Here is a 56,036-nt window from a genome sequence, read left to right as displayed (position 1 = left end):
CGACTACCTGACCCGGCTGATGCGGTACGTGGAGTTCATGAAGAAGGTCGTGCCGCTGCACGACGACCTCTTCGACTTCTTCTACGAGGCGCTGCCCGGCTACGAGGAGGTCGGCCGGCGCCGGGTCCTGCTCGGGTGCTGGGGCAGCCTCAACGACCCCGACCACTGCGACTTCACGTACCGCAACATGTCGGACTGGGGCCGCAGGATGTTCGTCACCCCCGGCATCATCGTGGACGGCAAGCTGGTCACCAACGACCTGACGACGATCAACCTCGGCATCCGGATCCTGCTCGGCAGCTCCTACTACGAGGACTGGCAGGGCAAGGAGCTCTTCGTCACCCACGACCCGCTGGGCAACCCGGTCGACCCCCGGCACCCCTGGAACCAGCACACCATCCCCGCCCCGCAGAAGCGCGACTTCGACGACAAGTACAGCTGGGTGATGTCCCCCCGCTGGTTCGACGGCAAGGATTACCTGGCCCTGGACACCGGCGGCGGCCCGATCGCCCGGTTGTGGTCCACCGCCCTGTCGGGGCTGGTCGACATCGGCTACATCAAGGCCACCGGGCACAGCGTGCAGATCAACCTGCCCCGCTCGATGACGAAGCCGGAGACCACCTTCGAGTGGAAGATCCCGCAGTGGAGCAACGCCATCGAGCGCAACCGCGCCCGCACCTACTTCCAGGCGTACGCGGCGGCGGCCGCCCTCCACTTCGCGGAGAAGGCGCTGGACGAGGTGCGCGCCGGGCGCAGCCAGACCTGGGAGCGCTTCGAGGTGCCGGACGAGTCGATCGGCTGCGGCTTCACCGAGGCGGTGCGCGGGGTGCTCTCCCACCACATGGTGATCCGCGACGGCAAGATCGCCAACTACCACCCGTACCCGCCCACCCCGTGGAACGCCAGCGTCCGTGACAGCTTCGGCACCCCCGGCCCGTACGAGGACGCGGTGCAGAACACCCCGATCTTCGAGGAGAACACCCCGGAGAACTTCAAGGGCATCGACATCATGCGCGCGGTGCGCAGCTTCGACCCCTGCCTGCCGTGCGGCGTGCACATGTACGTGGGGGGCGGGCGCACCCTGCAGACCATGCACGTGCCCACCGGCCTGAGCGGGCTGGCCGGATGACGGCCGAGCAGACCGGACAACGCATCCAGGAGACCCTGGACGCCCTGGCCGGCAGCGGCGCCGAGCAGGCGGGCGAGCAACTCGTCCGCGACCTGATGGAGTTCTACGGCGGGGGGCTGGCCCGGCTCGTCCCCGCACTGCCCCCGTCCGTCCTGGCGCGGCTGCTGGACGACCCGGTGGTGGCCGGGCTGCTGCTCCTGCACGATCTGCACCCCGAGGACGTGAGCGCCCGGATCGGCCGGGCGCTCGCCGCCCTGCCCGAGCAGGTCGAGGTGCTCGGCTTCGACCCGGGCACCGGCACGCTGCGGCTACGCCGGACGGCCTCCGGCTGCGGCTGCGGCGAGCAGGAGGTGGAGGCCGTACTCGCCTGCCACGCGCCCGAGGTGACGGCCCTGGAGCTGGAACGCGCCCCGCAGCTGCTGCAGATCGGCACCCGCCCGACCCTGCCTGCGGAGGCGCGATGAACACCCGCCGGTTCTCCCACGCGGGTACCGCCCTGCTGCACCGGCTGCGCGAGCCCGCGCCGCCGCGGCCCGAGCGGTGCGCGTTCTGCGGCCTGGACCTGCCACCCGGCCACCGCCACCTGGTGGACACCGAGGAGCGCGCCCTGACCTGCACCTGCACCGCCTGCGGCCTGCTGTTCCAGCAGCCGGGCGCGTCCGACGGCCGCTACCGCAGCGTGCCGGACCGCTGCCTGGTCGATCCGGACGGGCGCCTGGACGAGCAGTCCTGGTCGGCGCTGGGGATCCCGGTCGGCACCGCGTTCCTGTTCCGCAACGCCGCGCTGGACCGGCTGCTCGCCTGCTACCCCGGGCCGGCCGGTGCCACCGAGAGCGAACTGGACGAGGAGGCCTGGCAGCGCGCCCTCGGCGCGAGCCGGCTGGCCGCCGCGCTGGAGCCGGACGTGGAGGCCCTGCTGCTGCGCCGGGACGGCCGGCTGGTCGAGTGCTTCCTGGTGCCGATCGACGTCTGCTACGAGCTGGTCGGCCGCTTGCGGCTGTGCTGGCACGGCTTCGACGGCGGGGCCGAGGCGCGGGCCGAACTCGACGCGTTCTTCGCGAGGTTGGCCGTCCGGGCCCGTCCCCTGCCCGCGGAGGTGACGGCGTGACCGCCCTCGGCTTCGCCTGTACCGGCGTGCGCTCCGAACCGTACGCGGCCGGGCCGACCCTGGTGTTCCGGCTGCGGATCACCGCCCCGGCCGACACCCGGGTGCACGCCCTCGCGCTCCAGTGTCAACTGCGCATCGAACCGGGCCGCCGGTCCTACAGCGGGGCGGAGGGCGAGCGGCTGACCGACCTGTTCGGCGAACGGGAGCGCTGGGCGACCACGCTCAACCCGCTCCAGTTCGCCACCGTGCCGCTGCTGGTGCCCGGATTCACCGGCGAGACCGAGGTCGACCTGGTGGTGCCGGGCAGCTACGACCTGGAGGTGGCCTCCGCCCGCTACTTCCGGGCGCTGGACGGCGGCGAGGTGCCGCTGCTGCTGCTCTTCTCCGGCACCGCCTTCGCCGGCCCCGGCGGCTTCCAGGTCACCCCGGTGCCCTGGGACAAGGAGGCCTCGGTGCGGATGCCGGTGCGGGTCTGGCGTGAGGCGATCGACCAGCACTTCCCCGGCTGCGGCTGGCTGCGGCTGCCGGACGACCTGATGGACGCCCTGCTGGCCTACCGCTCCCGGCGGGCCCTGCCCTCCTGGGAGGCGACGGTGCGGGAGCTGCTCGCGACGGCGGCGGTCGGGGAGGGGGTCCGGTGAGCGCCTTCCCGACCGGGATCGAGAGCGGCTTCGCGGCCGCCCGGCAGATCGCCGACGCGGTGCTGCTGGAGGGCTACGTGCTCTACCCGTACCGCGCCTCGGCGGCCAAGAACCGGCTGCGCTGGCAGTTCGGCGTGCTGGTCCCGCCCGAGTACACCGCGCAGGGCGGCGAGCACTCCCACCAGCGCACCGAGTGCCTGGTGGAACCGCGCGGCGGCGACCGGTTGGCCGTCGAACTGCGCTTCCTGCGCGTCCAGCGGCGCACCGTCGAGCGGGCCACCGCCACCGGGGGCTTCGAGCCGGTGGGACGGCTGGAGCTCGCCGACCGGGTGTTCGTCGAGTGGGACGAGGGCGTCGAGGAGCGAATCGAACTGCTGCTCCCGGTCGATGAGTTGGCCGGAGACGGGGTGCTGCGGCCGTTCCGGCTGCCGGGCGTCGGCGAGACGGAACTGCTGCGCGAGAACGACGCGGCCGTCGGCCGACTGGTGCGTCGCCGCGAACAGGTCGACGGCCTGTTGCGGCTGACCGCCGAGGAACTCCCCGGCCCGTACCGGGCGCAGCGCCTGACGGTGGTGGTGGAGAACACCTCCACCTGGACACCGGCCCGGCACGCCCGCCGGGAGGAGGCGCTGCCGCGCTCCCTCGTCTCGGCACACCTGCTGCTCGGACTGGAGCACGGCTGCTTCCTGTCCGTCACCGACCCGCCGGAGTGGGCCCGCCCGGCCGTCGAGCGGTGCCGCAACGAGCACACCTGGCCGGTGCTGGCCGGACCGGACCGCGGGCGCCGGGTGGTGCTCTCCTCGCCGATCATCCTGGAGGACCACCCGCAGGTCGCCCCGGAGAGCCTCGGCACCCTCTACGACGCCACCGAGATCGACGAGATCCTGGCGCTGCGGACGGCGGCCCTGACCGACCAGGAGAAGCGGGAGGCCCGGGGCACCGACGAACGGGCCGGCGCCGTGATCGACCTGGCGGACTCGATGCCGCCCGAGGTGCTGGAGCGCCTGCACGGAGCCGTCCGCGGGCTGCGCGAGATCACCGGGTGCCCTCCCGAGGCGGAGCAGCCCTGGTGGGACCCGGGCAACGATCCGGAGGTCGACCCCGAGCGGGACCGGGTGCTCGTCGACGGTCACTCGGTCGGCGCCGGCAGCCGGGTCCTGCTGCGGCCCGGCCGGCGGCGCACCGACGCCCAGGACCTGTTCCTGCACGGGCGGACCGCCGTCGTCGAGGCGGTGCTCCACGACGTCGACGGGTCGGTGCACCTGGCGGTCACGGTGGACGGCGACCCGGGCGCGGACCTGTGGCGGGCGCAGGGCCGGTTCCGCTACTTCCAGCCCGACGAGGTCACCCCGCTGGGCGAGGCCCCGCCACCGGCGGACGGCGCCGTCCGGACGGAGGGCCCGTGAACGCCGGGGCGGTCCTGGTCGCCGGGGTGGGCAACATCTTCCTCGGCGACGACGGGTTCGGCGTGGAGACCGTCCGCCGGCTCGCCGCCCACCCGGTGCCGACGGGCGTCGAGGTGGTCGACGTCGGCGTCCGTGGGGTGGACCTGGCGTACCGGCTGCTCGACGGCTACCGGACCGCGGTGCTGGTGGACGCCACCTGCCGCGGCGGGGTGCCGGGCACGGTCTACCTCATCGAAGCGGCCGCCGAACCGCTGGAGGCGCCGGTGCTGGACGGGCACCGGATGGGGCCCGACGCGGTGCTCGCCCTGCTGGCCACGCTCGCCGCCGGCACCGGCGGCGAGCCGCCCGGACGGGTGCTGGTGGTCGGGTGCGAGCCGGCGTCGCTGGAGGAGGGCATCGGGCTGAGCACCCTTGTCGCCGCCGCCGTCGAGGAGGCGGTCCAGATGATCCTGCGGGTCGTGGACGAGGCCACACAACCGGAGAGGGAGACAACACCATGCTGAGGAAACTGCTCTGCGCGACCCTGCTGGCAGGGGTCGCGGCCCTGGTCTGGCAGAGCCTGCCGGACCTCAGGCGGTACCTGCGCCTGTCCCGGATGTGAGGCGCGGATTGCTGCGAACGGTGCAGCCGCGGGCGCGGTGGCGGCGCGGCTTCGAGTCGTCGACGCCACCGCGCCCTGTAATGGGGCCCGTTGCCGCCGGCCGTGGGAAGGGACCGATGCACGAGATGTCGATCGCCGCCGCCGTCGTCGAGCAGGTGGACCGGGCCGCGCGTGAACACGGGGCCCAGGGTGTCGCGCGGGTACGGCTGCAGGTCGGTGAACTGGCCGGCGTGGTCCCGCAGGCGCTCGACTTCTGCTTCGAACTCGCCTGCGCCGGAACGCTGCTGGAAGGGGCCGCGCTGCAGGCCGAGTCCGTCGCGGCACGCGCCCGCTGCACCCCCTGCGCGGTCGAGTGGGCCGTCGGCATGCCGCCGGACCTCGGCTGCCCGAGCTGCGCCGGCGGCAGCGTCGAGCTGTTGTCCGGACGCGAGCTGCAGATCCTCGACGTCGAATGGGCCGAGCGCCCCGGCGTCCAGGCCGATCAGAAAGGCTGATGCCGATGTGTCGCACGGTCGACCTGCGCCAGGCGATCCTCGCCCGGAACGACGGCAGCGCAGGGGAGTTGCGGGCGGCCCTGGCCGCGCGCGGGACGGTGGCGGTGAACCTGCTGTCCAGCCCCGGCAGTGGCAAGACCGCGCTGCTGGAGGCCGAGTTGGGCCTGGCCCGGCGGCGCGGGGTGCCGGTCGCCGCGCTCACCGCCGACCTCGCCACCGAGAACGACGCGCTGCGGCTGGCCCGTTCGGGCGCGTTGGTGAAGCAGGTGCTCACCGACGGGCTCTGCCACCTGGAGGCGGAGATGCTCGCCGGGCACCTGGTCGGCTGGCTGCCGGACGACACCCGGCTGCTCTTCGTGGAGAACGTCGGCAACCTGGTCTGCCCGGCCTCCTACGACCTCGGTGAGTCGCTGCGGGTGGCACTGGCCTCGGTGACCGAGGGCGAGGACAAGCCGCTCAAGTACCCGACCGCCTTCGGGCTGGCCAACCTGGTGCTGGTGACCAAAGCCGACCTCGCCGCGGCGGCGGAGTTCGACGAGACGGCGTTCCGGGCGAACGTCGCGCGGGTCAATCCCGGGGTGGAGGTCGTCCTCACCTCGGCCCGGACCGGCCGGAACGTCGGCGTCCTGCTGGAGCGGGCGCTGGCCGTCCTGGACGGCGCCGAGCCGCACCGGCCGGTCATGTCCGTCGACCACGGACCCGGGCACCACCATGGACCGGGGGAGCACCGCGGGGAAGCGGAGCACCAGCACGAGCACCAGCACGGGCACGGCCATGCGGAGCCCGACCACGCGCCGGCCGTGGTGCGGGACCCTTCGTGACGACCGGTCGCCAGGCGCTGGGCCCGGAGCGGCGGAGGGTCGCCATCCGCGGCCTGGTGCAGGGGGTCGGCTTCCGGCCGTTCGTCTACACGCTGGCCGGTGAGCTCGGCCTCGCCGGCAGCGTCACCAACACCGGCGAGGGCGTGCTGGTCGAGGTCGAGGGCGGCCGCGAGGCCGTCGCCGCCTTCTGCCGGCGGGTGGCCGACGACGCTCCGCCGCTGGCCCAGGTGGCCTCGGTGGAGTCCGCGCCGCTGGCCGCCACCGGCGGCACCGGTTTCGCCATCGTCCCGTCCCGGACCGACGGCCCCCGGGCCACCCTGATCCCGCCCGACGTGGCCGTCTGTGCCGACTGCCTCGCCGAACTGGCCGACCCGGCCGACCGCCGGCACCGGCACCCGTTCATCAGCTGCACCAACTGCGGGCCCCGCCACACCATCGTGACCGGCCTGCCGTACGACCGCGCCAACACGACCATGGCCGGCTTCCCGATGTGCCCGGACTGCGCCCGGGAGTACACCGACCCGGCGGACCGCCGGTTCCACGCGCAGCCGGTGTCCTGTCACGCCTGCGGACCGCGGCTCGCCCTCATCGTGCCCGGACACGCCGACCTGGCCGGGGAGGCCGCGCTCGCCGAGGCGCGCCGGCGGCTGGCCGCCGGGGCGATCCTCGCCGTCAAGGGCATCGGCGGCTACCACCTGACGTGCGACGCGCGCGACGCCGCCACCGTCGCCCTGCTGCGCCGGCGCAAGCGGCGCGGCGACAAGCCGTTCGCCCTGATGGCCCGTGACCTCGCCACCGTCGAGGGCCTGCTGCCGCTCGGCCCGGTCGAACGCGAGCTGCTCACCGGAGCGGTGCGGCCGATCGTGCTGCTGCGCCGCACCGGCGCGCTGCGACCCGCGCTCGCGGCGGTGGCCCCGCGCAGCCCCGACCTCGGACTGATGCTCCCCTACACGCCGCTGCACCACCTGCTGCTCGCCGCACCGGGGCCGGACCTGCTGGTGATGACCAGCGCCAACCTCTCGGGCGAGCCGATCGTCACCGACGACGCGGAGGCGCTGACCACGCTCGCCCCGCTGGTCGACGGCTGGCTCACCCACGACCGGCCGATCCACGTCCCCTGCGAGGACTCGGTCGTCCGGGTGGTCGACGGCGAGCAACTGCCGCTGCGCCGCTCCCGCGGGTACGCGCCGCTGCCGCTGCCCCTGCCGGTGCCGGTCCGCCCGGTGCTGGCGGTCGGCGGCGACCTGAAGAACACCTTCGCGCTGGCCCGGGACGGTTACGCCTGGCTGTCGGGCCACATCGGGGACATGGACGACCTGGCCACCCTGCGGGCCTTCGATCGCGCGGTCGAGCAGCTGGGCACGGTCAGCGGGGTGCGAGCGGAGTTGCTGGCCACCGACCGGCACCCCGGCTACCGCTCGGTCCGGCACGCCGAACGGACCGCTGCCGGCCGCCCGGTCCACCGCGTGCAGCACCACCACGCCCACATCGCCGCGGTGATGGCCGAGCACGGCCTGGACGGGAGCCGGCCGGTCCTCGGCGTGGCCTTCGACGGCACCGGCTACGGAGAGGACGGCGCGATCTGGGGCGGCGAGGTGCTGCTGGCCGACTACGCCGGCTTCCGTCGCCTCGCCCACCTCGGGTACGTGCCGCTGCCCGGCGGTGACACGGCGGTCGAGCGCCCGTACCGGACGGCGCTCGCGCACCTGCGGGCCGCCGGCCTGCCCTGGACGCCCGGGCTGCCGTCGGTCCAGGCCTGCCGGGATGGTGAACTTCGGCTGCTGGAAAGGCAGTTGGAGCGCGGACTGAACTGCGTGCCGACCTCCAGCATGGGGCGGCTGTTCGACGCGGTGTCGTCGCTCGCCGGGATCTGCCACCGTGCCGGATACGAGGCCCAGGCGGCGATCGAACTGGAGGCGGCGGCGCACGGGTTCGGTTCCGCGCCGGGGTACGCCTTCGGGCTGCGGCCCACGGCGGACGGCTGGGTCGCCGATCCCGGCCCGGTGCTGGCCGGGGTGCTGGCGGACGTGTCCGCCGGCGCGCCCGACGGTCTGGTCGCCGCGCGCTTCCACGCCGCCGTCACCGAACTGGTCCGGCGGGTCTGCGGGTTCGTCCGGGAGCGGCACGGCACCGGCACGGTGGCGCTCAGCGGCGGTGTCTTCGCCAACGCGCTGCTCTCCTCGGCCTGCGCGCGCGGCCTCGGGGACGACGGTTTCACCGTACTGCGGCACCGGCGGGTGCCGCCCAACGACGGAGGGCTGGCGCTCGGCCAGCTGATGGTGGCCGCCCGCTCGGCGGCCACCCGGGAGGAGTGAGGGCGGATGTGCCTGGCGGTGCCCGGCAGGGTGACGGAGATCGCGGAACGCGACGGGACCCGGATGGCGGTCATGGATTTCGGCGGAGTGGTCAAGGACGTGTGCCTGGAGTACCTGCCCGACCTGCGGGTGGGCGAGTACGCCATCGTGCACGTGGGCTTCGCGCTGCAGCGGCTGGATGAGGAGTCGGCCCGACGGACCCTCGACCTCTTCGCGGAACTCGGCCTGCTGCAGGAGGAGTTCGGCGACCCGTGGGAAGCGGCTCGAGTGGCCGAGGAGGCCGGACAGTGAAGTACCTGGAGGAGTTCCAGAATCCGGAGCTGGCGAGCGGCCTGCTCGCCGACATCAGGGCGACGGTCACCCGGCCGTGGGCGCTGATGGAGGTGTGCGGCGGCCAGACGCACACCATCATCCGGCACGCCATCGACCAACTCCTGCCGGACGAGGTCGAGTTGATCCACGGCCCGGGATGCCCGGTGTGCGTCACCCCGTTGGAGGTGATCGACCGGGCGCTGGCGATCGCCGCCCGGCCCGAGGTGATCTTCTGCTCCTTCGGCGACATGCTGCGGGTCCCGGGCACCGACCGTGACCTGTTCCGGGTCCGCGGCGAGGGCGGCGACGTCCGGGTGGTGTACTCACCGATCGACGCGCTGCGGATCGCCCGGGAGAACCCCGAGCGGGAGGTCGTCTTCTTCGGCATCGGCTTCGAGACCACCGCCCCGCCGAACGCCATGGCCGTCCACCTGGCCAGGAGGCAGGGCCTGCGCAACTTCAGCATGCTCGTCTCGCACGTCCGGGTGCCCCCGGCCATCGAGGCCATCATGAACTCGCCGCACTGCCGGGTCCAGGGCTTCCTCGCCGCCGGGCACGTGTGCAGCGTGATGGGCACCGACGAGTACCCGGCGCTGGCCGAGCGCCACCGGGTCCCGATCGTCGTCACCGGCTTCGAACCCCTGGACATCCTGGAAGGAATCCGGCGCACCGTACGGCAGTTGGAGCGCGGCGAGCACACCGTCGACAATGCCTACCCGAGGGCCGTCCGGCCCGAGGGCAACCCGGCGGCCCGGGCCATGCTGGAGGACGTCTTCGAGGTGATCGACCGTGCCTGGCGGGGCATCGGCGTCATCCCGCAGAGCGGCTGGCGGCTCTCGCCCCGCTACCGGGACCAGGACGCCGAGCACCGCTTCGACGTCGCGGGGATCACCACCCGCGAACCCGCGCAGTGCCGCAGCGGCGAGGTCCTGCAGGGCCTGCTCAAACCCCACCAGTGCGAGGCCTTCGGCACGGTCTGCACCCCGCGGACCCCGCTCGGCGCGACCATGGTCTCCAGTGAGGGAGCCTGCGCCGCGTACTACCTCTACCGGCGTCTGGGCGCGCCGACCGTCCCCCAGGAGGCGAGCCCCGTTGGCTGACACCGAGATCCTGAGCGGGCCCGCCGTCGTACCCACGCCTGCGCCGGACGTCGTACCCACGCCTGCGCCGGACATCGAGCCGGCGCAGGCGCCGGACCTCTCCGGTTGGAGCTGTCCGCTGCCGCTTCGCGACCACCCCCGGGTGGTGATGGGGCACGGCGGCGGCGGCGCGATGTCCGCCGAACTGGTGGAGAACATCTTCGCGCCCGCGTTCGGCGGGCCGGTACTCTCCGCGCTCGGCGACTCCGCCGTCCTGGAGCTCGGCGGCGCCAGGCTCGCCTTCTCCACCGACTCCTACGTCGTCCGGCCGCTGTTCTTCCCCGGTGGCAGCATCGGGGACCTCGCCGTCAACGGGACCGTCAACGACCTCGCCATGAGCGGGGCCCGGGCGGTCTACCTGTCCTGCGGGTTCATCCTGGAGGAAGGGGTGGAGATGGCCGCGGTGGACCGGGTGGCCAGGGCACTCGGCGCCGCCGCCCGCACCGCCGGGGTCGAGGTGGTCACCGGGGACACCAAGGTGGTCGAGGCCGGCCACGGCGACGGGATCTACCTGAACACCGCCGGCATCGGGCTCGTCCCGGCCGGGGTGGACATCCGGCCGCAGCGTGCCGTCCCGGGCGACGTGGTGATCGTCAGCGGCCAGATCGGGCTGCACGGAGTGGCGATCATGAGCGTCCGGGAGGGCCTGGAGTTCGGGGTCGAGATCCAGAGCGACTGCGCGGCTCTCGGCGGCCTGGTCGACGCCATGCTGGCCGTCACCCCCGACCTGCACGTGCTGCGCGACCCCACCAGGGGCGGGCTGGCGGCGGCGCTCAACGAGATCGCGGTGGCGGCCGGGGTGGGCGTGGTGGTGAGCGAACGCGCCGTCCCCGTGCCGCCCCAGGTGGCCAACGCGTGCGCCGTGCTGGGTCTCGACCCGATGTACGTCGCCAACGAGGGCAAGCTCGTCGCCTTCGTCCCGCGGGGGGAGGCGGACGCGGTACTCGCCGCCATGCGCGCCCATCCGCTCGGGGCCGGCGCGGTCGTGATCGGCGAGTGCGTCGCGGACCACCCGGGGATGGTCGTCGCCCGCACCGCCTTCGGGGGCACCCGGGTGGTCGACCTGCCGCTGGGCGAACAGCTGCCCCGGATCTGCTGAGTCCGTCGCGGCGCCCGTCCAGCCGTCCGGGCTGGCCCTGGCCGGGCGCCGGGAGGCCGCCGTCACGGACTGCCGCGCCGCCGTCCGGCGTGCGGCCGGCCTCCCGGAGCGCCACCACCTCGGCCTGTGCGCCGCCCGGCCGGGCCGTGCGCGGGTGAGGTCCCCGGGTGCGCCGTGACGCGCTTCCACGCGCCGTCGGCCGCCGCCGGAGCGGCGCCTGACCCGGCGTCACACTGGCAGGTCGGGGCACCGCGCCGGTGCCCGGAACCGAGCACCGGAGGATCGATCATGGCTACCCCCTCACGCCCCGGCCGGCGGTCCGTCCTCAGGGCCGGGATGGGAATCGCGCTGGGCACGGCGGGCCTGAGCGCGACGGGCCTCGCGGCCGCCCGACCGGCCGGCGCCGCGACGACCGGGCAGAACGGCACCCCGCTGTGCGACCAGCCCGGTGACTCGGCGAGCCAACAGGGTCTGGGGTCGGGCGACCTGGCCATCCCGTACTACCGGGAGCACGACAACTCCTGGGGCTACGTGTTCGGCGACTCCTGGACCGGCATCCAGCAGAGCGGCACCTACATCGGCTCCCCGGTGATGCTGAACCAGGCGGGCTTCGACGCGTCCGGGGCGACGCCGATCTCGTTCACCTGGGCGCAGCCGACCGGCGGGCAGGCCGGGCAGCTCTTCGGCTACACCCACCGCGTCGACAACGGCTACGGCTGGGAGATCAGCCGGATCCCCAACGACTGCATCGAGTTCGGCGGCCGCACCTACCTCCAGTACACGTCCGTGTACACCTGGGGCGCCCCCGGGGACCCGGTGCTGGACCCGGGCCACGACGGCTCGCTGATGTCCGGCGTCGCCTACTCCGACGACTACGGCGTGACCTGGCAGGACTACGCGTACCACTGGCCGGGCGACCACCAGGGCGAGAACCAGTCCCTGTACGGCATGTGGTCGTTCGCGGGCATCGATCCCGACGGCTGGCTGTACGTGTTCTCCAAGCGCTGGAACGGCTCCCACGTCAACTCCGCGGACGGCGGCGCGATCCAGTTGTTCCGGTACCAGCCGGACGACTTCCGGGCCGGCCGGTTCGAGGCGCAGCAGAACTGGGCGTACCTGAACGGCTCCTGGCAGTGGACCACCGCCGCGCCGCCCTCGGTGATCCTCGCCGGCAACAACACCGGGGAGTTCTCCGTCAAGCGGATCGGCGGCACCTACTGCATGAGCTACTTCGACGTGCAGCTGGGCACGATCTTCACCCGCACCGCGCCCCGGCCGGACAGCCCGTGGAGCGTACCCCTGCCGCAGATCACCGCCCTGCAGGTGCCGAACCTGTACGGCGGGTACATCCACCCGGGCAGCCCGAGCGCGTCCGCGCTGACCCTGATCGTGTCGCAGTGGCCCGGCCAGGTGGGTCAACCGCCGTACTGGGTCCGCCAGTTCGACGGCATTCGGGCCTGACCGGGCCGGCCCCGCACCGTAGGCGGTGCGGGGCCGAGGGTCCCATCAGGCGATCATGAACTCGCGGACCGCGAGCGCCCGCTTCACGATCCGGACGTCGCCGATGCAGCCGTGGAAGACCTTGTTCAGCGACCCCGCGTAGGCGTAGCCGCCCAGCATCCACGGGCGCCCCAGGGTGGTCAGGCCGACGGCCGGCGTCGCCGGGTTGCGGGCCACTTCGCAGCCGTCCACGTACATCCGGTTGAGCCGGCCGTCGTTGACGACCGCGACGTGCCACCACCGGTCCAGCGGCAGCTGGTGCCCCCAACAGGTCGACGCCCCGGTCTGGTTGAGCGGATACACGCACCACTGGAGCCCGGGGCCCTCCGACAGGCTGAGCGTGACGACGGGCTCGTCCGGATCGGTCGAGGGGCCGCTCTTGCCCGCCTCGCTGCTCATGCCCCAGCGGCTGAGGACGGCGGACCAGCGGCTGCGCGCGGAGTCCCAGTCGGCGGGAAGCCTGAAGAACGCCTCGACGGTGTAACCGCGTTCGAAGGTCTCCCGGTTCATCGGCGCGTTGGGCACGGTCTGGAGGTAGGCGCCGAGCTGGGCGGAGCCCTGGCTGTCGAAGCGCAGGCTGCCGTGGCCCGGCTGGTCGGGGTGGTGGTCGGTCGACCAGCGGAGCGCCTGGTCGGGGGCGCCCGGGGCGCTCTGCCGGACCAGGTCGTTGCCCAGCCCCGTCAGGTCCTTGACGGTCTGCCGATCGGAGACGGCCGTCCCGTCGCCCCCGCCGTTGTCGAACCGCCAGTAGGCCAGGGTGTCGCGGACCAGCAGCCCGCTCGCCCGGCGCGCCGGGCGCTTCGGGACGGGGGCGAAGCCGGCGAAGCGCCGCTCGAAGTCGATCGGGATCGAGAAGCGGTCCACGTCGGAGGTCAGCTCGGCCTCCTGGGCCGCCAGCGCGTTGCGTTCGTCGGCCGCGATCTCCTGGATCCACGGCGAGAAGGTCGAGACGTCGACGGTGTTCCGGTCGAGGTCGAAGCGGTACGCGCGGATCATCGCCGCGCCGCCGTAGTAGCGGTCCTGGTAGTTGGTGATGTGGACGTGGACGTCGTGGCCGGCCTTGTTCGTGAGGACGGTCCGGCCGGGCGGCCAGTAGTGGCCGTTGACGGTGAGGAAGATCTGGTCGTTGCCGCTGACCAGCCGGTCCCAGAGCTGCTTCCCGTAGTCGGACAGCTCCGCCTTGCCGCCGTCGTCGGCGTAGGCCAGCTCGTGGGTGGTCAGGATCACCGGGAGCTTCGGGTTGGCGGCGATCACCGCGTTCGCCCAGGCGAAGCCCGCGTCCGACAGCCGCCAGTCCAGCGAGAGGAGCATCCAGTCGCGGCCGGCCGCCCGGAAGACGTGGCAGGTGTTGTAGCCGTCCGGGCTGGAGCTACGGTAGCCGGCGGTGCGGGCGGCCCTGGCCTGGCTGAACGTCTCCAGGTAGGGGGTGCTGCCGCGCTGGTCGTCGGTCGAGGAGCGGACGTCGTGGTTGCCCGCGAGCACGCCGTAGGCCGCGCCGGCGTCGTCGAGCAGGCCGAAGACCTTCGTCACCGCGGCGTACTCGACGGGCATCCCGTGCTCGGTCACGTCACCGAGGTGGGCCAGGAAGACGATGTTGTCGTCCTGCCCGCCCTCGCGGTTCACCCCGCCGTCGAGCACGTAGCGGACCGAGGCTTCGAGCGGGGCGGGGTGGATCCGGTCCTCGTCGAAGAGGTACTGCGTGTCCGGCATGACGACCAGGGTGAACTGCCTGCTGTCGGGGTCGGGCTGCCACCGCCCGCGGCCCTTCGCCGTCTTCGCGGCCGTGCCCTGCGGGTCACCGGAGGCCTTCGCGTCGGCCGCCTGCGCGGGCACGGCGCCGAGCAGGCCGAGCCCCACCGCGCCGGCCCCGGCCCCGAGCAGCCCGGCGCCGTGCAGGAACCGGCGGCGACTGGCCGCGGCCGACCCGTTCCCGTCGAGGTCCGCGGTCCGGGGGCAGCCGCACTCGTGCGGGGTGTGGGCCTCCGCACAGGGGCCGGAATCTGATGCCTGGATGTCGTGCATGTTCGCTCCCACGAGTGGTGTGGGCCCTGACGGTAGGTACCGGGACTGGTCGGCGACCATCGGTCGGACCACGACCCGCTGAACAGCGGTCGAAATCGGCGGGCACGGCATCGACGGGCCGCTGCGGCCCGGGGCGGGGCCGCAGCGGTTACGGGAATCCGCAGGAGCCGGAGGGGTTCTTACGAACCGGAGGTGGCCGCGGACAGGGTGGTCGCCATGATCGGGCTGGTGAAGGTGTTCGTCGCATCGCCCGAAGAGGGGTGGTACGAACCCCACTTGAGGTAGTTCCTGGTGCCGTCGGAGGTGGTGCCCTTGAAGGTGCCCGAGCCGGTGGTGAAGGTCTGCTTCACGCCGTCGAACCAGAAGTCGATGGTGCCGTCGGTACGACCCAGGCGGATCTTCAGGGCGTAGGAGTGCCACTGGCCGTTGGACACCGGCGCGGTCCACAGCGAGTGCGCGACGTGGTCGGTGTCCCACTCCTGGAGGCGGACGCGGCCGTCGGTCGCATCGATCTCGATCGGGTGGTTGGCCGTGCCGGTGCTCGGGGAGCACTTGAGCTGGAAGACGTAGCGGCTGTTCGTGTCCTTGATGTCCACCTTGGACGACCAACCCAGGTAGAAGGTGTCGCCGTCCTTCAGGTCGGGGCCGAGCGTCTCGCAGCGCTCCTCCCCGGCGGCCTGGAACGCCTGCCACACGCGGCCCTTGACGGCGTCGTCGACGACGCCGAAGTTGCCCGCCGCGCACTGGACACCGGCGAAGGAGGACGGGCCCTTGCTCGTGCTCGGGGTCCAGAGCACCTGGCCGTCCGCGCTGCTCGGCGTGACCGAGACGCAGGAGATCGCGAGCGTGGCGACGGCCACGCCTCCGGCGGCGAGCTTCCGGCGGTGGGACAGAAGGGACATGTCATCTCCTCGAAGACGAGCGACCGGGCGTGCCGATCCAGGTGGACTGGACGATTCGACCACCTGCCGAGCAGTCAGGCCAGGCGGAAGCACCGGCAGAAGTGCGGAGCGCCAGTTGTGCCGATTGACGGGGTTCGAACGCCGGCCGGGTGCCGCGTCACAACCCGCCCCGGGGCAGGCGGCGACGGCAGGACACGCCTCACCCCAATGGATCGGTGAGCGTGCGCCGCTGTGGGCGGCCCTCCCATGGTGGACCGGGGACACCCCGTGCCCGGGCCGCGCTCGGATCGCGGCAGGCCTGCCGGCCGAGGACCGGGGAACGGATCGGCGGCAGTGCCACGGCACGGCCACCTCGCCGAAGAAGCGGAGACCTGATGAGGCTTGTCGTTGACCTCAACCGGTGCCAGGGGTACGCGCAGTGTGCCTTCCTGGCGCCGGACACGTTCACCATGCACGGTGAGGAGGCGCTGATGTACGACCCCGAGCCCGACGACGCGCAGCGGCTGGACGTGCTGCGCGCGGCACATGCCTGCCCGGTGCAGGCCATCACCGTGGAGGACCTGGACGGGGCGCCCGACGGCGAGCGGGAGGCCACCCATGTCGCTTGACGGTTCCCTGGAGAAGCTCAGACGCGAGGGCCACATCGTCATCGTCGGGGCCTCGATAGCCGGCCTGCGCGCCGCTGAGACCCTTCGCGCCGAGGGCTTCACCGGCACCCTGACCATGATCGGTGACGAGCCGAACGAGCCCTACGACCGGCCGCCGCTGTCCAAACAGGTCCTGCTCGGCCGGGTACCCGTCGACCACACCAGGCTGCCCCGGCGCCGGACGCTGGACGCCCGGTGGCGGCTCGGCGTCGCAGCGACCGGACTGGACCTGGCGGCCAGGCGGGTGCACCTCGCCGACGGTGACGCGGTCGACTACGACCGGCTGCTGATCACGACCGGAGTGCGGGCCCGGCCCTGGCCGAACGAGCTGGAGGCCGAGCTGGACGGGGTCTTCGTCCTGCGTACCAGCGACGACGCGGCCCGGCTGCACCGCAGGCTGAACGCGGGCCCGCACCGGGTGCTGGTCATCGGGGCCGGGTTCACCGGCTCGGAGATCGCCTCCGCCTGCCGGGAGCGGGGCCTGGACGTCACCGTCGCGGAGCGCGGGGCGGCTCCGCTGGTGGGCGCGCTGGGGGGTGTGGTCGGCGAGGTGGCCGCGAGCCTGCAACGCGAGCACGGCGTCGATCTGCGCTGCGGTGTCACGGTGACCGGCCTGGAGGGGGACTCGGCCGGACGGCTGCGCCGCGCGCACCTGTCGGACGGCAGCACGGTCGAGGTCGAGGTGGCGGTGGTGTGCCTCGGGGCGACCCGCAACACCGAGTGGCTCGCCTCCTCCGGCCTCGGCGCCGGTCCGCGCGGGATCGCCTGCGACGCCGGCTGCCGGGCCTTCGACGTGCGGGGCATCGTCACCGACGACGTGTTCGTCGCCGGGGACGTCGCCCGTTCCCCGCACCCGCTCTTCGGCTACCAGTTCCTCTCCCTGGAGCACTGGGGCAATGCGGTCGAGCAGGCCGAGACCGCGGCCCACAACATGATCAGCGCCAGCTCGGACCGCCGCCCGCACGTGTGGACGCCGTCCTTCTGGTCCGCCCAGTTCGGGGTCAACATCAAGTCCGTCGGTGTGCCGCCCATGGCCGACGAGATCATCGTCACCCAGGGGTCGCTGGCCGAGCGCCGCTTCGTCGCGGCCTACGGCTTCCAGGGCCGCATCATCGCCGCCGTCGCCTTCGACCAGGCGAAGTGGCTGGAGTTCTACCAGCGGCAGATCGAACAGGCCGCGCCGTTCCCGCCCGAGTTCGCCACCGTCGACCGGCGGCCCGAGGGGATGCACCCGGTACCGGCGGAGTTCCCCGACCCGTCGATGCCCAGCCACGGCCCCACCGTGACGCTCAGCGGCCACTCGCCGTCCGAGCGGCGGATCTCGTTCACCCCCCTCCGCGCCTGACCTGGAAGGACCCACACCATGACGTCGGTCGCGCTCCTGCGCCAGATCACCGACTACGCGAATCGCGCCGACCCCTACCCCCTGTACGCCGAGCTGCGCAAGACCCCGGTGGTGCAGGACGAGACAGGGGTCTACCTGGTCAGCACGTACTGGGAGATCCGCCACCTGCTGCACGACCCCCGGGTCAGCTCCGACGTCCGCAACCTCAGCCCCGAGGCGGCCGGCGCCGTCGGACAGGCCGAGGACCCGAACCTGCCGCCCAGTTTCCTGCGGCTCGACCCGCCCGAGCACGACCGGCTGCGTCGGCTGGCGATGCGTCCGTTCGGGCCGCCGCACACCCCGCGGCGGGTCTACGAGATGCGCGGCGAGCTCGGCGAGATCGTGTCCGGCCTCATCGACGGCTTCCGGGACAGGGGACAGATCGACCTGGTGGACGACTTCTCCTACCCCTTCCCCGTCACGGTGATCTGCCGGCTGCTCGGCGTCCCCCGTGAGGACGAGAGCCGCTTCCACGGCTGGGCCGACACGATCGCCGGCGGCCTCGATCCCGGCCACGGCACGGAGGAGGAACGCGAGGCGAAGCAGCAGGAGGTCCGGCAGGCCCGGGCCGACCTCGCCGTCTACCTCGCCGGCCTGATCGACGAGCGTCGCCGCTCGCCCCGCGACGACATGCTGTCCGCCCTGGCGACCGGCCACGGACCGGACGGCCAGATGTCGCCGGTGGACATGGTCATCACCTCGACCCTGCTGCTGATCGCCGGCCACGAGACCACGGTCAACCTGATCACCAACGGCATGCTCACCCTGCTGCGCAACCCGGACGTCCTCCAGCGGCTGCGGGAGGACCCGGACCTGGTGGTCCCGATGGTGGAGGAACTGCTGCGCTTCGAGCCGCCCGTGCAGTTCATTCCGCACCGCACCCCGCTGAGCGACATCGAGGTCGCGGGGACGATCATCCCCAAGGGCGCCCCGCTGTTCCTGATGCTCGCCTCCGGCAGCCGGGACCCGCAGCGGTTCCTCGACGCGGACCGCTTCATCCCCGACCGGACCGACAACCAGCACCTGGGCTTCGGCAGCGGCCTGCACAACTGCTTCGGCGCGCCGCTCGCCCGGCTGGAGGCGCAGATCGCGCTGACCGAGCTCACCCGCCGGCTCGACAACCTGCGGCTGGTCGAGGACCCACCGCCGTACCGCCAGAACGCGGTCCTGCGGGGGCCCCGGCACCTGGCCGTCGCCTTCGACGGCCTCAAGCAGTAGACCGGCCGGGTGGTCGACCGGCCGGGGGACCACGTTCGCCATCCCGGGTTCGGCCCGTCGCTCGTCGGAGCGGCGGGCCCAGGGCGTGTCCGGGGCACGGTCAGTAGCCCTGCGGCTGGTCGAGGGCCTTGTCCAGGGCCTCGTCGAGGGTGGTGGCGGCCATGATCAGCGAGAGATGGGTGAACGCCTGCGGGAAGTTGCCCAGCTGCTCGCCGCTGGGACCGATCTCCTCGGCGAAGAGGCCGACGTGGTTCGCGTAGGTCTGCATCTTCTCGAAGGCGTAGCGGGCCGGCCGCAGGTGCCCGGCACGGGCGAGGGCGTCGACGTAGAGGAAGGTGCAGAGGCTGAAGGTGCCCTCCGAGCCGCGCAGACCGTCGGGGGAGGCTACGGGGTCGTAGCGGTAGACGAGACTGTCGGACACCAGCGTGCGCTCCATCGCACGGAGCGTCTTCAACCAGCTCTCCGTCCGGGGGGACATGAACCTGACCCTGGGGATGAGCAGCAACGAGGCGTCCAGGACGTCACTCCCGTAGGACTGCGTGAGGGCCTGTTCCCCCTCGTTCCAGCCGCGCTCCATCACCTGTTCGAGGACGGCGTCGCGCGCGGCGGTCCAGCGGACGGTGTCGGCGGGGCGGCTGTAGTCGGCCGCCAGGCGCAGGCCCTGGTCGAAGGCCACCCAGGACATCACCCGGCTGAAGGTGAAGTCCTTGCGTCCGCCGCGGGTCTCCCAGACGCCCTCGTCGGGACGGTCCCAGGAGTCGGCGAGCCAGTCGAGCGTCCGGGCCAGGTTCTTCCAGCCGTGGTAGCCGGCCCGCAGGCCGATCTCCCGGCTCTCCGCGAGGGCGTAGAGCGCCTCGCCGTAGATGTCGAGCTGGAGCTGGTCGGCGGCGGCGTTCCCGGCCCGGACCGGGTACGAGCCGCGGTAGCCCTCGAAGTGTTCGAGGATCTCCTCGGTGAGTTCCGGGTCCCCGTCGACCCGGTACATGATCTGGAGGGGTTCTCTCTCGATGCCGTCCGTACCGCGCAGGCGGTCGCCCAGCCGCTCGCCCAGCCAGTGGGTGAACTGCTCGGCCTCCTCGACGAATCCGAGGTCGAGCAGCGCCCGGACGGACAGCGAGCCGTCGCGGACCCAGGTGTAGCGGTAGTCCCAGTTGCGTTCCCCGCCGACCTGCTCGGGCAGTCCCATGGTGGCGGCGGCGACCGGGGCGCCGGTGGGGGCGTAGGTGAGCAGCTTGAGGGTGATGGCGGACCTGTTCACCGCGCCGGGCCACCGGCCGCGGTAGCGGGAACCGCGTACCCAGCGCTGCCAGAAGTCCACGGCCGCCCACAGCTGCTCGATCACGCCGTCGGGGGTCGGCGGAGGCGGGAGGAGGCCGTCCGGGCCGCAGACGGTCAGGACGGCGGCGGCGTGCTCGCCCGCGGTGAGGGTGATCTCCCCCCGGACGTCCCGGGCCTCGGCGCCGTCCGGGCGCAGTGGCACGGTGCTCCGCAGGTACGCGGTGATGCCGGGCGCCCGGAAGGCCGCGGTGTCGTCGCGCAGGTCGAGCTCATGGCCGGCCCGGCCGTAGTCGAAGCGCGGCCTGCACTCCAGGGCGAAGCGCACCGTGCCGCGTACGGCCCGCGCCCCGCGGACCAGCACGTGCCGGTCGGTGGGTGTGCCCGTCCGGTCCGGCGGCATGAAGTCGAAGACCTCGCCGACCCCGTCGGGCGACATGAACCGTGTCACCAGGACCGCGGTGTCCGGGTAGTAGAGCTGCTTGCAGGTGGTGGATTCCTCTTCGGGGGCGAAGCGGAAGTAACCGCCGCGGTCGTGGTCCAGCAGGGCCGCGAAGACACTGGGCGAGTCGAATCGGGGGGCCGCGAACCAGTCGACGACTCCCCGGGAGGAGACCAGAGCGGCGGTCTGGAGGTCGCCGACAAGGCCGTGCTCGGCGATGGGAGGGTACCGGTCCATGATCATCAGACCTTTCTGGCGCTCTTCCTCCACTGTCCGCCCGGTCCCACGGGTTCGCGAGGAGATCGGGCGCCGAGGGCTGCCTCACCATGCGCGTCGCGCAAGCGCGCGGCGGGAACCGTCGGACAGGCCCTGGCTCCCGGAGGAGCCTCCCCCGGGAGCCGGTTGCCCGGGAAGGTCATGACCGCGTGCTCAGTACCGCTGAGCCTGGACCACGCGCGGTACGAGCGCCTTGTCCCGGTCCATCGTGGTGAACGCCGTGGGAGTCGCCTTGCCGCCCGGCGCGACGCTCTTCGCCCCCAGGAAGACGGTGTCCACCAGTGTGCCGGCCTCGTCGAGGAACTCGACCTTGATCGCGTACGACGCGGTCGAACGCGTGCTGTTCGCAATGGTCACAGTCGCGGCGTTGAAGCCCGCCGACCGCGCCTTGGGCAGACCGGTGATCGTGACATCCCCCATCGCGTTGCCCGTACCCTCCGTCTTCGACAGAACGGACTGCGCCTCGGCCCGGCCGGCCGCCAGCTGCGCCGAGACCGACGCCTCGAACGAGGCTGCCGCCGCAGACTGGGACGCCGCCGCCGCGGAGGCTGCGGACGCGGCCGCCGAAGCCGATTCCAGCAGCGAAGCCTTGGCCGAGGCGACCGAGGACGGCAGCTCGCCCGAGAAGGAGTTCGCATTGGGAGAGAACGGGCTCGACGACACCGACGACGGCGTGGTCGACGACGAGCCGCATCCGGCGGCCATCAGCACCGTGCAACCGAGCGCGACAGCGCCCAGTCCGAACCGCTGGCACGCGGTCGACATCGGCGCCCGATCTCTCCCGCCGGAAAAACGCGACATGACCATCCGCCTCCGCTTTACGGCCGGACCACAGACCGCCCGGACCTGCTGCCCACAATCGTCGGCCCGGTCCCGCGAACCCGCCAGCGGGCCTGCGACGAACAGGTGCCCGCCGCCGGGCTCACGTACCGGCGAACCACGTCGACGAGCGCTTCCACGATGGTCTCCGGCCGCGACAGGCCAAGGGCCGAGCCCCGGACCGTGTCGGCAATTTCGGCGGCCGCGGCGTCAGCACGCTCCCTGGTTCGGCTGGTGGTGACGACGGTGTCGCCGCGGTCGGCGAATCGCTGCGCCAGAACGCGTCCCGGGGCGCCGCTTCCTCCGACGATGATCGAGGTGGTCACGAGCCGGTGGTCCCTTCCAGCGGACGTGAGGACAAGGGCATGATGGCCGTCCTCGACATCGTTCCAGGCCGACGAAGTCATCACGCGTCACGTCACGCCGGTCGGTGGCGCCGAGTGCGTGACGCCGTTGAACCGGTCGCGGGGCAGGGCGTTCGACACCGAGAGCGAGACGCGTCGGCACGGCTCGACTGCCGCGACACGCCTCGGTCAGAGGTTGGCGTCGCGTACCGCTGCGTGGATCCGGTCTGCCAGGTCGATGAGTTCGTCGGCGCCGCCGACGTTCCACTGGAGGTCGAGCAGGACCTCCTCGGCCCCCACGGCGGCGTGCGCGGCCACGTCTGCCACGATCTGCTCGATCGTTCCCGTGAACGGCTGGCGCTCCGCGTCCCCGACCGGTGTGTCGGTGAGGTGCGTGTTGGCCCTGACGCACATGGTCAGTGCGTCCGAGTCGCGGCCGTGCGAGGCGGCCAGTTCCTTCAGTCTCCGCAACTGCGGCGCCAGGTCAGCAGGTGGGACGCCCGCCGGCATCCAGCCGTCGGCGCGTCGGGCCAGTCGGTCGAGTGCCTTCCTGCTGGACGCCGCCAGATAGACGGGGATGGGGCGGGCGGGCTTCGGCCCGACCTCCGCCTCGTCGATCACCGTGTGGGCGCCGTGGTACGACACCGGGTCTGGACCCCACACCGCGGCGCAGACATCGAGGAGTTCGTCCAGCACCGTGCCCCGCTCCTCGAACGGGGCGATGGACGCCGCCGCGTACTCGTCCAGCGACCAGCCCGTCCCGAATCCGGCCACCACCCGGCCACCGCTCGCCGCATCCAAAGTCGCCAGGGCGCGGGCGAGTTGGAGCGGCACATGCAATGGCGCGATCAGGACGCTGCTTCCCAGTCGTGCCCGTTCGGTCGCCGCGGCGGCGAGCGAGAGGACTACCAGTGGATGGGCCACCGAGCGGTAGGCGTCCGGCCACGCGCGTCCGGGGATGCCGTACAGCCCCTGGCGCGGATGCTCCGGGACGAGTAGTCGTTCGAATACCCAGAGGCTCTCGTAACCGATCTGCTCGGCTGCCCGCGCCACCCGCGCGGGGTCACGCGCCAGGTCGTACTGCTTGGTCTGTGGCAACCCGAGACCCAGCCGTATCGTCATGGTCCAATCCTCTCCCGTCCGCCGGCGGGACGCATCGTCGACGCCGGAGCACCGTCCTCACACCAGCCGTACCACCACCAGGCCGACCGCTCCCTCCGGCGGCGTGCCCGCTATCGGGCTGCGGTGATGGCCGCGGCCACGTCGTCGTTCGCGTGGCCCAGGACGATTGCTTTATCCCAGCGCTTCGACAGTGCCTCGGTGAGCGGTAGATCGATCCCGTGGCCGTGGGCGGCATCGAGCGCGAGGGCGGCGTCCTTGCCCGCGTGGTGCAGCGGGAAGCCGGGGGTGAAGTCGCGCTGGACCATGGCGTGGCCCTTGGCTATCGCGTAGGCGGAGCCCAGCGGGCTCTCGGCGAGTGTGTCGAGGAGGAGGTCGGGGTCCAGGCCCAGGGACTCGGTGAGACCGATCGTTTCGGCCATTCCTTCCGTCAGAACGGCCAGCCAGTTGTTGAGTACGAGCTTGAACCGGTTGCCGTCGCCGAGACGGTTCAGCCACAGGGCCCGGTGGCCGAGGGCGTCGAACAGCGGTCGCACGCGCGGTCGCAGTGCCGGGCTCCCGGAGGCGAGGATGAGCAGTTCCCCTCGCTCGGCGGGGTCCGAACTGCCGGAGACGGGAGCGTCCACGAAGCCGACGCGCTGGACGGCGAGCTTGGCCAGGCGCTGGGTTGCTGCGACGCCGACCGTGCTCATCTGGATCCACACCGCGTCCGGGGGCAGCGCGGTCAGGGCGCCTTCGGGGCCTGTCATCGCGGCTTCCACCGCGGCGCCGTCGGTGAGCATGGTGATCAGGAACTCGACGTCCGAAGCCGCCTCGGTCGGAGAGGACGCGACGTACGCGCCCTGGGCGGCGAGTGCTTCGGCCTTCTCCTTGGTCCGGTTCCACACCGTCACGTCGAAGCCGGCGCGCAGGAGGTTCCGCGCGATGGGGGCTCCCATGACGCCGATGCCGAGGACGGCGACTTTTGTCCTGTCGGTCTTGGCTTGCCCGGTCATCACACACTCTCCGGGGACGGGCCGGCGACCGGGGTGGCCGCGGCCGTGATGGAGTCGATGGCCTTCAGGTCGGCCTCGTCCAGCGTGATGTCCGCCGCCGCGAGACTGTCGTCGACGTGGTGGGCGCGCCGGGTGCCGACGATGGCCACGTGCACTCCGGGACGGGCCAGGGTCCATGCGATGGCAAGCTGGCTGACCGTCATGTCGCGCAAGGCGGCGAACTCCTGGAGCGCACGGACGACGGAGAGGTTGCGACGGTAGTCCTCGCCGCGGAAGACGCTGCTCTTGGCGCGCCAGTCGTCGGCGGGGAAGGCGGTGTCTTTGCTGAGGGTGCCGGTGAGCAGGCCGTGCGCGAGCGGGCCGTAGACCAGTACACCGATGTCGTGCTGCCGGGCGTAGGGCAGGACCGCGTCCTCGATCTCGCGGCGGAAGAGGTGGTACGGCGGTTGCAGTGTCTCCACCGGCAGGGTCCGGGAGAACTCGGCGATCTGCTCGGCGTTGTAGTTGGACACACCGACGTGGCGGATCTTGCCAACCTCGATCAGTTGTTTCAGTGCGCCTGCGGTCTCGGCGAACGGCACCTGAGGGTCGGGCCAGTGGACCTGGTAGAGGTCGATGTGGTCGACGCCGAGCGCGGTCAGGCTGGCGTCCACGCCCTCGCGCAGTGCCTGGGGGCTGGCGTCGCGGGCGATGCCGGTGTCGGTCTCGCGCAGGCCGCCCTTGGTGGCGATCACCAGCTCGTCGCGCCGGCTGCGCAGTTCGCCGCGCAGGGACTCGCCCAGGAGCCGCTCCGACGCGCCGAAACCGTAGGCCTGGGCGGTGTCGAAGAAGTTGACCCCGAGGTCGAGCGCCCGGCGGATGGCGGCCCTGGCCTCGTCCTCGGCGAAGCCGCCCCAGTCGCCGCCCAACTGCCAGGTGCCGAAGGCGATGCGCGAGACCTCGAGTCCGGTCATTCCCAGTGTGGTGGTACGCATGGTCAGTCTCCGTACGAAAGTGTTCGTTCCCTGTGTTCTCGGGTGGGTGAGGAGATCCGTACATCCGACGGGTTCACCGACGCCGCCTTGATCGCGACCAGGGCCTCGTCGTCCCCGGTGCCGGGGGCGGGGATGTCGACGATCTCCAGGACGTCGCCGGGTGACCTGAAGCGAGCGAAACGCGGCGCACGCATGACGCGATCCCTTCCGGAAGGTTCTGACGTCCGCACGGACCGGTCGTGGCTTCCTGCGCGGCGCCCACTGGTCCAACGGCTCAGACTCCGTTGAGGGGGAGAGCAGGAACCCGCGTCGGACAGTCGGTCCGGGAGCCCTGGGTTCATCGAAGACGCTAGCGGGAAGGTGCAGGGAACGCATGTCGTGCTCGGCGGGGTACGTCGGGTGCCGGGGTTCCGGTCGACTGCCGCCATCAAGGCCTCGAACTCCCCGTTCTCCAAGGGGCGCGACACGATGTCGGCGACATGGTCCTGGCCCTTCTTCAGTGACGTCCACCGCGGCAGCCACCATCGGCCGGCGGCGGGCACGAAGCGCACCGCGGCGGCCCGCGACCCCTCGTCCACGCCGCCGCGCAGTACCGCGAGCAGAGCCAGCACCCCGCGCAGCGATGCCGCGCGGGCGTGAACCGGCGCGGTGACGGTCTCGGCTGTCAGCCGGACCAGTCGCCGGACGGCCACTTCGCCCCGCCACAGCCACCACCCGGCGGCGACGGTCGCCGCCAGGTGCGCGACGAGCATCCCGGGACTCAGCCCCAGGAGCACCGCGTGGCTCCAGAAGGAAACGTGCGTCGCCGCAACGACGGCATGCCCAGCTGCACCGCTTCCCGCCGCGCCGTGGGCGGCCGACGGACCGGACCGCCCGCCGCCCACTGAAGTTCCCCGAGCAGTCGCCGTGCGAGGGTCCGGTTCTCGTCCCATGCTGGAAGACAGGGGGCGGCGACAGAGGGAGTGGTGGGGATGCGAACCGTTGTGGACCTCACGCGCTGCCAGGGCTACGCACAGTGCGTGTTCCTCGCACCGAAGGTGTTCCAGCTGCACGGCGAGGAGGGACTGCTGTACGCCCCGGCCGTCCCGGACGACCAGGTCGAGCGCGTGCGCCAGGCCGCGGCGGCGTGCCCGGTCCAGGCCATCCTCCTCGGTGAGGAGGTGAGCGTCGATGGCCGGTGACCTTCTGGAGGGCCGCATCGTCGTCATCGGCGCGTCGCTGGCCGGGTTGAGGGCCGCGGAGGCGCTGCGCGAGGAGGGCTTCACCGGCTCACTGACCGTGGTCGGCGACGAGCCCCATCCGCCCTACGACCGGCCTCCGCTGTCCAAGCAGGTGCTGCTCGGCCTGGTGGCGGCGGACTCCACCGGGCTGCCGATGCGCCGGGATCCGGACGCCGAGTGGCGGCTGGGCGTACGCGCCACCGGCCTGGACCCCCTCGGGAAGCGGGTGCTGCTGGCCGACGGCGAGTCGGTGCCGTACGACCGGGTGCTGATCACCACCGGGACCCGGGCGCGCCCCTGGCCCAAGGCGGAGGAGGCCGCCCTGGACGGGGTGTTCACCCTGCGCACCCGTGAGGACGCCGGCGGTTTGGCCGAGCGGCTGGCCGCGGGGCCACGGCGCGTGCTGGTGATCGGCGGCGGCTTCACCGGCTCGGAGATCGCCTCGGCCTGCCGGGAGCGCGGACTGGACGTCACCGTCGCCGAACGCGGTCCCGCACCCCTGGTGGGCGCGCTCGGCGGCACCCTGTCGAAACTCGCGGCCGTCATGCAGCGCAACCACGGCGTGGACCTGCGCACCGGAGTGACGGTCACCACCTTGCGCGGGGACGGCAGCGGCCGCTTCACCGGCGCGGAGCTGTCCGACGGCAGCCGCGTCGAGGCGGACGTGTGCGTCGTGGCGTTGGGCGCGGTCCGCAACGTCGAGTGGCTGGCGGACTCCGGGCTGGCGGCGGGCCCGCGCGGAATCGCCTGCGACGCCGGGTGCCGCGCCTTCAACATGTACGGAATCGTCACCGACGACATCTTCGTCGCCGGCGACGTCTCCCGCTTCCCCCACCCGCTGTTCGGTTACCAGATGCTCTCCCTCGAGCACTGGGGAAACGCCGTCGAGCAGGCCGAGGTCGCGGCCCACAACATGGTCAGCCCCGGGCCGTTGCGACGCCCGCACCTCGCCCTCCCGACGTTCTGGTCGACCCAGTTCGGGCTCAACATCAAGTCGGTGGGCGTGCCCACCTTCTCCGACCACGTGGTCATCGCCCAGGGCTCCTTGGAGGCGCGCCGTCTGGCGATGGTCTACGGCTACCAGGGGCGGGTCACCGCCGCGGTCACCGTCGACATGGCCAAGTCGCTCGACTACTACCGGCACCTGATCGAGACCGCTGCTCCGTTCCCGCCCCCGCCCGGCGCGGCGGACCGTGCGATCGCGGCCGACGTCCCGGTTCCGTCCGACGTGCCGGATCCGAAGGGGCTGTCCCACGGCCCCACCGTGGCGCTCACCGGATACCTGCCCGACCGCCGACTGACCGTGGTGCAGCCCCGCGGCTGACCCACGTCCCGCCCGACGACGAGGAGCCACCATGGACTCCGACACCTTGCTGGCACGGATCACCGACTACGCGAACCGCCCCAACCCCTACCCGCTGTACGCGGAACTCCGCGAGGCCGGTCCCGTGGTACGGCAGGCAGACGACAGCTATCTGGTCGGCACGTACCGCGAGATCGCCGCCCTGCTCCACGATCCACGGATGAGTGCCGATCCCCGCACCCGCGGCGAGACGACACACAAGCCGCCGTTCCTGCGGCTCGACGACCCGGAGCACCACCGACTGCGCACCCTGGCCATGCGACCGTTCGGCCCCCCGCACAGCCCCGGCCGGGTCGATGCCATGCGCGGCGAGATCGACCAGCTCACCGAGGAACTGATGGAGCCCTTCCAGGCGGGCCGCCAGATCGACATCGTCGACGACTTCGCCTACCCGCTGCCCGTCACGGTGATCTGCCGCCTGCTCGGCGTGCCGCGCGAGGACGAACCGCTCTTCCGGGAATGGTCCGACGCGATCGTCGCCTCCGCCGACGTCAGGCCCGAGGAGGATTCCACCGAGCGGGACGAGGCGGGCGACCAGGCGCGGAACGAGATGGGCCGGTACCTGGTGGACCTCGCCGAGAAGCGCCGTGGCAAGCCGAGCGACGACCTGCTCTCCGCCTTCGCCAACGAGCCGGACCCGGCCCGGCGGCTCACCCAGGAGGAACTCGCGGAAACCGCCGTGCTGTTGCTCATCGCGGGACACGAGACCACGGTGAATCTGATCACCAACGGGGTGCTCACCCTACTGCGTCAGCCCGAGCATCTGGACCAGCTGCGTCGCGAACCGGACCTGCTGCCGCGAGCGGTGGAGGAACTGCTGCGCTACGAACCCCCGGTCCACATGCGTGGGCGCATCCCCCTCGCCGACATCGACGTCGCCGGCACCACCATCCCCGAAGGCACCTCCGTCGTGCTCGCGCTGGCCTCGGGCAACCGCGACCCCAAGCGGTTCCACGAGCCCGACCGGTTCGACCCCACCCGCCCGGACAACCAGCACCTCGGCTTCGGCAGCGGTATCCACCTGTGCTACGGCGCACCACTCGCCCGCATCGAAGCCCAGGCCGCGCTCGGCGCGCTGATTCCCCACCTCGGCACAGCACGCCTGGTCCAGGACCCGCCCCCCTACCGGCAGAACGCCATGCTCCGCGGACCCCGTCACCTGCCCATCCAACTGTGAGTCCGCCTGGCAGCACACGGCCAGCAGGGGGTCAGCGGCGACGTACCTGGGCGGGGTGCCGGGTACCGGCCCCGGGCTGCCGGTCTGGCCGATGAGGCGTCGATGGCCTCGGACGGGCGGCGGCCGGCGCGGGTCTCGCGCTGCCGCAGCGTTGCGCCAGACCCGTCGAGGGGAGTGACCTGGTGTCAGCGTGCGGGCGGGGTTGCCGGCGGGATGCGGAACAGGACGTGACGGGCCTTGCGCTGGACCTCTTCCAGCAGGCCCTGGGTGACCAGGTCGCGCAGCACGCTGCGGACCCGGCGACGCGACTGTGCGCCGATCGTCACGCGGACGTCCTCGGCGGACCACGCGCTGGATCGACGAGCAGAAGGCCGGCCGGCCCGATGCGAACAGGACCTCGGGCCGCGCCGACAGGCGGTGTCAGGCAGCCGTGGCGGCCAGCGTGTCCAATGTGCCGCTCTTGGCCTGGGCGACGAGGTCGCGGAACTGCTCCTCGCTCATCTGTACCTGCTGGCCGAAGTCGTCGGTGATCCGTACCCGCCGGTCCTCGGGCGCTGCCGGGTCCAGGAACAGCTGCGGACAGCCGCAGTTGCAGTTGCCGCAGAAGGTCGCGATCGGTTGCGTGCTGGTGCCGTGCATGTGCGCCGCCTCGGGTTGCCGCTGTCGTGAGCGTGAGCTGTCGCCTCTTCGATGCCCAGTGGTGAGGTTCTGTCAAACTCATTGAAGGGCAAGGGAGTTGTCAGGTCAGCAGTGGACAGGTCGGGCCGGCTGGGCGGCCCGGCGCTGCTCCGAGAATCTTGGTGGAACGCGGGAACTCGCATGGCGCTCCGTCCGACTGCCTGGGCGGGCTCGCAGTGGCGGCCCCAGGTGGTTCGGGTCACCAGGAGAGTCTCATGCGCTCGCGTGTTGTGCGGCGTGCGGTTCCTGGCGAATAGGGTGGGTGCGGCCGATGATCACCTATGCCCACAGGAGAGCCGATGAGTCCGATCTTTGCCCCCGATGCCCTGCTGCCGGTCGGGGTGATCGGTCTTGGTGACATCGCGCAGAAGGCGTATCTGCCGGTCCTGGCGGCTCTGCCGGGTCTGGATCTGCGGTTGATGACCCGGGATCGGGCCAAGCTCGACCGGATCGGCGACAGCTACCGTGTCGATCCGGGCAAGCGGTTCACCGATCTCGGTGAGCTGGTCGGCAGCGGGATCCGGGCCGCGTTCGTGCACGCGGCCACCGACCAGCACGTTCCGATTGTGGAGCGGCTGCTCACCGCGGGCATCGACGTGTACGTGGACAAGCCGCTGGCCTACACGCTGGAGGGTTCCCGTCGGCTGGTCGACCTCGCGGACCGTACGGGTTGTTCGCTGATGGTGGGTTTCAACCGCCGTTATGCGCCGGGTTATGTTCAGGCGAAGGAGCGGCCGCGTGACCTGATTGTGCTGCAGAAGAACCGGGAGGGCCTGCCGGAGGCGCCGAGGTCGATGGTTTTCGACGATTTCGTCCATGTTGTGGATGTGCTTCGTTTCCTGGCTCCCGGTGAGGTCGAGCACGTGGACGTCCGCTCCCGGGTGCGTGACGGCCTGGTGGAGCACCTCGTCCTCACCCTCGCCGGGGAGGGTTTCACGGCGCTGGGCATCATGAACCGGGTGTCCGGCTCCACCGAGGAAGTCCTCCAGGTATCCGGCGGCGACTCCAAGCGCGAGGTCCACAACCTGGCCGAGGTGATCGACCACCGTGGCCAGCCGACCGTCCGCCGGCGGGGCGACTGGGTGCCGGTGGCCCGCCAGCGCGGCATCGAGCAGTGCGTCCTCGCCTTCCTCGACGCCGTCCGCACCGGCAAGACCGTTGACGCCCACGACGCCCTGCGCACCCACGAGCTCTGCGAGTTGATCGTGGAGCGGATCGAGTCCGCCTGAGGGAGGCCGCCGGGCGCCGCGGCGGGAGGCGGCGGCCCGGGGTGGCGGGAGCCCGGGGTGGCGGGAGGCGGCGGCCCGGGGTGGCGGCCGGGGCGCATCGCAGGGGCGCCCGCCGGGGGAGCGGAACCAAGAGTTCACTGACGGGGTCTTGTCGCGTCATTTTCTACGCGCGTATCTTGGGGGCGCTGCGGGGGGCGGGTGACCGGCTTCCGCTTCTTCTACGCGGGTAGCGCGCGCGGTAGGCGCGCCGCCTGACCGATCGTCACGGCCCGGCGGCCCCAGACCCGCCGGGTGGACGCTCGACGCCCCGCCCTCACCCTCGACCGCCGTGCCACGACCGTGCCGCACGGCGGAGCTAGGAGTCATGTCCCGGTGACCACCGCCCCCGCCCCCCGCCCCCGCCGGGCGCTGCTGCGCGCCGCGATCCTCCCGGCCGGCCTGGCCGCCTCCCTGGTGCTCGTCCCGCTGCCGGCCGCGAGCGCCGCGCCCGCCGCCGTCCCGGCCGGGCCGACCGAGGCCGGACCGCTGCGCATCCACGACATCCAGGGCACCACCCGGATCTCCCCGCAGGCCGGAAAGCCCGTCACCGGCGTGCCCGGCGTCGTCACCGGCGTGCGCGCGTACGGCAGTTCCAAGGGCTTCTGGATGCAGGACCCGAACCCGGACGCCGACCCGGCCACCAGCGAGGGCATCTTCGTCTACACCGGCGGCAACCCGACCGTGAAGGCCGGCGACTCGGTCCTGGTCAGCGGCAAGGTCACCGAGTACTACCCGAACTTCTCCGGCGGCTCGCAGTCCGTCACCGAGATCACCGGCCCCGCCGTCACCGTGCTCTCCTCCGGAAACCCGCTGCCCGCCCCGGTGGTCGTGGACACCCGCAACATCCCCGGCACCTACACCCCGCCGGCGGGGCCCGACGGCACCGTCGACTCGGTGCCGCTCAACCCGGAGAAGTACGCCCTGGACTTCTACGAGTCGCTGGAGGGCATGCTCGTCCAGGTCAAGGACGTCCGGGTGATACAGGCGACGGACAAGTACAACGAGCTGTGGGTCGCCGCCGACCGGCAGGACCAGCGCAGCAAGCGCGGCGGCGTGCTGTACGAGTCGTACGCGGAGCCCAACGTGGGCCGCCTGATGGTGCAGCAGCAGGCGGCGGTCTCCCAGCAGCCTTTCCCGGTGGCCAACGTGGGCGACGTGCTGACCGGCACCACCACCGGCCCGCTGGACTACAACCAGTTCGGCGGCTACACGCTCGTCGCCGGCACCATGGGCACGCTGCAGGACAACCACCTCCAGCGCGAGGTGACGGCGAAGGCCACCGACCGTGAACTAGCCATCGCCACCTACAACGTGGAGAACCTGGCCCCGGGCAACCCGGACGCCAAGTTCGCCGAGCTGGCCCAGGGCATCGTCACCAACCTGCGCTCGCCCGACATCGTGGCCCTGGAGGAGATCCAGGACAACAACGGCGCCAAGAGCGACGGCACGGTGGACGCGAGCCAGACCGTCGCCAAGTTCATCGCCGCGATCAAGGCGGCCGGCGGACCGGCCTACGACTGGCGCTCGATCGACCCGCAGGACGGCAAGGACGGCGGCGAGCCGGGCGGCAACATCCGGCAGGTGTTCCTGTTCAACCCGCAGCGGGTCTCCTTCACCGACATCCCCGGCGGCACCGCCACCGGCGCCGTGGACGTCGCCGGCACCGGCGCCACCACCGCCCTGACCGCCTCGCCCGGCCGGATCGCCCCGACCGACGAGGCGTGGACCAACAGCCGCAAGCCGCTGGTCGGGCAGTTCACCTTCCGGGGCAAGAAGCTCTTCGTGATCGCCAACCACTTCAACAGCAAGGGCGGCGACCAGGGCATCGACAGCCGCTTCCAGGCCCCGGCCCGCAGCTCCGAGGTGCAGCGGGTCAAGCAGGCCACCATCGAGCAGGCCTTCGTCGCCAAGCTGCTGGCCGCCGACAAGGAGGCGCGCGTCGTCTCGCTCGGCGACTTCAACGACTACCAGTTCTCGCCCGCGCTGGCCGCGCTGACCAAGGACGGCGTGCTGCGCGACCTGGTGAACGAGCTGCCGGAGACCGAGCAGTACTCCTACGTCTACCAGGGCAACTCGCAGGTGCTGGACCACATCCTGGTCAGCCCCGAGGTCGGCTACGCGAAGTACGACGTGGTGCACATCAACGCCGAGTTCGCCCAGCAGGCCAGCGACCACGACCCCCAGGTCGTCCGCATCAAGCCCTGACCCGGCACCAGAGCGCGACCCCCGGCGACCACCGGCGCCGGGGCTGCCGGGGTAGGCGTCCCTGACCTGGGACTATGCTGCCTCCGCCGACGGTGATCACCGTCGGCGAAGGCAGCTACGGCAGCGGGGGTCGGCGGGTATGCGGTACCGGATCGAGCGGATCGGCGTCGAGGACTGGCAGCGTCTGCGGAAGGTGCGGCTGGCCCAACTCCTGGACTTCCCCATGGCGTTCGGCGAGACCCACGAGACGGCGCTGGCCCTCGGCGAGGCCGACTGGCGGGCCCGGACGTCCCGGGCGAACGAGCCGGGCAGGGTCGGCCTGGTCGCGGTCGACGCGGACGGCGAGTGGGTCGGGACGATGCTTTCCTTCCCCGACGAGGAGCAGGCCGCGACCGTCGTCCTGGTCGGCGTCTGGGTGGCGGGGGAGCATCGCGGCCGCGAGCGCGGCGTGACGGACGCCCTGCTGGACGCCGCCGTCGACTGGGCCCGCACCGAGGGCGGCGCCCAGCGGATGCTGCTCGGCGTGCACGAGGAGAACGCCCGCGCCGCCGCCTTCTACCTGCGCCGCGGCTTCGCCTACACCGGCGGCGAGACCCCCTACCGGCTCGACCCGCAGGCCCGGATCCTGGAGATGGCCCTCCCCCTGGACCGACCGCAACCGGACCGACCGCAACCGGACAGGCCGCAACCGTCCCTCGTACCCACCCCGAGTACGTCCGCTCTCGGCGGCAGCCCCGTGAGCTCGCCTTCAGGTGATTGCCCTCGGCTGATCAACTCGCGTAGCTACCAGGGAACGGTTCGGCCTCGGTAGTCGACGAATTGCACGCCGGGGGTGCCGAACTGAGCGAGCATGACGTTCACCAGCCGGTGTCCTCGACGCCGAGAGGGGCGTCCGATCCTCCCGGATCCGTGCGGACCCAGCCGGGTGCCATGACCAGCAGCGTGCGTGGCGGTTCGGGCTGGCGGACTGCGAAGCTTCGCATGAACTGGTTCAGCGCCGCCTTGCTGCCTCGGTAGCCCTCCCGCAGCCCGGTCTCGTTGTTGGCGATGCTGCCCTGGCCGGACGACATCGCACCGATCAAGGTCCTGCCACCGACGGACGCCCCGACCTCGGCCCGGGCGGCCGCGAGAACGCGCGCCAACTCGTTGACGTCATCCGGGCGTCGGCTTCAGCCGACCACAACGCCCGCCGCTTCTTCTGTCCGTCACCCCGACGACTCACCTGAATCCGGCCACAGGGGCAGGCTGACGTGAGGTGAACGGCTGCGAGTGTCCGATGGGTGGGGTTGACTGTCCGTCGATCGATCACACGTGCTGGCAGCCCGGCCGATCGCCGGGGGAGAACGACGGAGGCTCCAGATGCAGGAAGACGTCATGACGGCCGGGACAGGGTTGCGGGTCTACCCCGATCCCGCGGATGTGTTCATCACCGACCAGGTCGAACTGGCAGAGCACCTGCACCCGTTGATCTCGATCGATCTCGCCGGAGTGGACCCGGCCTGGCACGGGTGGATCCATCTGGTCAGCCCACTGGAACCGGCGGAAGGTTACCTCGGCGACCACACCGAGGCATTCCACTCACCCCTGCAGAGAACCAACTGGCTCGGGTTCTCGATGGAGGGCGACCGCTACCGCCTACTCGGCGACCTGCGCTACTTCGCGCGGGCGACGACCTCCGAGGAACTGCCCGACCCCTGGCCTGGGTTCCGTACGCGGCTCGACGAGCACTGCGACTCCGAGGGCCGCAGCTACCTGGCGCACCGGGACGCCTTCCGCCGTGAGGGCATCCTGCTCATGCGGCACAACGACGGGTCCCTGCGGTATGACGAGTCCGACGCCATGGCACTGCTGGAGCAGCTCGGCGGCAACGCGGACCCTCACGACAACTGGGTCCAGCCCGAGCTGTTCCACGTCGAGTACGACGACGACAGCGCGTGGCCGGTCAGTCCGGCCGGAAACCCGTTCCACTTTGTGGCGTCGGTGCCGGGCTGGCACTACCGACGCTCGGGCGCCGACTCGATTCTGCTGTTCTTCGAGCCCGTTGAGCGGCTCGCACTGCTGACCTTCGACTGGAGCTGAGGCACTGTCCAGGGGTGCGGGGAACCGCCGACGGGCTCAGCGGTTGGCGAGCCGGTCCTCGACGGCGTAGTCGTAAGGAGAGCGACCTTCGGAAGTGGTTCCGACATGAATGACAACTGGCCGCTTGGTTCCAGGAAGCTTGGCAAATCAGTTCCAACAAGCGTGTCACCCACCCCGAGAACGGTCAGGTCAGCACGCCTCGGCGGTACCAACGATCCTGTCACGGCTCAACCGGTTGGCTTCGCCTGTCCTGTTGCATGGAAGCTGTCGGACTCCCGCTCGGTCTCGTTCGTGCTGGCGGATTCTCGGCGCGGTGGCTCTTGCGTGGCGATGCCGTACGCCGGCAGCCGGGCCGGAAGGCCCCGGCCGCCCGTCCGCCCGGACGGTGTGTCAGACCACGGCGAGCCGGCCCACCAGCAGCTCCACCCTCCGCTCGGCTTCCGCCGGCGGAAGCCGTCCCGCCCGGGTCAGGGTGGCCAGCCCGTGCAGGGCCGCCCAGAACACCTCGGTGAACAGTGCCGGATGGACGCCGTCCCCGGCGACCTCACTGAGAGTCTCCAGCAGGGCGGCGAAGCCGTCCTTCAGCGGCTCCGGGGTGTCCTCCTCCGCGAAGGCCAGGCCGCCGTCGAGCTGGAACATGGCGTCGTAGACCGCCGGGTTGCGTTCGGCGAAGTCGAGGTAGGCGCGGGCGAGGGCGGTGACCCGGGCACGAGGGCCGTCCGTGGCCGAGGTCGCGGCCCGCAGTGCCGCGGCCATCTCGGCGGCACCCTCCAGGGCGACGGCGCCGATGATCTCGCGCTTGCCGCGGAAGTGGCTGTAGAGGACGGGCTGGCTGTATTCGATGCGCTCGGCGAGCCGGCGGGTGGTGACCGCGTCCCAGCCCTGCTGCTCGGCGAGTTCGCGGGCCGTCGCCACGATGAGGCGCTCGCGGCTCGCCCGTTCGCGTTCCTTGCGTTCCTGTACCGACATGACTCGATCCTAGCATCGCTAGACAAGTGAGCGGCGGCAGTACTAGCGTTACCTCATCATCTAGCGGCGCTAGATCCCAGGAGGGGTCATCATGCTCGACGCACTCAAGGTCGTCACCACCGTGGTCGTCGGAGTGATGGTGGGGGTGGAGTTCTCCGTCGCCTTCATCATCAACCGGATCCTCAACGCACTCCCCGACGACAGTGGCCAACTCGGCCGCGCCCACGGGGGCCGGATGCTCGGCGCCGTGATGCCGTTCTGGTACATCGGCTCGCTCGTCCTCGCCGCGGTCTGGGCCATCGCGGGATGGCACCACTCCGGCACCGGACTCGTCGTCACCGCCGCCGGGCTGCTGATCGTCAGCGTGATCATGTCGATCCTGCTGCTCGTCCCGATCAACAACCGGGGCAAGACGTGGACCCCCGAGAACCGGCCTGCCGACTGGAAGGAGCAGATGAACCGCTGGGACCGCTTCCACTACGTCCGCGTCGCCGTCATCATCGCCGCCTTCACCCTGCTGGCCGCCGCCCTCACCTGAGCCCGCGGGCCGTGTGCAGGCGGCGCGTACCCCTCCACTCCGCAGGCGGTAGCCGACGATTCGTACGGATCCGCACCGCCCTCGGAACCCGGGACCCCCTCTACCGGAGGTTCTTCCTCCATCGAGATCGCGACTTCCGCGGATGCCAGGTCGTTCGAGAACCCCGGGCCCCGCGGTGATCGTAGGCATGCATCGCGGGAAAGTCCGGTGCGTCGATGAACTGCCGGCCCCTAGCATGCGTGGGTGAACCTTTCCCATCTCGGCGCGCCGATCGGGCCGATGATTCGCGTCCACGGCGGGTTCGCCAACCGGATGTACCGGCTCGACACCGACCAGGGGTCGTTCGCGGTGAAGGAGTTGAACCTCGTCGACCGCCGCTGGACCTATCGCGTCGAGGACGTGTTCAGGTTCGAGCGGGCGGCCTTCGCCGCCGGCATCCCGATGCCGGAGCCGATCTCGGCCAGCGACCACATGCTCGTTCACCGATGGGTCGAGGGAGAAAAGGTGCCGGAAGCACCGGTCTCGGCGGCGTACGCGTTCGAGATCGGTGAGATCCTCGCGCGCATCCACACGCTCGACGTCGCGTGGACCCAGGTGTCGATCGAGGAACCGACGTCACGGGACTGGCCCGAGCTCGCCGCGCGGGCGGCGGCAACCGGACAGCCGTGGGCCGACGAACTCGCCTCGCACGTCGAGACGTTCCTCGCGATTGCCCACTTCGTCGACACCTGCGAACGGCCGGGCCCCGTCGTGCTGACCCATCGGGACATCCAACCGTGGAACCTGCTCGCTCGGGAGGGTCGGCCGGTGGTGCTCGACTGGGAGCTCTCGGGGATGCTCGACCTGTCCGGTGAGCTCGGCTCGACCGCGCTGAGCCTCGCGAAGGGACCTGGCTTCGACGACATCAAGCCCGCCGTCTTCCGCTCGGTCCTCGACGGCTATGTCGCGGGGGGCGGAGCGCTGCCGCCGTCAGGTCCGAGCTGGTTCGTGTTCATGATCGGCGGCTGGCTGGGGCACACGAGGTGGAACATCCTCCGGTGCCTCGCCGGTGTCGAGGCGAGCACCGGCCCTGACCTCGCGCTGTCGCACGAGTCCGTGCGCAACGGCGTGCGCGGCCTCCCCGACCTGTTCGGCCGACTTCCGGAGCTCGAGGCGTTGCTCGTGTGACAGTGACCCGCGTCTGTCCTTGGTACGCGGCGTGAGACGCGCTCCCGATTCCGCCCGGGGCGACGTCCTTGACCGGTTCGTCTGCGTACCCGGGGCAATCCAGCAGGTAGACGCCGCTCTTGACGTCCGGCCAGTTCGACTCCTCCACGTCGAGCAGGGTGTCGAGCTTGGCCTCCCTGAGCGGTAATGAAAGTGCACAGTGTGATCGCGGCCTCGCGTTGTGAGCCCGGACACGACAGTTGGAACCAGCTCAGCCGGGTGAGCCGGCGGTTTCCGCTCGATGGGACACGCTTGTTGGCACCACGTGGTCACGCTTCACGATGGTCCAGGGAAAGGTGCTGGTCATGCCGCGGAGGGCTTGCGGGCGTGCTGCCGTCCGGATGATGGGGTGACACAGTGATCAACCATGACGGGGCGCAGTTCGTCCGACCGTTGACACTGGCTTGGGTGCGCCGGCATCTGGAGGTCGGCGAACGGATCGTCGGAAGCGAGGCGCTGCACGGCGGCATCACTGCCGACATGCGGAGGCTGACCATCGGCACGCGGGACGGAGGCACCCGTGACCTGGTGCTGCGGACGTTCGTCGACCCGTTCTACGTGGAGCGCGCCGAGGACTGGCTGAACAGGGAGGCCGGCGCCCTGACGCTGCTGGCGGGGACCGGCGTGCCGGCTCCTGGACTGGTCGCGGTTGATCCGGCCGCCGCGCATTGCGAGTATCCGTCGCTCCTCATGACACATCTGGCGGGCCGGACGGTCCTCGATGATGAGGGATTGGAGACGCGCGTCCCGTTGCTGGCCCGCCAACTCGTGGCGATCCACGCGTTGCGACCCGCCGAGCGGCCCCGGGAGTACGTGGCGTTGACGACCGCCGACACCGTCGTGGTTCCGAAGGGCGCCGACGCGGCGGCATGGGCCGCGGCGATCGACGTGATCCGCAAGCCCGCGCCGCCCTATGAAGGGCGATTCCTGCACCGGGACTTCCACCCCGGCAATGTGCTGTTCGACGTGCTGCCCTCAAGGTCGGCGGGTGCGCGGATCACCGGCGTCGTCGACTGGGCGGCCACCTCCTGGGGCCCGGCGGATCTCGATGTGGCGCACTGCTCCACCAATCTCGCGCTGCTGCATGGCCCGGCGTGGGGGCAGCGGTTCGCCGAGGCGTATGAGGAGGCCGGCGGGGTGCTGGCCGCGGCCGCGAGCGAGCGACTGTACTGGCGGGTGCGGGACCCACTTGCGTGCTCGGAAGAAGTGCGGTTGGTGGCGCAGGCATGGCGGGGGACAGGGAGGGCGGAGCTGACGACGCGAGCTGTGGAGGAGCGGCTGGATGCCTATGTCACCGCCCTGATGGACGCGCTGGGCTGAGCCACGGCGGTCCGGGGCGCGGCTTCGACGTCTTGCTACGCACCCCCGCCTGGTTCCACCATGCGTGGCCGGGTTCCACCTGTCGCGTCCCGGCTCACGTCGACGCACCGTGACGGGATTCGGGAGCCGCCACCTCGAGGTTCCGACCGCCAACCTTCGGTTCCGGGCACATCGCGGAGGGCGTCCGATCCTCGGTCCGGTGGCGATAAACAAGCAGGCATGATTGCTTTTTTCTCCGCCCGGTGCCACGCTGCTGCGCGACGGTGCTCGCGTGGGGCGCCGCCAACTCACCGGCAGGGGAGGCGCCTTGGCGCGCGAACGTGCGGTACTGCGGATCGGCAACGCCTCGGGCTTCTACGGGGACCGCTTCGCGGCGGTGCGGGAGATGCTCACCGGCGGGCCGCTGGACGTGCTCACCGGGGACTACCTGGCGGAGCTGACGATGCTCATCCTGGCCCGGGACCGGCTCAGGGACCCGTCGCTCGGGTACGCCCGGACGTTCCTGCGGCAGATGGAGGAGTGTCTCGGCCTGGCCCAGGAGCGCGGGGTGCGGATCGTGGTGAACGCGGGCGGGCTGAACCCGGCCCGACTCGCCGCCGAGCTGCGGAACCTGGCGCAGCGCCAGGGCCTCACGGTGGCCGTGGCCCACGTCGAGGGTGACGACCTGCTGCCGCGCGGCGCCGAACTCGACCTGCCCGAGGGGCTGTTGGCCGCCCATGCCTACCTCGGCGGCTTCGGTGTCGCGGCCTGCCTGGACGCGGGCGCCGAGGTGGTGGTCACCGGGCGGGTCACCGACGCGGCGCTGGTGGCCGGGCCGGCGATCGCCCACTTCGGCTGGACGGCGGCGGACCTCGACGCCCTCGCCGGGGCGGTGGTCGCCGGGCACGTCCTGGAGTGCGGCGCCCAGGCGACCGGCGGGAACTACGCGTTCTTCCGCGAGCACGACGTCACCCGCCCCGGCTTCCCGATCGCCGAACTGCACGCCGACGGATCCAGCGTGATCACCAAGCACCCGGGCACCGGCGGCGCCGTCACCACCGGTACCGTCACCGCCCAACTCCTGTACGAGACGGGCGGAGCGCGCTACCTCGGCCCGGACGTCACCGCCCGGCTGGACTCGGTGCGGCTCACCGAGCAGGGCCCGGACCGGGTCCGGATCGACGGGGTGCGCGGCGAGGCGCCGCCGCCCACGCTGAAGGTGGGTCTGAACCGGCTCGGCGGCCACCGCAACGAGGTGGTGTTCGTCCTCACCGGCCTGGACATCGAGGCCAAGGCCGCCCTGGTGCAACGGCAGTTCGCCGACGCCCTGCCGCCCGCCGCCCGGCCCGCCGAACTGCGCTGGACGCTCGCCCGGACCGACCACCCGGACGCCGCGACCGAGGAGGCCGCCTCAGCGCTGCTCCGGCTGACCGCCCGCGACCCGGACCCGGCCAAGGTCGGTCGCGAACTGGGCAAGGCCGCCGTGGGGCTGGGCCTGGCCGGCTACCCGGGCTTCCACCTCACCGCCCCGCCCGGCCCCGGCACGCCGTACGGGGTGTTCACCGCCGCGTACGTCGACGCCAAAGCCGTCGAGCACACCGCCGTACTGCCGGACGGCCGCCGGATCGCCGTCCCGCCGGCGCCGGTGACCGCCCGACCCGCCCAGGCCGAGGAGCAGGCGGACGCGGAGCCGGACCTCCCGGGCGAAGCCCCGGCCGGGCCGCTGCGCCGCGCCCCGCTCGGCCTGGTGGCCGGCGCCCGCAGCGGCGACAAGGGCGGCGACGCCAACCTCGGCGTCTGGGCCCGCACCGAGGCCGGCTGGCACTGGCTCGCGCACACCCTCACCGTCGACAAGCTGCGCGAACTCCTGCCCGAAACAGCCGAGTTGCCGATCACCCGGCACCTCCTCCCGAATCTGCGCGCGGTCAACTTCACCCTCACCGGCCTGCTCGGCGAGGGCGTCGCCGCCCAGCACCGCTTCGACCCGCAGGCCAAGGCCCTCGGGGAGTGGCTGCGCTCCCGCCACCTCGACATCCCGGAGGCCCTGCTGTGACCGTGCTGCCCACCCGCGTCGACCCGGTCGGGCCCGAGTACGCCGAGTACCGGGCCGCGATGCTCGGCAAGCTCGCCGAGCTGGACGCCGAGCACGCCAAGGCCCTGGCCGGTGGCGGTCCGAAGTACGTGGACCGTCACCGCGCCCGCGGCAAGCTGCTGCCGCGCGAGCGGATCGAGCTGCTGGTCGACCCGGACTCGCCGTTCCTGGAGCTCTCCCCGCTGGCCGCCTGGGGCAGCGACTACCCGGTGGGCGCGGCGCTGGTCACCGGCATCGGGGTGATCGAGGGCGTGGAGTGCGTGATCACCGCCAACGACCCGACGGTGCGCGGCGGCGCCAGCAACCCGTGGACCCTGCGCAAGGCCCTACGCGCCAACGAGATCGCGTTCGACAACCGCCTCCCGGTGGTGAACCTGGTGGAGTCCGGCGGCGCCGACCTGCCCAGCCAGAAGGAGATCTTCATCCCCGGCGGCGCGCTCTTCCGCGACCTCACCCGGCTCTCCGCCGCCGGAATCCCCACCGTGGCCGTGGTGTTCGGCAACTCCACGGCCGGCGGCGCCTACGTCCCCGGCATGTCGGACCACACCGTGCTGGTCAGGGAGCGGGCCAAGGTGTTCCTCGGCGGCCCGCCGCTGGTCAAGATGGCCACCGGCGAGGAGGCCGACGACGAGTCGCTGGGCGGCGCCGAGATGCACGCCCGCACCTCCGGCCTGGCCGACCACTTCGCGGCCGACGAGGCGGACGCGCTGCGCCTGGCCCGGCGCATCGTGGCCCGGCTGGACCACCGCAAGCCCGGCCCCTCTCCGGACCGGCTCGCCGAGCCGCCGAAGTACGCCGAGGAGGAGCTGCTGGGCATCGTCCCGGGCGACCTCAAGGTGCCCTTCGACCCGCGCGAGGTGATCGCCCGGATCGTCGACGGCTCCGACTTCGACGAGTTCAAGCCGCTCTACGGCGCCAGCCTGGTCACCGGCTGGGCCCGGCTGCACGGCTACCCGGTCGGCGTCCTGGCCAACGCGCAGGGCGTGCTGTTCAGCGCGGAGTCCCAGAAGGCCGCCCAGTTCATCCAGTTGGCGAACCAGCGGGACGTCCCGCTGCTGTTCCTGCACAACACCACCGGCTACATGGTCGGCAAGGACTACGAACAGGGCGGCATCATCAAGCACGGCGCGATGATGATCAACGCCGTCGCGAACTCCCGGGTGCCGCACCTCTCCGTGCTGCTCGGCGCCTCCTACGGCGCCGGCCACTACGGCATGTGCGGGCGGGCGTACGAGCCGCGCTTCCTGTTCGCCTGGCCGAGCGCCAAGTCCGCGGTGATGGGCCCGCAGCAGCTCGCCGGGGTGCTCTCGATCGTCGCCCGCCAGTCGGCCGCCGCCAAGGGGCAGCCGTACGACGAGGACGCGGACGCGGCGATCCGCGCCATGGTCGAGCAGCAGATCGAGGCCGAGTCGCTGCCGGTCTTCCTGTCCGGGCGGCTGTACGACGACGGCGTGATCGACCCGCGCGACACCCGTACGGTGCTCGGCCTCTGCCTGTCCGCGATCCACAACGCGCCGGTCGAGGGCGCGCGCGGCTACGGCGTCTTCCGGATGTGAGCCCGAGCTGTGAGGGAAGAGACATGATCACCAACCTGCTGGTCGCCAACCGGGGCGAGATCGCCCGCCGGGTCTTCCGCACCTGCCGCGCGCTGGGCATCGCGACCACCGCCGTCCACTCCGATCCGGACGCCGACGCCCCGCACGTCCACGAGGCCGACGCGGCCGTCCGGCTGCCCGGCGCCACGCCCGCCGACACCTACCTGCGCGCCGACCTGATCGTCCGCGCCGCGCTGGAGGCGGGGGCGGACGCCGTCCACCCCGGGTACGGATTCCTGTCCGAGAACGCCGAGTTCGCGCAGGCCGTGCTGGACGCCGGGCTGGTCTGGGTCGGCCCGCCGCCGGCCGCGATCGCCGCGATGGGCTCCAAGACGGCGGCCAAGCGGCTGATGGCCGAGGCCGGGGTGCCCGTCCTGGCCGCCCTCGCCGAGCCCGCCGAGGCCGACCTGCCGGTGCTGGTCAAGGCCGCGGCCGGCGGCGGGGGCCGCGGCATGCGCGTGGTGCGCACGCTGGCCGAGCTGCCCGCCGAACTGGCCGCGGCCCGCGCCGAGGCGGCGAAGGCCTTCGGCTCGGACGAGGTGTTCTGCGAGCGCTACCTGCCCACCGGGCGGCACGTCGAGGTCCAGCTGCTGGCGGACGCGCACGGCACGGTCTGGGCGGTCGGCGACCGGGACTGCTCGTTGCAGCGGCGCCACCAGAAGGTGATCGAGGAGGCCCCGGCCCCAGGCCTGCCCGACGCGGTGCGCGCCGCCCTGCACGCGGCGGCCGTCAGCGCCGCCCGGGCGATCGGCTACACCGGCGCCGGCACCGCGGAGTTCATGCTCGCCGCGGACGGCCGCTTCTTCTTCCTGGAGATGAACACCCGTCTCCAGGTCGAGCACCCGGTCACCGAGGCGGTCACCGGACTGGACCTGGTGGCGCTCCAACTCGCCGTCGCCGAGGGGGAGCGGCTGCCCGGGCCGGTCCCGCCGCCGAGCACCGGCTGCGCGATCGAGGCCAGACTGTACGCCGAGGATCCGGCCAAGGGCTGGCAGCCCGCCACCGGCACCCTGCACCACCTCGAACTCACCGTGCCGCACCAGGAGTTCACCGGCCAGGGCGTCCGGCTGGACGCCGGTGTGGCGGCCGGTGGCGAGATCGGCGCGCACTACGACGCGATGCTCGCCAAGGTGATCGCCTGGGCGCCGACCCGCGCCGCCGCCGCCCGCCGCCTGGCCGACGCGCTCGCCCGCGCCCGGATCCACGGCCCGGCCACCAACCGGGAGTTGCTGGTCCGCGCGCTGCGGCACCCGGCCTTCCTGGCCGAACACCTGCACACCGGCTTCCTGGCCGAGCACGCGGCCGACCTCACCGCCCCGGACGGCAAGGAGACCGCGCGCGCCGCCCTGGTCGCCGCCCTCGCCGACGCCGCCGCCCGCCGCACCGCGCCGCACGGCGCCCTGCCCTCCGGCTGGCGCAACCTGCCCTCCCAGCCGCAGTCCAAGCGCTACCGGGCCGACGACGGCACCGAGGTGGAGGTCCGCTACCGCCTCACCCGCGACGGCCTGCTGGCCGACGGCCACCCGGGCGCGGAACTCGTCGACGCCGCACCCGGGCAGGTCACGCTGCGCGAGGGCGCCGTCCGGCGCGGCCACCGCGTCGCGCGCTACGGCGACCGGGTGTACGTCGACACCCCGAACGGCGGCATCGCGCTCACCGCCCTGCCACGCTTCCCCGACCCCGCCACCCGGATCGACCCCGGCGCGCTGCTCGCCCCGATGCCCGGCACCGTCGTTCGCACCACCGCCGCCGTCGGCGACACCGTCACCGCCGGACAGCCGCTGCTCGTCCTGGAGGCGATGAAGATGGAGCACCGCGTCACCGCCCCCGCCGACGGCGTCCTGGTCGAACTGCGCGCCGTCCCCGGCCGACAGGTCGAACTCGGCACCCTGCTCGCCGTCGTGCAACCCGCCACAGCCTGACCCGGAAGGACCAGCATGTCCACCATCGGCAGTCAGCTCATGGAAACCCCCGAACGCCGGGCCCTGCGCCAGGCCGTCGGCGACCTCGGCCGCCGCTACGGCTCGGCCTACTACCTCGCCAAGGCCCGGGCCGGTGAGCCCGCCGACGAACTGTGGGCGGACGCCGGCAAGGCCGGCTACCTCGGGGTGAACCTGCCCGCCGAGTACGGCGGCGGAGGCGGCGGCATCACCGATCTGGCCATCGTGCTGGAGGAGTTGGGCACGGCCGGCTGCCCGTTGCTGCTGCTCATCGTCTCCCCGGCGATCTGCGGCACCGTGATCGCCCGCTACGGTACCGAGGAGCAGAAGCGGCGCTGGCTGCCCGGACTGGCCGATGGCAGCCGCAAGATGGCCTTCGGCATCACCGAACCGGACGCCGGCTCCAACGCGCACCGGATCTCCACCGTCGCCCGCCGCGACGGCGAGGACTGGCTGCTGACCGGCCGCAAGGTCTTCGTCTCCGGCATCGACCACTCCGACGCCGTGCTGTTCGTCGCTCGTACCGAGGACGCTCGCACCGGTCGGCTCAAGCCCTGCCTGTTCGTCGTCCCGCGCGACACCCCCGGCTTCGAGTACCGCGCGATCCCGATGGAACTCGTCGCCCCCGAGAAGCAGTTCCAGGTCTTCCTGGACGACGTCCGGCTGCCCGCCGAGGCCCTGGTCGGCGACGAGAACGCCGGCCTGCTCCAACTGTTCGCCGGCCTCAACCCCGAGCGGGTCCTGACCGCGGCCTTCTCCCTGGGCCTGGCCCGCCAGGCGCTCGGCAAGGCCGTCGAGTACGCGAAGACCCGTACCGTCTGGTCCACCCCGATCGGCGCCCACCAGGGACTGGCCCACCCGCTGGCCCAGTGCGCGGTGGAGATCGAGCTGGCCCGGCTGATGACCCAGAAGGCCGGCCTGCTCTACGACGCGGGGGAGGACGTGGCCGCCGGGGAGGCCGCCAACATGGCCAAGTACGCGGCCGGCGAGGCCGCCGCCCGGACGGTCGACCAGGCGGTGCAGACCCTCGGCGGCAACGGCCTCACCCAGGAGTACGGGCTGGGCGCACTGCTGGCCGCCACCCGGGTCGGCCGGGTCGCCCCGGTCAGCCGCGAGATGGTGCTCAACTACGTCGCCCAGCACACCCTCGGCCTGCCGAAGTCGTACTAAGACCGACCGGCCGGTCGGTCTAAGACCTGTCCGGCCGAAGGTCCTGTCCCATCGGGGAGTGCCGGACGGGCTCCGGGTGGGTCACCAGAGGGATATCTCGGCGAACTTTGCAGTGGTGGACTTTGCGGTCCGTATGCTCCTGTTCACACCCTCGGTCGACCCGCCATCGGTCCCGTTCATGCGTCAACTACCTTTGTGGAGGCACAACTTGGTGTTCCGGAGCGAGTTTCCCGACGTCCCCGTGGTCGATCTGCCGATCCATGACGCGGTGCTCGGCGGCGCCGCGCGCCACGGCGACCGGCCGGCCCTGATCGACGGCGTCAGCGGGGAGTGCGTGAGCTACGCGCGGCTCGCCGCCGCCGTCGAGCGGGTCGCCGCCGGGCTGGCCGAGGCCGGGGTGCGCCACGGCGACGTACTGGCCCTGTTCAGCCCCAACACGATCGGCTACCCGATGGCGTTCTACGGCGCCACCCGGGCCGGCGCCACCGTGACCACGGTGTCCTCGCTGGCCACGCCCGCCGAACTGGCCGGCCAGCTCGGCGACAGCGGCGCCCGCTGGCTGGTGACCGTCTCCCCGTTCCTGCCGACCGCCCGCAAGGCCGCCGACCTGCTCGCCGAGCAGGGCCGCCAGCTGGCCGAGATCCTCGTCCTGGACGGCGCCGAGGGCCACCGCTCGCTCGCCGACCTGCTGGCCGCCACCGCCCCCGCCCCCGAGGTCGCCGTCGACCCCGGCGAGGACATCGCGGTGCTGCCCTACTCCAGCGGCACCACCGGCCTGCCCAAGGGCGTGATGCTCACCCACCGCTCGATCGCCACCAACCTCGCCCAGGTCGACTCCGTCTACCGGCCCGCCGAGGGCGAGCGGGTGCTCGCCGTCCTGCCGTTCTTCCACATCTACGGCCTGGCCGCGCTGCTCAACCAGCCGCTGCGCTGCGGCGCCACCGTGGTGGTGCTGCCCCGCTTCGACCTGGAGCAGTTCTGCCGCACCATCGAGGAGCAGCGGGTGCAGGCGCTGGTGGTCGCCCCGCCGATCGCGCTCGCCCTCGCCAAGCACCCGGTCGTGGAGCGCTTCGACCTCTCCTCCGTCGAGTACCTGCTGTGCGCCGCCGCCCCGCTGGACCCGGAGCTCGCCGCCGCCTGCGCCCGCCGCCTGGGTCTGCCGCACCTGCTCCAGGGCTACGGCATGACCGAGCTCTCCCCGGTCTCCCACGTGGTCTCCCCGCTGGAGCGCGACCCCTCACCCGGGTCGGTGGGCCGGATGATCGCCTCGACCGAGCTGCGGGTCACCGCCCTGGACGGCGCCGGCGACGACCTCGGGCCCGGCGAGCGGGGCGAGCTGCTGATCCGCGGCCCGCAGGTGATGAAGGGCTACTTCGGCCGCCCCTCCGACACCGCCGCCATGATCGACGCCGACGGCTGGCTGCACACCGGCGACGTCGGCTTCGTCGACGACCGCGGCTACCTGTACATCGTCGACCGGGTGAAGGAGCTGATCAAGTACAAGGGCTACCAGGTGGCCCCCGCCGAACTGGAGGCCGTGCTGCTCGGCCATCCGCAGATCGCCGACGCCGCCGTGATCGGCGTCCCGGACGCCGACGGCACCGAGTGTCCCAAGGCGTTCGTGGTCCGGGTCCCGGGCAGCGGCCTGAGCGCGGAGGAGGTCACCGCGTACGTGGCCGGGCAGGTGGCCCCGTACAAGAAGGTCCGCTCGGTCGAGTTCGTCGACGCCGTCCCCAAGTCCGCGGCCGGCAAGATCCTCCGCCGTGAGCTGCGCGCCCGCGAGGCCGAGCGCCACGCCGCCGCGTCCGAGGCCGCCCGCTGACCGGCCGGGGCCCCGGCGGCCGAAGACCGGCGCCCGTCTGTGAAGATCGACCCGCCGAGAAGGACGGGCCCACCGGGCCGGACCGGCCCGCCGAGCCCTCACCGGAACAGGAACCGCCGCCAGCCATGACCAGCCACCCCGCCGCCCGCACTCCCCAGCAGGACCGCAGCCGCGCGACCCGGGCCCGGCTGCTCGCGGCGGCCGTGGACTGCCTGGCCGAGCTCGGCTGGCACGGCTCCACCGTCACCGTGGTCGCCGGACGCGCCGGGGTCTCCCGTGGCGCCGCCCAGCACCACTTCCCGACCCGCGAGGACCTGTTCACCGCGGCCGTCGAGCACGTCACCGCCGAGCGGCTGGCAGCCGTCCGCGCCCACGCGGACGAACTGCCGGCCGCCGGCCCCGACCGCACCCGGGCCGTCGTGGACATGATCGTCCGCCTCTACACCGGCCCGCTGTTCCGCGCCGCGCTGCACCTGTGGACGGCCGCCGCCACCGAGGAGCCGCTGCGCGAGCGGATCATCGCCCTGGAAGGGCACGTCGGCCGCGAGGCCCACCGGGCCGCCGTCGAGTTCCTGGACGCCGACGAGACCCGGCCGGGCGTACGCGAATCCGTGCAGGCCACCCTCGACCTCGCCCGCGGGCTCGGCCTGGCCAACCTGCTCACCGACGACAGCGTCCGACGATCCGGGGTGATCCGGCAGTGGACCGGCGTTCTGGAGAGTACGCTGCGGCCGGTACGCCCATGACGCCCGTACAACCGGAGCGACCGGACGGCCCCGGACCAAGGGGTCGCCGGGCGGCCGATGTCCGTGCAGTCTGGAGAAGAACCCCGGCCGACACGGACCGCGAGTCCCACCCGGCCGGGCACGAGCCGAACCGGGGTGCTGCCTGATCATGCACGGACACGAGTGGGACGCGACCGACGCCGCCGGCACCGTACCTGGCGGCGCTCCCGTACGCCCCGAAGGCCATCGGATCGTCCCGCTCGCGACGGCCCTGCTCCAGGACGACGGCCTGATCCTGCACTGGAGCGAGGACGCCGAGGCGCTGCTCGGCTACTCCGCCGAGGAGGCCGTCGGCAGTTACGCCGCCCAGCTGCTGGCCGACGGCTCCGACCGCCCCGAGGTGCTGGCCCTGCTCGACGAGATCATGGCCGGCACCGGCTGGTCCGGCGTCTTCCCGGTCCGCCACCGCGACGGCCACCGGGTCGAGCTGGAGTGCCGCACCTACCCGATCGCCGGCCCCGCCGGCACCCTGCTGCTGCTCGCCACCGGCTCCGACATCCGTGCCCTGCACGCGATCGAGGCCGACCTCGCGGTCCTGGACGGCGTCTTCGGCCGCTCGCCGATCGGCATGGCCGTCTACGACACCGAGCTGCGCTTCGTCCGGCTCAACGAGGCGCTGGCCCGGATGAACGGCGTCACGATCGCCGGCCACCTCGGCCGCCGGATCTCGGTGGTGCTGCCCGGCATCAACAGCGTCGAGATCGAGCAGATCATGAGACAGGTGCTCAAGACCGGCAAGCCCGTGGTGGACGCCCGCTCGCACGGCCGGGTGCCCGGCGACCCGAAACACGACCGCGCCTGGTCCGCGTCCTACTTCCGGCTGGAGGACTCCACCGGCCAGGTCTTCGGGGTCTGTTCGTCGATCATCGACGTCACCGAGCGCTTCCAGGCCGAGGCCCGCGCGGCCCGCGCCCAGGAACGGCTCGCCACCATCGCCGAGGCCACCGCCCGGATCGGCACCACCCTCGACCTCCAGCGCACCGCCGAGGAGCTGATCGAGGCCGTCGTCCCCCGGTTCGCCGACTTCGCCACCGTCGACCTGCTGGAGCCGGTGCTGCGCGGCGCGGAGCCCGCCGCGATCCCCGCCGACCGGACGATCACCCTGCGTGCCGTCGCCGTCGGCGAGTCCTACGAGTCGGGTCTCGCGCACGCCGTGGACACCGTCGGCGAGGCCTCCGAGTACGCGCCCGACCGCAGCTACACCCAGTGCCTGCGCAGCGGCCGCCCCCTGCTGCGCTCCCACGTGGACGCCGAGGTGCTGCGCGGCCTGGTCGCCAGCGAGGACCGGGTCGCCCCCGGCATCGCGGCGGGCATCCACTCGTACCTGATGGTGCCGCTCACCGCCCGGGGCATGGTGCTCGGCGGTTCCGAGTTCATCCGCATGCGCAACCCCGAGCCGTTCAGCGACGCCGACGTGGCGCTCGCCGAGGAACTGGTCGCCCGCACCGCGCTGGCCATCGACAACGCCCGGCTCTACCGGCGCGAGCGGGAGACCGCGCTCACCCTGCAGCGCAGCCTGCTGCCGCAGGAGATCCACCGCACCCTGGGCCTGGAGATCGCCTACCGCTACCTGCCCAGCAGCGTGGTCAGCGAGGTCGGCGGCGACTGGTTCGACGTCGTCCCGCTGTCCTGCGGCCGGGTCGCCCTGGTGGTCGGCGACGTGATGGGCCACGGCATCCGGGCCGCCGCCACGATGGGCCAGCTGCGCACCGTCGCCCGGACGCTCGCCACGCTCGACCTGCCGCCCGAGCAGGTCCTCACCCGGCTGGACGAGACCGCGTCGGGTATCGGCGAGGGCCAGTTCGCCACCTGCATATGCGCGGTCTACGACCCGCTGGAGCGCACCGTCCAGATCGCCGCGGCCGGCCACCTGCCGCCGGTCTGGGTCACCCCCGACGGCACCGCCAGCAGGATCGAGGTGCCGCCCGGCGTACCGCTGGGCGTCGGCGGGGTGGCCTTCGAGTCGATCGAGTTCACCCTCCCCGAGGGCGGCATGGTCACCCTCTACACCGACGGGCTGGTCGAGCGGCGCGGCCGCGACCTCGACGAGGGCATCGACGTGCTGGCCCGCACCCTCTCCGGGCCGGGCCGGACCCTGGAGGAGAGCTGCGACGCCGTCCTCCGGGCGCTGGTCACCGACGGCACCGACGACGACATCGCGATGATCATGGCCAGGGTGCTGCCGCTGCCCGCCGACCGGGTCGCCACCCTCCCGCTCACCGGCGGCGGCCGCCTGCCCGGCAAGGCCCGCCGCTTCACCCGCGCCACCCTGGACGCCTGGGGCCTGTCCGCCCTCGCCGACTACGCCGAACTGCTGGTCAGCGAGCTGGTCACGAACGCCCTGCTGCACGCCGAGGCGCCGCGGCGGCTGCGGCTGTTCCGCGACCGGGTGCTCACCCTGGAGGTCGCCGACGCCGGCGGGCCGACCCCGCAGCTGCGCCCCTTCGCCGAACAGGACGAGGGCGGGCGCGGCATGTTCCTGGTCAGCGAGCTGGCCCAGCGCTGGGGCAGCCGGCTGACCAGGGACGGCAAGGTGGTCTGGGCCGAGCTGGAGCTGCCCTTCGGGGCAAGCTAGCGGACCGTCAGCGCGCGACGAGCGGGTAGTGGTCGGAGAGGTCGGTGTAGGTGTAGCTCTTGCCCCAGCTGTTCACCGTCCACGGCGCGCTGTGCGTGCGCAGGACCTGGTTGGTGTACTGCTGCGGGCGGGCGTGGTCGGCGCGGTAGAGCACGTAGTCCAAGTCCTCCTTGGGCTCGCCCGGGTAGCGGTAGGCGGCGACGGAGTTGTCGGCCGTGTCGAAGGAGTACGGCCAGCCGGTGCGGGCGGAGGCCGGGGCCAGGTTGGCGTTGTCGAGCAGGGCCTGGTACTCGGAGCCGCGCGAGTCGATGTTGAGGTCGCCGGCGAGCACGATCGGCTCGTTCGCCGGGATCCGCTTGGCGTCCAGGAAGTCGCGCATGGCGGTGAGCTGCTTGGCCCGGACGGCGGCCGGCTGGCCGCTGGAGCAGCCCGAGTCGGTGGACTGCAGGTGGGTGCCGACCACATGGGTGCGCAGGCCGTTCACGTCCAGCACGGCGTAGACGAAGCCCTTGTTCGACCACCAGTCGGAGCCGCAGGCGTCCTTGAAGACGTACTGCTCCTTGCGCAGGATCGGCCACTTGCTGAGCAGCGTCACCCCGCCGTCCTCGGGGGTGGCCGAGCTGTAGCTGCCGGAGGTGGCGTCCCAGCCGCTGGTGGAACGGCCGACCACCGGTGTGTGGAAGGGGTACGCGGCCGAGGCCTTGGCGGTCAGGGCGTCGGAGGTCGCGTTGTCGAAGGCCTCCTCCAGGACGACCACGTCGTGGCCCTGGAAGAAGTCCGCCGCGGCGATCGCCTGGGCGCGGTGGGCCTGGCCCCAGTTCGGGTAGAGGGACGTGCTCATCAGGAACACGTTGTAGGTGAGGACGTCCAGCGCGGGCGCGGTGACCGGGGCGGTCTCGGCCGGGGCGGCCGTTGCCGGGGCGGTGGCGAGCGTGCCGAGCACGGCGGCGGCAGCGCAGGCGGCAGCGGCCTTGCGGAGGGACGACAGCGGCATTGGGGCTCCGTGAGGGTATGACGTGAACGCGGCGGTCAGTGGATGGTGTACATCCAACGTCGCCGCCCGCACGGCGCACAAGACCGCGCACGAGCATGCGGTGAACGCGGCTGAAACACTGTCACCGGCCGAAACACGCGGGCCCCACTACCCGCTGCGGGTAGTGGGGCCCGGGCGAGTTGTGCGCGTCAGACCTCGCCGAACTCGCCGGCCCGGACGGCGGCGACGAACGACGACCAGGCGTCGGCGGGGAAGACGAGGGCAGGACCCTCGGGGTCCTTGGAGTCACGGACGGGCAGTACACCCGGGAAGCCGGCGGTGACCTCTACGCAGTCACCGCCGTTGTTGGAGTGGGAGGACTTGATCCAGGAAGCGCCGGACAGGTCTACACGGTCGGTCATGATTGGAATTCCTTTCGGGCCCTGCGGATCATCTCCTGGGATGCGGCCTGCGGCAGCGCTTCCACCAGCATCTGATCGTAGTCCCTCTCCCATGCTGCAACCGTTGTGCGAGACCGCTCAAGGTGGCCTCTCGCGGTCGATTCCGCATACCCCACGACCGTGTGGTCAGGGAGGTTCAACAGGACCACCGGCAGCGTGAAGGACAGGTTCTCTCCCATGGCAAACGGTGCAACCTGCATGGTGATGTTCGGGCGCTGGGCCAGCTCCTCAAGGTGATGGAGCTGTTCGGCCATGACCTGCGGCCCGCCGACGGGGCGGAGGAGAACGCCCTCTTCGAGCACTGCGTGAAACATCGGGGGAGTCTTCTGGGTGAGGATCTCCTGACGCAAGGACAGATAGTCGGTGCGTTCATCGGCCTCAGCGGGGGTGATCGTGCCGCGCCTGACGGCTGCCTGCGCCAGCGCCTTTGCGTATGCAGGGGTTTGAAACAGGCCGGGAACGAGGATCAGCCCGACCGTCCGCAGCTGACGGCATCGTGCCTCAGCGTCGGCGAACTCGGCGAAGCCCTCAAGGAGCGCTGCGCGGCTGAATCGCCGCCACAACTCGTAGAACCGTTGGCCTGACTCGAACACCTCATCGGCCTTAACAGCCAATGGCCGTGTTGGGGAACGCTTCCCGTTCTCGACATATGAGATGTGCGCGCCTGAATACCCCAGGCGCTTGGCAGTTGTGGCCTGCGACCAGCGCTTTGCCCGTCGTGACCTGCGAAGTTCCTGACCAAAGCGCACCTGCGGTGATGCTTGGGCGTCAACCTCGGCTTCAGCCATGATCCTTCGGCTCCTTCACACGGCATTGCTGTCAAAGGTAAGACCCTTCCGATCGTAGGGGCTGTCGCGCCACCATGGCTACACCAAGTGACACGCCAAGTGCGAAGCGCTACGGAGACCCCCATGTCCGAAGACCCGAAATCCGTGCTGCCCGACCTCGTCCCCAACGAGGTCGTGCAGGACCTGAAGCACCGCGATGCCGACGGCAAGTCGAGGGAGGGGGTCTTCATGGAAATCCTCTGCGGGGCGGCCTTCCTGCGGCCGCTCGGCGGGGGGAGGGAGTGGACGACCAGACCCGATCAGCTACGGCAGTGCGACCCCAGGGAGATCGCGCCGGGCACCGGGAGCAACTCGCAGCGCCGGCTGATGTTTCCGGGGTCGGAGTGACCTCGGGGGAGATGCTGCTCGCCGGGCTGCACGTCAGCTCGTTGGCGGCCGGGGGCTTTGCCGCCATGGCGCGGACGACGGGACCGAACGTGTCCGAGGTGGGTGACGAATTGACCGTCGCGGTCAACGGCTGCCGCGCCGCTGTCGGGAAGGCTGGGAGGGTGACCTCGCCTCCGGCCTGTGGCCGAACCGCGGACCGGACTGACAAGCCCCCGCCGCCACAGTGAGTGCTCATTCCCCCTGTGGCGGCGGGATTCAACGCCTGTTCGTCATCGTGGTGGTGGCGAACGGGCGCCGGCGGGGCCTCTCCTTCCCCCTGCCGGTTGGCTCCGAGGGCGCGTTGGTGCCAGACCCTCGTCGAGCCGCACCGCTCCCCGCCGGAATCGCCGCTCCGGCGGGGAGCGGCCGCCTCACTCACCGGTCGGCGGAGTCCTTGTCTCCCCTGGTCGGAACCCTGCCCCGGGGGCGGCGCCCTCTTGTGCGGTCAGCGGCGTGTGCGGTTCACGCATTCGAGTGTGACGCGGGTCTCTGTCCAGCGAGATCGTCTGCACTCAGGGCGGTGACGGCATTTCTTTCAGTAACCGACAAATCGGACAAACAATGACATAAACAGTGAGCCCACTCACACTGAAAAAGGTCCACGACGGGCGATAGTGGCCGCTCCCGGCGCCGCCCGCTACTCCCGATCGTGACATCTGTGCAGCTCAGCGCGTTGGTCAGCCGCGCAGACCGCCCTGCGAATCAACGTCGCCACCCGGAAAGTACGACGGCGGATCGTAACAAGGGGGTCTTGTCGGCGACCGGCCTCACCTGGCAACAATTGCTGCATCAAGCCACACCGGCTCCTGTCCCGCCGGATGCGGCTCACTGCCAAGTCCCGCCCTGTGACCAATTCGGCCCCTGTCCGGCCATGGTCTGAACGGGGTGCGACCCGGCTCAACCCGATTGAGGTCCTGCTCTACATGCCCACTTTCAAGCTTCGTATGCGTACTTCCGCCGCTGTTCTGGCCGGTGCCGCCGGTCTGACCGCCCTGGGTGCCGCCGTGGTCCCCGCCGTCGCCTCGGCCGCGGACGCCTCCCCGCAGGCCATCGCCGCTCAGATCGTGCCGGCGGACCAGCTCGCCTCGTTCAGCCAGATCGTCTCCCACGAGTCGGGCTGGAGCGTGACCGCGACCAACCCGAGCTCGGGCTCCTACGGACTGGGCCAGGCTCTGCCGGCCTCCAAGATGGCCTCGGCGGGCGCGGACTGGAAGACCAACCCGACCACCCAGATCAAGTGGGCACTGGACTACATGAACACCCGCTACGGCAGCCCGAACGCCGCCTGGGCCTTCTGGCAGACCCACCACTGGTACTAGGAGTCCAGCGGGACTTCGTCGTCCGGCCTGGCGGTTTGATCAGGCCGTGATGAGTTCATGCAGGCGCTCGGCTGGGGTTTCCCAGCCGAGCGTTTTGCGTGTCCGGACGTGCCTACGCGTCGGCCTTCTCCGGCGCGGGCGCCTCGACCGGGGCGCCCGGGGCGGCCGCGGTGTCCAGGCCCCGCAGCAGCCGCCAGGCCATCGCGGCCGCGCCGACCAGCAGCACGGCGGCCAGTAGGCCGGCGCTGTTCATGCCGTGCACGAAGGACTCCCTGGCGCTGGCCAGCAGCGGCTCCGCGACGCCCTGCGGCAGCCCGTGCGCGGTCTCCACCGCCGCGCCCAGCGACTCGCCGGCCCGCGCCGCGGCCGCCGGGTCCGTCCCCGCCGGGACGGTGAGCCCGCCCGCGTAGATCGAGCCGACCACCGAGCCGACCAGCGCGATGCCGAGCGCGGTGCCCAGCTCGTACGCGGTCTCCGAGACCGCCGAGGCGGCGCCGGCCTTCTCGGCGGGCGCGGCGCTCAGCACCAGGTCGGCGCCGAGCGTGTAGACCACGCCCTCGGCCGTCCCGACCAGAAGGAAGGACGCGGCCAGCAGCAGGTAGGTGGTGTCCTGCTGGAGCCAGCCGAGCACGCCCACACCGAGGCCCATGGCCAGCAGGCAGCCGGTCAGCGCCGCCCGGGCGCCGGTGCGCCGCACCAGCCGGGCCGTCAGTAGGCCGCCGACCACCGCGCCGACGAAGGCGGGCAGCTCCGCCAGGCCCGCTCGCAGCGGCTCGTAGCCGCGGACCAGCTGGAGGTACTGCGAGGTCACGAAGACCACCCCGGACAGGCCGATCAGGGCGATCAGCGAGGCCAGTACGGCGGCGGTGAACCGCCGGTCACGGAACAGCCGCACGTCCAGCAGCGGGGTCTCCAGCCGCAGCTGGCGGCGGACGAAGACGGTCAGCGCGGCGGCGCCCAGCACGAACGCGACCGGGACGTCCCAGCGGGCCACGCCGTGCGCGGCGGCCTCCTTGATCGCGTAGACCGTGCCGATCACCCCGGCCATCGACAGGGCGACGCTGAGCACGTCCCAGCGGCCCGGCTTCGGGTCCTTGGACTCCGGC

At 72.1% G+C, this 56,036-nt stretch carries 53 protein-coding genes (2 of these 53 running past the window's edge); 36 read left to right on the top strand and 17 right to left on the bottom strand.

All coding sequences use genetic code 11. The annotated features are described in order from the left end of the window. The 14 genes from ACIO5E_RS23465 to ACIO5E_RS23400 all read left to right on the top strand — a co-directional run. A protein-coding gene (locus ACIO5E_RS23465; protein ID WP_280684492.1) for a nickel-dependent hydrogenase large subunit crosses the window boundary here: on the top strand, positions 1–1,129 show its 3' portion. The gene continues 656 nt to the left of window position 1, outside the view; only the last 1,129 of its 1,785 coding nucleotides appear in the window; its start codon lies off the left edge, out of view; it ends in the stop codon at positions 1,127–1,129. Beyond that, the gene (locus ACIO5E_RS23460; RefSeq protein WP_400670959.1) at positions 1,126–1,593 is read left to right on the top strand and encodes a thioredoxin; all 468 of its coding nucleotides are present in this window, start codon (positions 1,126–1,128) and stop codon (positions 1,591–1,593) included. The genes ACIO5E_RS23465 and ACIO5E_RS23460 overlap by 4 nt, the downstream gene beginning before the upstream one ends. Next, the gene (locus ACIO5E_RS23455; RefSeq protein ID WP_400670957.1) at positions 1,590–2,237 is read left to right on the top strand and encodes a DUF5947 family protein; all 648 of its coding nucleotides are present in this window, start codon (positions 1,590–1,592) and stop codon (positions 2,235–2,237) included. The genes ACIO5E_RS23460 and ACIO5E_RS23455 overlap by 4 nt, the downstream gene beginning before the upstream one ends. Then, complete coding sequence (locus tag ACIO5E_RS23450) at positions 2,234–2,878, top strand: DUF6084 family protein (RefSeq protein ID WP_400670955.1); 645 nt, start codon at positions 2,234–2,236, stop codon at positions 2,876–2,878. Before ACIO5E_RS23455 ends, ACIO5E_RS23450 begins: the two co-directional genes overlap by 4 nt. After that, a complete protein-coding gene (locus ACIO5E_RS23445; protein WP_400670953.1) occupies positions 2,875–4,284 on the top strand; it encodes a hypothetical protein in 1,410 nt (469 codons plus the stop codon). Before ACIO5E_RS23450 ends, ACIO5E_RS23445 begins: the two co-directional genes overlap by 4 nt. Continuing rightward, on the top strand, positions 4,281–4,787 hold the full coding sequence (locus ACIO5E_RS23440) for a hydrogenase maturation protease (protein WP_400670951.1): 507 nt from the start codon (positions 4,281–4,283) through the stop codon (positions 4,785–4,787). Before ACIO5E_RS23445 ends, ACIO5E_RS23440 begins: the two co-directional genes overlap by 4 nt. Continuing rightward, positions 4,781–4,885 (top strand): DUF6893 family small protein, encoded by a 105-nt coding sequence (locus ACIO5E_RS23435; RefSeq protein WP_400670949.1) that lies wholly within the window; start codon positions 4,781–4,783, stop codon positions 4,883–4,885. The genes ACIO5E_RS23440 and ACIO5E_RS23435 overlap by 7 nt, the downstream gene beginning before the upstream one ends. A gap of 116 nt (positions 4,886–5,001) precedes the next feature. Beyond that, a complete protein-coding gene (gene hypA / locus ACIO5E_RS23430; RefSeq protein ID WP_400670946.1) occupies positions 5,002–5,379 on the top strand; it encodes a hydrogenase maturation nickel metallochaperone HypA in 378 nt (125 codons plus the stop codon). A 5-nt stretch (positions 5,380–5,384) separates the two neighbouring features. Further along, complete coding sequence (gene hypB, locus ACIO5E_RS23425; RefSeq protein WP_400670944.1) at positions 5,385–6,200, top strand: hydrogenase nickel incorporation protein HypB; 816 nt, start codon at positions 5,385–5,387, stop codon at positions 6,198–6,200. Continuing rightward, positions 6,197–8,515, top strand: coding sequence for a carbamoyltransferase HypF (gene hypF, locus ACIO5E_RS23420; RefSeq protein ID WP_400670941.1), 2,319 nt, complete (start codon positions 6,197–6,199; stop codon positions 8,513–8,515). The genes hypB and hypF overlap by 4 nt, the downstream gene beginning before the upstream one ends. Before the next feature lie 6 nt (positions 8,516–8,521). Next, entirely contained in the window at positions 8,522–8,806 is a 285-nt protein-coding gene (locus tag ACIO5E_RS23415; RefSeq protein ID WP_400670938.1) for a HypC/HybG/HupF family hydrogenase formation chaperone, read from the top strand. Beyond that, complete coding sequence (gene hypD, locus ACIO5E_RS23410; protein ID WP_400670935.1) at positions 8,803–9,927, top strand: hydrogenase formation protein HypD; 1,125 nt, start codon at positions 8,803–8,805, stop codon at positions 9,925–9,927. Before ACIO5E_RS23415 ends, hypD begins: the two co-directional genes overlap by 4 nt. A gap of 73 nt (positions 9,928–10,000) precedes the next feature. After that, the gene (gene hypE, locus ACIO5E_RS23405; RefSeq protein WP_400671063.1) at positions 10,001–11,065 is read left to right on the top strand and encodes a hydrogenase expression/formation protein HypE; all 1,065 of its coding nucleotides are present in this window, start codon (positions 10,001–10,003) and stop codon (positions 11,063–11,065) included. 288 nt (positions 11,066–11,353) lie between these two features. Then, positions 11,354–12,526, top strand: a complete 1,173-nt coding sequence (locus ACIO5E_RS23400) for a DUF4185 domain-containing protein (protein ID WP_400670932.1) — start codon at positions 11,354–11,356, stop codon at positions 12,524–12,526. A 45-nt stretch (positions 12,527–12,571) separates the two neighbouring features. On the opposite strand, the gene ACIO5E_RS23395 is transcribed toward ACIO5E_RS23400, so the two are convergent. Both ACIO5E_RS23395 and ACIO5E_RS23390 read right to left on the bottom strand, forming a co-directional pair. Beyond that, on the bottom strand, positions 12,572–14,587 hold the full coding sequence (locus tag ACIO5E_RS23395) for a LamG-like jellyroll fold domain-containing protein (protein WP_400670930.1): 2,016 nt from the start codon (positions 14,585–14,587) through the stop codon (positions 12,572–12,574). 179 nt (positions 14,588–14,766) lie between these two features. After that, positions 14,767–15,489 (bottom strand): heparin lyase I family protein, encoded by a 723-nt coding sequence (locus tag ACIO5E_RS23390; RefSeq protein WP_400670928.1) that lies wholly within the window; start codon positions 15,487–15,489, stop codon positions 14,767–14,769. Positions 15,490–15,863: 374 nt separating this feature from the next. Between ACIO5E_RS23390 and ACIO5E_RS23385 the strand changes: the two genes are divergently transcribed. Genes ACIO5E_RS23385 through ACIO5E_RS23375 form a run of 3 tightly spaced genes read left to right on the top strand, consistent with a single transcriptional unit; the run spans position 15,864 to position 18,738 of the window. Further along, positions 15,864–16,097, top strand: coding sequence for a ferredoxin (locus ACIO5E_RS23385; RefSeq protein ID WP_400670926.1), 234 nt, complete (start codon positions 15,864–15,866; stop codon positions 16,095–16,097). Next, positions 16,087–17,481, top strand: a complete 1,395-nt coding sequence (locus tag ACIO5E_RS23380) for an NAD(P)/FAD-dependent oxidoreductase (RefSeq protein ID WP_400670924.1) — start codon at positions 16,087–16,089, stop codon at positions 17,479–17,481. Before ACIO5E_RS23385 ends, ACIO5E_RS23380 begins: the two co-directional genes overlap by 11 nt. A gap of 18 nt (positions 17,482–17,499) precedes the next feature. Beyond that, the gene (locus ACIO5E_RS23375) at positions 17,500–18,738 is read left to right on the top strand and encodes a cytochrome P450 (RefSeq protein WP_400670922.1); all 1,239 of its coding nucleotides are present in this window, start codon (positions 17,500–17,502) and stop codon (positions 18,736–18,738) included. A gap of 100 nt (positions 18,739–18,838) precedes the next feature. On the opposite strand, the gene ACIO5E_RS23370 is transcribed toward ACIO5E_RS23375, so the two are convergent. The 7 genes from ACIO5E_RS23370 to ACIO5E_RS23340 all read right to left on the bottom strand — a co-directional run bounded on the left by ACIO5E_RS23370 (position 18,839) and on the right by ACIO5E_RS23340 (position 25,734). Beyond that, a complete protein-coding gene (locus tag ACIO5E_RS23370) occupies positions 18,839–20,692 on the bottom strand; it encodes a glycoside hydrolase family 15 protein (protein ID WP_400670920.1) in 1,854 nt (617 codons plus the stop codon). A gap of 192 nt (positions 20,693–20,884) precedes the next feature. After that, positions 20,885–21,532: a hypothetical protein gene (locus ACIO5E_RS23365; RefSeq protein WP_400670918.1), complete on the bottom strand. Its 648-nt coding sequence runs from the start codon at positions 21,530–21,532 to the stop codon at positions 20,885–20,887. 17 nt (positions 21,533–21,549) lie between these two features. After that, positions 21,550–21,876 (bottom strand): hypothetical protein, encoded by a 327-nt coding sequence (locus ACIO5E_RS23360; RefSeq protein ID WP_400670916.1) that lies wholly within the window; start codon positions 21,874–21,876, stop codon positions 21,550–21,552. Between the two features lie 207 nt (positions 21,877–22,083). After that, the gene (locus ACIO5E_RS23355; protein WP_400670914.1) at positions 22,084–23,016 is read right to left on the bottom strand and encodes an LLM class F420-dependent oxidoreductase; all 933 of its coding nucleotides are present in this window, start codon (positions 23,014–23,016) and stop codon (positions 22,084–22,086) included. A 110-nt stretch (positions 23,017–23,126) separates the two neighbouring features. Next, complete coding sequence (locus ACIO5E_RS23350) at positions 23,127–24,008, bottom strand: NAD(P)-dependent oxidoreductase (RefSeq protein WP_400670913.1); 882 nt, start codon at positions 24,006–24,008, stop codon at positions 23,127–23,129. Next, positions 24,008–24,982, bottom strand: coding sequence for an aldo/keto reductase (locus ACIO5E_RS23345; RefSeq protein ID WP_400670912.1), 975 nt, complete (start codon positions 24,980–24,982; stop codon positions 24,008–24,010). Before ACIO5E_RS23345 ends, ACIO5E_RS23350 begins: the two co-directional genes overlap by 1 nt. Before the next feature lie 2 nt (positions 24,983–24,984). Continuing rightward, positions 24,985–25,734, bottom strand: coding sequence for a hypothetical protein (locus ACIO5E_RS23340; protein WP_400670910.1), 750 nt, complete (start codon positions 25,732–25,734; stop codon positions 24,985–24,987). A gap of 219 nt (positions 25,735–25,953) precedes the next feature. Between ACIO5E_RS23340 and ACIO5E_RS23335 the strand changes: the two genes are divergently transcribed. Genes ACIO5E_RS23335 through ACIO5E_RS23325 form a run of 3 tightly spaced genes read left to right on the top strand, consistent with a single transcriptional unit; the run spans position 25,954 to position 28,742 of the window. Further along, positions 25,954–26,163: a ferredoxin gene (locus ACIO5E_RS23335; protein ID WP_400670909.1), complete on the top strand. Its 210-nt coding sequence runs from the start codon at positions 25,954–25,956 to the stop codon at positions 26,161–26,163. Further along, positions 26,153–27,526 (top strand): NAD(P)/FAD-dependent oxidoreductase, encoded by a 1,374-nt coding sequence (locus tag ACIO5E_RS23330; RefSeq protein WP_400670908.1) that lies wholly within the window; start codon positions 26,153–26,155, stop codon positions 27,524–27,526. Before ACIO5E_RS23335 ends, ACIO5E_RS23330 begins: the two co-directional genes overlap by 11 nt. 31 nt (positions 27,527–27,557) lie before the next feature. After that, positions 27,558–28,742 (top strand): cytochrome P450, encoded by a 1,185-nt coding sequence (locus ACIO5E_RS23325; protein WP_400670905.1) that lies wholly within the window; start codon positions 27,558–27,560, stop codon positions 28,740–28,742. 185 nt (positions 28,743–28,927) lie between these two features. Here the strand turns inward: ACIO5E_RS23325 and ACIO5E_RS23320 are convergent, their stop codons facing one another. Beyond that, positions 28,928–29,068: a hypothetical protein gene (locus tag ACIO5E_RS23320; RefSeq protein ID WP_400670902.1), complete on the bottom strand. Its 141-nt coding sequence runs from the start codon at positions 29,066–29,068 to the stop codon at positions 28,928–28,930. Positions 29,069–29,162: 94 nt separating this feature from the next. Then, positions 29,163–29,381, bottom strand: coding sequence for a hypothetical protein (locus ACIO5E_RS23315; RefSeq protein ID WP_280684619.1), 219 nt, complete (start codon positions 29,379–29,381; stop codon positions 29,163–29,165). A 368-nt stretch (positions 29,382–29,749) separates the two neighbouring features. Here ACIO5E_RS23315 and ACIO5E_RS23310 point away from each other — a divergent pair, with 368 nt between their 5' ends. The 3 genes from ACIO5E_RS23310 to ACIO5E_RS23300 all read left to right on the top strand — a co-directional run bounded on the left by ACIO5E_RS23310 (position 29,750) and on the right by ACIO5E_RS23300 (position 33,704). Next, positions 29,750–30,649, top strand: a complete 900-nt coding sequence (locus tag ACIO5E_RS23310) for a Gfo/Idh/MocA family protein (protein ID WP_400671061.1) — start codon at positions 29,750–29,752, stop codon at positions 30,647–30,649. Between the two features lie 372 nt (positions 30,650–31,021). Further along, entirely contained in the window at positions 31,022–32,893 is a 1,872-nt protein-coding gene (locus tag ACIO5E_RS23305; RefSeq protein WP_400670899.1) for an endonuclease/exonuclease/phosphatase family protein, read from the top strand. A 139-nt stretch (positions 32,894–33,032) separates the two neighbouring features. Next, entirely contained in the window at positions 33,033–33,704 is a 672-nt protein-coding gene (locus ACIO5E_RS23300; RefSeq protein WP_400670896.1) for a GNAT family N-acetyltransferase, read from the top strand. Positions 33,705–33,750: 46 nt separating this feature from the next. Here the strand turns inward: ACIO5E_RS23300 and ACIO5E_RS23295 are convergent, their stop codons facing one another. Next, positions 33,751–34,035 (bottom strand): hypothetical protein, encoded by a 285-nt coding sequence (locus ACIO5E_RS23295; protein WP_400670894.1) that lies wholly within the window; start codon positions 34,033–34,035, stop codon positions 33,751–33,753. Between the two features lie 217 nt (positions 34,036–34,252). Between ACIO5E_RS23295 and ACIO5E_RS23290 the strand changes: the two genes are divergently transcribed. After that, positions 34,253–34,972: a hypothetical protein gene (locus ACIO5E_RS23290; protein WP_400670891.1), complete on the top strand. Its 720-nt coding sequence runs from the start codon at positions 34,253–34,255 to the stop codon at positions 34,970–34,972. A 390-nt stretch (positions 34,973–35,362) separates the two neighbouring features. Here ACIO5E_RS23290 and ACIO5E_RS23285 read toward each other — a convergent pair whose 3' ends face one another. Then, a complete protein-coding gene (locus ACIO5E_RS23285; protein ID WP_400670888.1) occupies positions 35,363–35,941 on the bottom strand; it encodes a TetR/AcrR family transcriptional regulator in 579 nt (192 codons plus the stop codon). Between the two features lie 91 nt (positions 35,942–36,032). Between ACIO5E_RS23285 and ACIO5E_RS23280 the strand changes: the two genes are divergently transcribed. The 10 genes from ACIO5E_RS23280 (at position 36,033) to ACIO5E_RS23235 (ending at position 50,963) form a co-directional block, all read left to right on the top strand. Beyond that, the gene (locus ACIO5E_RS23280; protein ID WP_400670885.1) at positions 36,033–36,479 is read left to right on the top strand and encodes an anthrone oxygenase family protein; all 447 of its coding nucleotides are present in this window, start codon (positions 36,033–36,035) and stop codon (positions 36,477–36,479) included. A gap of 243 nt (positions 36,480–36,722) precedes the next feature. Then, the gene (locus ACIO5E_RS23275) at positions 36,723–37,646 is read left to right on the top strand and encodes a phosphotransferase family protein (RefSeq protein WP_400670882.1); all 924 of its coding nucleotides are present in this window, start codon (positions 36,723–36,725) and stop codon (positions 37,644–37,646) included. A 399-nt stretch (positions 37,647–38,045) separates the two neighbouring features. Beyond that, on the top strand, positions 38,046–39,005 hold the full coding sequence (locus ACIO5E_RS23270; RefSeq protein ID WP_400671058.1) for a phosphotransferase family protein: 960 nt from the start codon (positions 38,046–38,048) through the stop codon (positions 39,003–39,005). 307 nt (positions 39,006–39,312) lie between these two features. Next, positions 39,313–41,037, top strand: coding sequence for an acyclic terpene utilization AtuA family protein (locus ACIO5E_RS23265; RefSeq protein WP_400670879.1), 1,725 nt, complete (start codon positions 39,313–39,315; stop codon positions 41,035–41,037). Continuing rightward, positions 41,034–42,632, top strand: a complete 1,599-nt coding sequence (locus tag ACIO5E_RS23260) for an acyl-CoA carboxylase subunit beta (protein ID WP_400670877.1) — start codon at positions 41,034–41,036, stop codon at positions 42,630–42,632. The genes ACIO5E_RS23265 and ACIO5E_RS23260 overlap by 4 nt, the downstream gene beginning before the upstream one ends. A 23-nt stretch (positions 42,633–42,655) precedes the next feature. Then, positions 42,656–44,593, top strand: a complete 1,938-nt coding sequence (locus ACIO5E_RS23255) for an acetyl/propionyl/methylcrotonyl-CoA carboxylase subunit alpha (RefSeq protein ID WP_400670875.1) — start codon at positions 42,656–42,658, stop codon at positions 44,591–44,593. A gap of 15 nt (positions 44,594–44,608) precedes the next feature. Next, positions 44,609–45,781: an acyl-CoA dehydrogenase family protein gene (locus ACIO5E_RS23250; RefSeq protein WP_400670873.1), complete on the top strand. Its 1,173-nt coding sequence runs from the start codon at positions 44,609–44,611 to the stop codon at positions 45,779–45,781. Positions 45,782–45,989: 208 nt separating this feature from the next. After that, the gene (locus ACIO5E_RS23245) at positions 45,990–47,603 is read left to right on the top strand and encodes a 4-coumarate--CoA ligase family protein (protein WP_400670870.1); all 1,614 of its coding nucleotides are present in this window, start codon (positions 45,990–45,992) and stop codon (positions 47,601–47,603) included. Between the two features lie 125 nt (positions 47,604–47,728). Next, positions 47,729–48,349 (top strand): TetR/AcrR family transcriptional regulator, encoded by a 621-nt coding sequence (locus ACIO5E_RS23240; protein ID WP_400670868.1) that lies wholly within the window; start codon positions 47,729–47,731, stop codon positions 48,347–48,349. A 148-nt stretch (positions 48,350–48,497) separates the two neighbouring features. Beyond that, the gene (locus tag ACIO5E_RS23235) at positions 48,498–50,963 is read left to right on the top strand and encodes a SpoIIE family protein phosphatase (protein ID WP_400670866.1); all 2,466 of its coding nucleotides are present in this window, start codon (positions 48,498–48,500) and stop codon (positions 50,961–50,963) included. A 7-nt stretch (positions 50,964–50,970) separates the two neighbouring features. Here ACIO5E_RS23235 and sph read toward each other — a convergent pair whose 3' ends face one another. From sph to ACIO5E_RS23220, 3 genes are all read right to left on the bottom strand, one after another. After that, positions 50,971–51,957, bottom strand: coding sequence for a sphingomyelin phosphodiesterase (sph, locus tag ACIO5E_RS23230; protein ID WP_400670865.1), 987 nt, complete (start codon positions 51,955–51,957; stop codon positions 50,971–50,973). Positions 51,958–52,145: 188 nt separating this feature from the next. Further along, entirely contained in the window at positions 52,146–52,358 is a 213-nt protein-coding gene (locus ACIO5E_RS23225) for a DUF397 domain-containing protein (protein WP_400670863.1), read from the bottom strand. After that, positions 52,355–53,185 carry a helix-turn-helix domain-containing protein gene (locus tag ACIO5E_RS23220; RefSeq protein WP_400670861.1) on the bottom strand — a complete coding sequence of 277 codons (831 nt, stop codon included), beginning with the start codon at positions 53,183–53,185 and terminating at the stop codon, positions 52,355–52,357. Before ACIO5E_RS23220 ends, ACIO5E_RS23225 begins: the two co-directional genes overlap by 4 nt. Before the next feature lie 123 nt (positions 53,186–53,308). Here ACIO5E_RS23220 and ACIO5E_RS23215 point away from each other — a divergent pair, with 123 nt between their 5' ends. Further along, positions 53,309–53,572, top strand: a complete 264-nt coding sequence (locus tag ACIO5E_RS23215; RefSeq protein ID WP_400670859.1) for a hypothetical protein — start codon at positions 53,309–53,311, stop codon at positions 53,570–53,572. 983 nt (positions 53,573–54,555) lie between these two features. Continuing rightward, complete coding sequence (locus tag ACIO5E_RS23210; protein WP_400670857.1) at positions 54,556–54,930, top strand: transglycosylase SLT domain-containing protein; 375 nt, start codon at positions 54,556–54,558, stop codon at positions 54,928–54,930. A gap of 112 nt (positions 54,931–55,042) precedes the next feature. On the opposite strand, the gene ACIO5E_RS23205 is transcribed toward ACIO5E_RS23210, so the two are convergent. Further along, positions 55,043–56,036, bottom strand: the 3' portion of a protein-coding gene (locus ACIO5E_RS23205; RefSeq protein ID WP_400670854.1) for an MFS transporter. It continues 581 nt past the right edge of the window; the window shows 994 of its 1,575 coding nt (coding positions 582–1,575); its start codon lies off the right edge, out of view — the gene reads right to left on this strand; the stop codon is at positions 55,043–55,045.

The organism is Kitasatospora sp. NPDC087314 (assembly GCF_044744365.1).
In the GTDB taxonomy this organism is placed as follows: Bacteria; Actinomycetota; Actinomycetes; order Streptomycetales; family Streptomycetaceae; genus Kitasatospora.
Note: the sequence above shows the minus strand (reverse complement) of the source record. Positions and strands in the feature narration are given on the sequence as shown.

What these genes read in the sequence shown, in the direction of transcription:
- ACIO5E_RS23460 (WP_400670959.1), top strand. Translation starts at nt 1,126, where the DNA reads ATGACGGCCGAGCAGACCGGACAACGCATCCAGGAGACCCTGGACGCC.
- ACIO5E_RS23455 (WP_400670957.1), top strand. Translation starts at nt 1,590, where the DNA reads ATGAACACCCGCCGGTTCTCCCACGCGGGTACCGCCCTGCTGCACCGG.
- ACIO5E_RS23435 (WP_400670949.1), top strand. Translation starts at nt 4,781, where the DNA reads ATGCTGAGGAAACTGCTCTGCGCGACCCTGCTGGCAGGGGTCGCGGCC.
- hypA (WP_400670946.1), top strand. Translation starts at nt 5,002, where the DNA reads ATGCACGAGATGTCGATCGCCGCCGCCGTCGTCGAGCAGGTGGACCGG.
- hypB (WP_400670944.1), top strand. Translation starts at nt 5,385, where the DNA reads ATGTGTCGCACGGTCGACCTGCGCCAGGCGATCCTCGCCCGGAACGAC.
- ACIO5E_RS23415 (WP_400670938.1), top strand. Translation starts at nt 8,522, where the DNA reads ATGTGCCTGGCGGTGCCCGGCAGGGTGACGGAGATCGCGGAACGCGAC.
- ACIO5E_RS23400 (WP_400670932.1), top strand. Translation starts at nt 11,354, where the DNA reads ATGGCTACCCCCTCACGCCCCGGCCGGCGGTCCGTCCTCAGGGCCGGG.
- ACIO5E_RS23395 (WP_400670930.1), bottom strand. Translation starts at nt 14,587, where the DNA reads ATGCACGACATCCAGGCATCAGATTCCGGCCCCTGTGCGGAGGCCCAC.
- ACIO5E_RS23390 (WP_400670928.1), bottom strand. Translation starts at nt 15,489, where the DNA reads ATGTCCCTTCTGTCCCACCGCCGGAAGCTCGCCGCCGGAGGCGTGGCC.
- ACIO5E_RS23385 (WP_400670926.1), top strand. Translation starts at nt 15,864, where the DNA reads ATGAGGCTTGTCGTTGACCTCAACCGGTGCCAGGGGTACGCGCAGTGT.
- ACIO5E_RS23380 (WP_400670924.1), top strand. Translation starts at nt 16,087, where the DNA reads ATGTCGCTTGACGGTTCCCTGGAGAAGCTCAGACGCGAGGGCCACATC.
- ACIO5E_RS23375 (WP_400670922.1), top strand. Translation starts at nt 17,500, where the DNA reads ATGACGTCGGTCGCGCTCCTGCGCCAGATCACCGACTACGCGAATCGC.
- ACIO5E_RS23370 (WP_400670920.1), bottom strand. Translation starts at nt 20,692, where the DNA reads ATGGACCGGTACCCTCCCATCGCCGAGCACGGCCTTGTCGGCGACCTC.
- ACIO5E_RS23365 (WP_400670918.1), bottom strand. Translation starts at nt 21,532, where the DNA reads ATGTCGCGTTTTTCCGGCGGGAGAGATCGGGCGCCGATGTCGACCGCG.
- ACIO5E_RS23355 (WP_400670914.1), bottom strand. Translation starts at nt 23,016, where the DNA reads ATGACGATACGGCTGGGTCTCGGGTTGCCACAGACCAAGCAGTACGAC.
- ACIO5E_RS23350 (WP_400670913.1), bottom strand. Translation starts at nt 24,008, where the DNA reads ATGACCGGGCAAGCCAAGACCGACAGGACAAAAGTCGCCGTCCTCGGC.
- ACIO5E_RS23345 (WP_400670912.1), bottom strand. Translation starts at nt 24,982, where the DNA reads ATGCGTACCACCACACTGGGAATGACCGGACTCGAGGTCTCGCGCATC.
- ACIO5E_RS23340 (WP_400670910.1), bottom strand. Translation starts at nt 25,734, where the DNA reads ATGCTCGTCGCGCACCTGGCGGCGACCGTCGCCGCCGGGTGGTGGCTG.
- ACIO5E_RS23335 (WP_400670909.1), top strand. Translation starts at nt 25,954, where the DNA reads ATGCGAACCGTTGTGGACCTCACGCGCTGCCAGGGCTACGCACAGTGC.
- ACIO5E_RS23330 (WP_400670908.1), top strand. Translation starts at nt 26,153, where the DNA reads ATGGCCGGTGACCTTCTGGAGGGCCGCATCGTCGTCATCGGCGCGTCG.
- ACIO5E_RS23325 (WP_400670905.1), top strand. Translation starts at nt 27,558, where the DNA reads ATGGACTCCGACACCTTGCTGGCACGGATCACCGACTACGCGAACCGC.
- ACIO5E_RS23315 (WP_280684619.1), bottom strand. Translation starts at nt 29,381, where the DNA reads ATGCACGGCACCAGCACGCAACCGATCGCGACCTTCTGCGGCAACTGC.
- ACIO5E_RS23300 (WP_400670896.1), top strand. Translation starts at nt 33,033, where the DNA reads ATGCGGTACCGGATCGAGCGGATCGGCGTCGAGGACTGGCAGCGTCTG.
- ACIO5E_RS23290 (WP_400670891.1), top strand. Translation starts at nt 34,253, where the DNA reads ATGCAGGAAGACGTCATGACGGCCGGGACAGGGTTGCGGGTCTACCCC.
- ACIO5E_RS23285 (WP_400670888.1), bottom strand. Translation starts at nt 35,941, where the DNA reads ATGTCGGTACAGGAACGCAAGGAACGCGAACGGGCGAGCCGCGAGCGC.
- ACIO5E_RS23280 (WP_400670885.1), top strand. Translation starts at nt 36,033, where the DNA reads ATGCTCGACGCACTCAAGGTCGTCACCACCGTGGTCGTCGGAGTGATG.
- ACIO5E_RS23255 (WP_400670875.1), top strand. Translation starts at nt 42,656, where the DNA reads ATGATCACCAACCTGCTGGTCGCCAACCGGGGCGAGATCGCCCGCCGG.
- ACIO5E_RS23250 (WP_400670873.1), top strand. Translation starts at nt 44,609, where the DNA reads ATGTCCACCATCGGCAGTCAGCTCATGGAAACCCCCGAACGCCGGGCC.
- ACIO5E_RS23240 (WP_400670868.1), top strand. Translation starts at nt 47,729, where the DNA reads ATGACCAGCCACCCCGCCGCCCGCACTCCCCAGCAGGACCGCAGCCGC.
- ACIO5E_RS23235 (WP_400670866.1), top strand. Translation starts at nt 48,498, where the DNA reads ATGCACGGACACGAGTGGGACGCGACCGACGCCGCCGGCACCGTACCT.
- sph (WP_400670865.1), bottom strand. Translation starts at nt 51,957, where the DNA reads ATGCCGCTGTCGTCCCTCCGCAAGGCCGCTGCCGCCTGCGCTGCCGCC.
- ACIO5E_RS23225 (WP_400670863.1), bottom strand. Translation starts at nt 52,358, where the DNA reads ATGACCGACCGTGTAGACCTGTCCGGCGCTTCCTGGATCAAGTCCTCC.
- ACIO5E_RS23220 (WP_400670861.1), bottom strand. Translation starts at nt 53,185, where the DNA reads ATGGCTGAAGCCGAGGTTGACGCCCAAGCATCACCGCAGGTGCGCTTT.
- ACIO5E_RS23215 (WP_400670859.1), top strand. Translation starts at nt 53,309, where the DNA reads ATGTCCGAAGACCCGAAATCCGTGCTGCCCGACCTCGTCCCCAACGAG.
- ACIO5E_RS23210 (WP_400670857.1), top strand. Translation starts at nt 54,556, where the DNA reads ATGCGTACTTCCGCCGCTGTTCTGGCCGGTGCCGCCGGTCTGACCGCC.